Below are 54,460 nucleotides of genomic sequence, written 5' to 3' on the forward strand. Positions count from 1 at the left end.
CATGTCAGGCCGTGTGATGCCGCCGGTCGGGCGATGTCGCGACCGGGCGCGCGTTGTTCGCGCACCGGCTTTGGGCTAGCATGCGCGCCTGGCACCTCCCTCGACCCCACAAGAGCGCGCATGGCTGGGCACGCGACCGGTACTCGTTATCTTTTTGTCACCGGCGGGGTTGTCTCCTCGCTCGGCAAGGGCATCGCCGCCGCCTCGCTCGGCGCGCTGCTTGAAGCCCGTGGCCTGTCGGTCTCGGTGATCAAGCTCGACCCGTATCTGAATGTGGATGCGGGCACCATGAGCCCGTTCCAGCATGGCGAGGTGTACGTCACGCGCGACGGCGCCGAGACCGACCTGGATCTGGGTCATTACGAGCGGTTCCTCAAGACGCGGACCTCGCGCCTGTCGAACTTCACCACCGGCCAGATCTACAACAACGTCATCAACAAGGAACGGCGCGGCGATTATCTCGGCGGCACGGTGCAGGTGATTCCGCACATCACAGACGAGATCAAGCGCTGCATTCTGGAAGGCGGCGAGGGCGCGGACATCTGTCTGGTCGAGATCGGCGGCACCGTCGGCGACATCGAGTCGCTGCCGTTCCTGGAGGCGATCCGCCAGTTCGGAGTGGAGCTGGGTCGCGATCGCGTCATGTTCATGCATCTGACGCTCGTGCCCTTTATCCCGTCCTCCGGCGAGCTCAAGACCAAGCCGACGCAGCATTCGGTCAAGGAGTTGCGCTCGATCGGCATCCAGCCGGATATCCTGGTCTGCCGCACGGACCGGCCGCTACCCGAGAACGAGCGCCGCAAGATCGGCTTGTTCACCAATGTCTCCGATCGCGCGGTCATCGCCGCGGTCGACGTGGACGACATCTACAAGATGCCGAGTCTGCTGCAAAGCCAGCATCTCGACGATCTGGTCATCGATCATTTCTCGATGACCGCGCCCAAGGCGGACCTGTCGAACTGGGCCGCGCTGGTCGATGCGCGCACCACCCAGGATGTGTCGGTACGGGTGGCGATGGTCGGCAAGTACGTCGATCTGGCCGATGCCTACAAGTCGGTCAACGAAGCGCTGTCGCATGCGGGGCTGCATACGGCCACGCGTGTCGATATCCACTATGTCGATTCGGAAACGGTGGAGAAGGACCCGGCCGAGGCCCTGGCCGACTGCGACGCCATCCTGGTGCCCGGGGGCTTCGGCGAACGTGGCATCGAGGGCAAGATCGCGGCCGCGCGTTATGCGCGCCTGAACAAGGTGCCGTATCTCGGCATCTGTCTCGGCATGCAGGTTGCCTGTATCGAATTCGCGCGTGATGTGGCCGGGCTGGCCGGCGCGCACAGTACCGAGTTCGAGCCGCAGCCGGCGCATCCGGTGATCGCGCTGGTCACCGAATGGACCGACGCCGGCGGCGCCCGCCAGACCCGCGACGCCAATGTCGATCTCGGCGGCACCATGCGCCTGGGCGAACAGCGCTGCCGGCTGGTGCCCGGCACGCTGGCGCATCGCTGCTACGACGCCGACGAGATCTTCGAACGCCACCGCCATCGCTACGAATTCAACAACCGTTACCGTGAGACACTGTCGGCCAAGGGATTGGTGTTTTCCGGCTTCTCGGTGGAGGACGACTTGGTCGAAATCATCGAACTGCCCGATCATCCCTGGTTTCTGGGCTGCCAGTTTCATCCCGAGTTCACGTCGACGCCGCGGGCCGGCCATCCGTTGTTCATGGGCTTCATCTCGGCGGCGCGCGCGCGGTGTCTGAAATGAATCTGGCCGGTTTCGAAGTCGGCGGCGATGCGCCGCTGTTCCTGATCGCCGGGCCGGACAGCCTGGAATCGCAGCAGCTGTCGATCGATATCGCCGGCCATGTGGCCGAAATCTGTGCCGATCTCGGCATCGGCTATGTGTTCAAGGGCTCCTTCGACAAGGCCAATCGCAGTTCGCATGCCAGTTATCGTGGACCCGGTCTGGATCAGGGGCTGGAAACGCTGGCGGCGGTCAAGCGCGAGATCGGCGTGCCGGTGACCACCGATGTGCATGTCGAGGCCCAGGTGGAGCCGGTGTCGGTCGTGGTCGACATGTTGCAGACGCCCGCCTTCCTGTGTCGCCAGACCGATTTCATCCAGACCGTCGCCGCCTCCGGCAAGCCGGTGAACATCAAGAAGGGCCAGTTCCTGTCGCCGGCGGAGATGAACGGCGTGGTGGCCAAGGCCCGTGAAGCGGGCGGCCGGGCGCTCATGGTCTGCGAGCGCGGGTTCTCGTTCGGCTATAACAATCTCGTGGTCGATATGCGCGGCCTGGCGATGATGCGCGATACCGGCTGCCCGGTGGTGTTCGATGCGACGCACTCGGTGCAGTTGCCCGGCGGGCTCGGCCATGCCTCGGGCGGCGCGCGCGAACATATTCCGGTGCTGGCACGGGCCGCGGTCGGCGCGGGCGTGTCCGGGCTGTTCATGGAAACCCATCCCGACCCCGACAACGCCCTGTGCGATGGGCCGAATTCGTTGCCGCTGGCACAGATGCGCGAGCTTCTGGAAACGCTGGTCGAGCTCGATGGCGTGGCCAAGCGTCGCGGCGTCATGGCGCCGTCGCCGCACAGCGGGTAATCTTGGTCGACCGCAGTAGAACGCGGTGGCTCGGGCTCATTCCACACCAACGCGATATTCAAAGCTTATGTCGAAGATTTCCAATACGCGCGGCTATCAGGTTATCGACTCGCGCGGCAATCCCACGGTCGCGGTTCAAATCGAGTTGGAATCCGGGGCGACCGGTACGGCCATGGTGCCGTCGGGCGCTTCGACCGGCAGCCTCGAGGCCGTCGAGTTGCGCGATAACGACAAGAGTCGCTTCCTCGGCAAGGGCGTAACCCGCGCCGTGGCCAATGTCAACGGCGAGATCGCCAAGAAGATCAAGGGCTTCGACGTCAACGACCAGGCCGGTCTCGACAAGGTGCTGATCGAACTCGACGGCACCGACAACAAGGGCCGTCTGGGCGCGAACGCGCTGCTGGGCGTGTCCCTGGCCGCGGCCCACGCCGCGGCCAACAATGCCGGTCAGGGCCTGTATGCGTTTTTGGGACACGATGAGGCCACCCAGCTGCCGGTGCCGATGATGAACGTCATCAACGGCGGCGAGCATGCCTCGAACAATGTCGACATCCAGGAATTCATGATCGTGCCGGCCGGCTTTTCGAGTTTTTCGGATGCCTTGCGCTGTGGTGCGGAAATCTTCCAGAATCTGAAGAAACTGCTGGGCGAGCGCGGCATGTCGACGTCGGTCGGCGACGAGGGCGGCTTCGCGCCGGACCTGCCGTCCAATGAAGCCGCGCTGGAGACGCTGGTCGAGGCCATCGAGCGTGCGGGCTACAAGCCGGGCGAACAGGTCTACCTGGGCGTCGACGCCGCCAGCACCGAGTTCTACGAGGACGGCACCTACAAGCTCGCCGGCGAAGGCAAGGACTACGACGCCAAGGGGTTCGTCGACTACCTGGCCGGCCTGGTCGAACGCTATCCGATCATCACGATCGAGGACGGCATGGCCGAGGACGACTGGGACGGCTGGGCATTGCTCACCGAGCGTCTGGGCGACAGGATCCAGCTGGTCGGCGACGATCTGTTCGTGACCAATACGCGTATTCTGCAGCGGGGCATCGAGGAAGGCATTGCCAACTCGATTCTGATCAAGCCCAACCAGATCGGCACACTGACCGAGACCCTGCGCGCGATCGACGTGGCGACCCGCGCCGACTATACCGCCGTGGTGTCGCATCGTTCCGGTGAAACCGAGGATTCGACCATCGCCGATCTGGCCGTGGCGACCGCGGCCACGCAGATCAAGACCGGGTCGCTGTCGCGCTCGGACCGCATTGCCAAGTACAACCGTCTGCTGATGATCGAGGCCGAACTCGGCAGCCGAGCGGTGTATCCGGGCAAGAAAGCCTTCAACTGCGAAATCTGACGAGATTGCGCGACGGCGTTCCCGACTACGAAACCTACGCTGGACAGCCGGCGGCGACGCGCTACAATCGAGGCATGTATCGCGTCGCCGTCATTGCGCTGGTCGTGGTTTTCGCGGGTCTGCAATACCGGCTGTGGATCGGTGACGGCAGTCTGGCGCAGGTGCACCATCTGCAATCGATGCACCAGAAGATCGTCCGGGAGAACAAGCACGACCGCGCGCGCAACAATGCCATGCAGGCCCGGATCAATGACCTCAAGTCCGGCGTGGGCGCGACCGAGGGTCGGGCGCGGGTCGAAATGGGCATGGTCAAGCCGGGTGAGACGTTCTTTCTGACCGTGCCCGACGAATCCGCCCCGACGAAGGCGTCGCACGCCGCGTCCGGCAAGACCGCCAGCGCCGGCTGATCGCGGGATGGATTATCTGAACGGCGACGCGGTCGACGTCGCCGCCTTCGCGCATGTCGAATCCGGGCCGAGCGCAAGTGGTCGGTTGCGCGCGACGCCGGCCGATTTTCGGGTCGAGGAAATCTGCGATGTCGAGCTGTCCGGCGAGGGCGAGCATGTCTGGCTTTGGGTGGAGAAGACCGGGCTGACCACCCCGCAGGCGGTTGAACGACTGGCGGCCGCCATCGGTGTGGCGGCGCGCAACATCGGCTACAGCGGCCTCAAGGATCGCCATGCCGTGACCCGGCAATGGTTGTCGCTGACCTGGCCGATCAAGCAGGCGCTGCCGGCCTGGCCCGCGGACGACGACTTGCGCGTACTCGAGGCGCGCCGCCACGGGCGCAAGCTTCGGCGCGGTACGCACCGTGCCAATCGCTTCGATATTGTCGTGCGCCAGGTCGACGGCCTCGACGCGACAGCGTTCGCGGCCCGTGTGGCGCGGGTACGGCGCGACGGTGTGCCCAACTATTTCGGGCCGCAGCGGTTCGGCCACGGCGGCCGCAACATCGAGCTGTCGCAGGCGTTGTTTTCCGGTCGTCGCTTGTCGCGCGGGCGGCGCAGTTTTGCCCTGTCGGCGGCCCGTTCGCTGATCTTCAATGCGGTGCTGGATGCGCGCCTGCGGGCCGGTGCCTGGCCCGGCCCGCTGACCGGGGATGTCTTCATGCTGGCCGGATCACACAGTGTGTTCGCCGCCGCCGACACGGAGGAATCCTGGGATTCGCTCATCGCCCGCGCGGCACGTGGCGATATCGAGCCCACCGGGCCCATGCCGGGGCGCCGGCGGGACGGCGCGGTGTCGCCTTCCGACGCCGCGGCCGAGATGGAAAATCGCGTTCTGGCCGGTTTCCCGGATTTCTGCGACGGTCTGGCGCAATTCGGCGTGGACGCCGAACGGCGCGCCCTTCGACTGCCCTTGACCGGGCTCGAGACTACGGTGGAAGGCGACGACATGCGGCTTTCATTCACGCTGTCTGCCGGAGCCTTCGCAACCAGCGTGATCCGCGAGCTGGTCCGGGCCGAGGACATGGCCGGTCGCGGTTGAGGCGCATGATCGGGGCTCATGTCTTGCGAAGCAGGACATAGAGCGCGCCGGTGCCGCCGTCGACCGGCCGGGCCGAGGCATAGGCCAGCACTTCATCCCGTTGCCGCAGCCAGCCGGCGACCTTGCCCTTGAGTACCGGCCCGCGGTTGCCGGAGCGCAGGCCCTTGCCATGGACGATGCGCACGCAGCGATAGCCGCGATCCAGCGCCTCGTGCAGGAATTCGCTCAGGCAATGACGGGCCACGTCGACCACCATGCCATGCAGATCGATTTCGGCCTGGCAGCGATAATGTCCGCGGCGCAGGCGTCGGATCACGGCATGCTGGACACCTTCGCGGCGATGCACCAGGTCGTCGCCGGTTTCGATGTCTGGATCGGGCGGGGCGTCGACGAGAAGTTCCGTCATCACGGCGGCCTCGTCGGCCTCGCGCATGCGCGGGCGAGCCGAGGGCAGGGGACGCTGCGGTGCGCGCCGGTGATGGCGGATATCCGTGACCGGCCCGACCGTGCTGCGGAACAGCGCGGCTTCGTCCTCACTGGTTTTGTCGTCGTCGCGATTCGAAGCGCTCATGATCGCGTATTCCCTGCCGCGCGGCTGGCGGCACAAAGTCAAGCCGGGCCTGTATGAGCTATGCTATCGGGCTGAGCGCGTGCCTGCACGCGCACGCGCGCCCGGATCAATTCGAGTCTGTGAGTACATGCGTTTACTACTGAGCAACGACGATGGATGTCACGCCCCCGGCCTGAGCGCGCTGCGCGCGGCCATGGCCGCGGTCTGCGACGATATCGTCACCGTGGCGCCGGACCGCAATCGCAGCGGCGCAAGCAATTCGCTCACGCTGGAGCGGCCACTACGGGTGCGCGAGGTCGACGACAATGTCTTCGCCGTCGACGGGACGCCGACCGATTGCGTGCATCTGGCGACCACGGGGCTGTTTGATGAAGACGCCGATATGGTCGTCTCCGGCATCAATACGGGCGCCAACCTTGGCGACGATGTGCTGTATTCCGGCACCGTGGCGGCCGCGACCGAAGGCCGGTCGCTGGGGCTGCCCGCGATTGCGGTCTCCCTGGCGGGCGACGCCTGTATTCACTACGATACGGCGGCGCGGGTCGCGGTGTCGATGGTGCGCCTGTTGCTGGCCCACCCGCTGCCGGCCGATACCATTCTCAACGTCAACGTCCCGGATGTGGCATACGACGCGCTGGCCGGTTATCGCGCCACCCGGCTGGGTTATCGCCATCGTGCCGAGAAGCTGATCGCCGATCGCGATCCGCGCGGGCGAAAAGTGTACTGGATCGGGCCGGCCGGCGGGCAGGCCGATGCCGGGCCCGGTACGGATTTCCAGGCCGTCAACAATGGCTTCGTATCGATTACGCCGCTGCAGATCGATCTGACCCGGCATGCCAGTCTGTCGTCGTTGTCCGACTGGCTGGATCGGCTGTGATGATCGAGCCGGACAAGCATCCCCACGTGCGCGGTTTCGGCATGGCCTCGGCGCGCAGCCGGGCGCGACTGATCGCGCGCCTCGAGCAGCTCGGTATCCGCGACGAACGCGTTCTGGCGGCGATGAATCGCGTGCCGCGGCATATGTTCGTCGACGAGGCCATGACCAGCCGGGCCTATGACGATACGGCGCTGCCGATCGGCTATGGCCAGACGATTTCACAGCCGTATATCGTGGCCCAGATGACGAGTCTGCTGCTGGCCGACGGCGTCCCCGACCATGTGTTGGAGATCGGCACCGGCAGCGGCTACCAGGCGGCCGTGCTGGCCGAACTGGTCGACACGGTGTATACCGTCGAGCGCATCAAGCCGCTCTACGACCAGGCGCGGCGCCGGCTCGCCGAACTGGGTTATCGCAATATCCGGGCGCGGGAAGCGCGCGAGGATGTGCTCGGGCTGCCCTCGTACGGCCCTTTCGACGTGATCCTGGTGACCGCCGGTGCCGAGGCGTTGCCGACCTCGCTCTGTGAGCAGATGGCCGAGCAGGGCCGCATGATCGTGCCGGTGGGCGAGACCGGCGGCGCCGGCCAGCGCCTGGTCGTGGTGCGCCGTCAGGGCCAGTCGTTCCAGCGCGAGGATCTCGACCCGGTCAGCTTCGTGCCCCTGATCGAAGGCCACGACTGATGTGGCGGCGGCTCTACGCGGCCGTGGTCCGCGCCGCGGGGCACCGGCATGCGCAGGGCGGGCTGGTAGCCCTGGCCTTCGCCGAGAGTTCGTTCTTCCCGATTCCGCCGGACGTCATGCTCATGCCGATGACGCTGGCCCGGCGCGAACGCTTTGTCCGCTATGCCGTGCTCGCCACGCTCGGTTCCGCTGCCGGCGCTGTGTTCGGCTATCTGATCGGCGCGCTGTTCATCGAACAGATACTTCCCTGGCTGGATAGTGTGGGCTATGGACAGAGTTACGACACGGTCCGGCGCGGGTTCGCCGACTACGGCTTCTGGACGGTTCTGTTTGCCGGCTTTTCCCCGTTGCCCTATAAACTTTTCACCATCGCGGCGGGTGCGCTCGACATGCCGCTGCTGGCCTTCGTGCTTGCATCGATCGCGGGGCGCGGCGCACGGTTTTTCCTGGTCGCCGGGCTCGTGCGCTGTCTCGGGCCAGTGTTCGAGGACCGACTACTCAAGTATCTGGACTGGATCGGATGGATATTCGTCGCCTTGGTCGTGACCGCCTGCCTGGTCTATCGCTTCGTCTAGCGGCGGCTGCCATCGTGGTGATGGCGGGCTCGATGGCAATGGCCGGCTGTTCGATCAGCCGGGCGATGCGCCCCGACAGTTACACTGTGCAGCGCGGCGACACGTTGTCCGAGATCGGACAGCGTTACCACATCGACTGGCACAAGCTGGCGCGCTGGAATCATATCGGGCCGCCGTATCGCCTCGACGTGGGGCAGCATCTGACGCTCAAGCCCTATCCGCGGCTGGACTACGCGCATATGTCGAGTGCGCCCAATACGCCGTCTAATCGACCGTCTGCGGCGCCGTCGAGTCGGTCGAATGGCCACGTCCAGCCGCTCAATACGCCCGGCGCGCCCACGGTTACCCGCAATTCGGTGTCGACCGCCTCGAACCATTCGTCCGGCGCGGGTAACCGAGCGCAGCCGAATGCCGGCGGCGCTGCACAGAGCGCACCCCGGCATTCGCCGACCCAATCCCGGGAACAGCGCTCGATCGACAGCGCGAGCTCATCGGCCGCGACCCGGCACACGAAGGTCAAGGCCGGGGGCCCGAGTGCGGATGGCTGGCAATGGCCGGCCAGCGGCCCGTTGTTGCGGGCCTACGACCCGTCGGCGCGGCGGCGCGGCATCGAAATCGGCGGCACGGTCGGGGCACCGATCGATGCCGCGTCCAGCGGCACCGTGGTCTACAACGGCTCGGGGCTGAAGGGCTACGGCAAGCTGATCATCATCAAGCACGACAAGCATTATCTGTCGGCCTATGGCTTCGTCGACAAGAGCTTCGTCAAGCAGGGCCAGAGCGTCGCCGCAGGGGCGCATATCGCGAACATGGGGCTTGGCCCCGGCAACAAGCCGATGTTGCACTTCGAGGTGCGCAAGGATGGCGATCCGATCGATCCGCAGAAGGTCTTGCCCGATCGCTGAACAGACCCGCGCACTCTGGTAGTGCTGGGCCAGCGAATCTGGCAGACTCCGGTGTTTGACCGATTGCGACCGGCATCGGCCAGGCATACCTCCGCCGCCCGTCGTGCGGGCGACCCAACCGCTTGAACCAACATGTCCGACGCTTCCTCGAAATCCAACTTCGTACGCATCAATCGCCTACCGCCGTATGTGTTCGCGATCATCAACGAGTTGAAGCAGGCGGCGCGAGCGCGCGGCGAGGACATCATCGACTTCGGCATGGGCAATCCCGATCGGCCCACGCCGCCGCATATCGTCGAGAAACTCACCGAGGCCGTGCAGCGCCCGGATACGCATCGCTATTCGGTCTCGCGCGGCGTGCTGCGCCTCAGACAGGCGATCTCGGCCTGGTACAAGCGCCGCTACGACGTCGACATCGATCCCGAGAGCGAAGCCATCGTCACCATGGGCTCGAAGGAAGGGCTGGCCCATCTGATGCTCGCCATCCTGGAGCACGGCGATCAGGTGCTGGTGCCCAATCCGGCCTATCCGATTCACCCCTACGGCGCGGTGATCGCGGGCGCCGATGTGCGCCACGTGCGCATGATGCCGGACACCGATTTCTTCGCCGAGCTGGAAAGAGCGATCAAGGAATCGTGGCCCCGGCCGAAGATGATGCTGCTGAACTTTCCCAGTAATCCGACCACGCAGTGCGTCGAGCTGGAATTCTTCGAGCGCATGGTCGCCATGGCGCGCGAATACGATCTGTGGATCGTCCAGGACCTGGCCTATGCCGATCTGACGTTCGACGGTTACGAAGCGCCGTCGATCCTGCAGGTGCCGGGGGCGAAGGACGTCGCCGTGGAATGCTTCACGCTGTCCAAGAGCTACAACATGCCGGGCTGGCGTGTGGGCTTCATGTGCGGCAATCCGGAACTCATCGCTGCGCTCGCGCGCATGAAGTCGTACCTGGACTACGGCATGTTCACGCCGGTTCAGGTGGCGGCCATTGCCGCGCTCAACGGGCCGCAGGATTGTGTCACCGAGATCCGGGATCTGTACGAAAAGCGCCGCAATATCCTCTGCGACGGGCTCAACGAGATCGGCTGGCCGGTCGAGCGCCCCAGGGCAACCATGTTCGTCTGGGCACGCATTCCGGAGGCCTACCAGCACATGGGATCGCTGGATTTCACCAAGAAGCTGCTGGCCGAGGCCCATGTGGCAGTCTCCCCGGGGGTCGGTTTCGGTGAATACGGCGACACGCACGTGCGTTTCGGCCTGATCGAGAACGACCAGCGCACGCGACAGGCGCTGCGCAATATCAAGCGCATGTTCCGGCGCGACGGCGTCGAACCCGCCTAACGCGGGGTGCCGCCGCGTGCCTGAGCAGAACAGGTCGCGGCGCGCAGGGCTTTCGAGCCTGTTTTTAGTGCATCAACCAGGATGACCGCACCCGGCGTCGGGCGCGGCTCGCAAACGAGGAACAGTCACGATGATGGAACCGGTCAAGGTCGGCGTACTCGGCCTCGGCACCGTGGGTGCCGGTGTGGTCAATCTGCTCGCGCGCAATGGCGACGAGATCACGCGGCGTGCCGGTCGAGAGATTCGTGTGACCCGGGCGGCGGTGCAGAACCTCGAGCGCGCGCGTGAATGCGACACCGGCGGCATCGACATCGGAACCGATGCCCGCGCCATCGTCGAGGACCCGAATATCGACGTCGTGCTCGAGCTGATCGGCGGCGACAGTCTGGCCTACGATCTGGTCATGGCCGCGATCGCCAACGGCAAGCACGTGGTCACCGCGAACAAGCACCTGATCGCGCTGCACGGCAACGAAATCTTCGCCGCGGCCGACGCGGCCGGCGTGGTGGTCTCGTTCGAAGCGGCGGTGGCCGGCGGCATCCCGATCATCAAGGCGATCCGCGAATCGCTGGCCGCCAATCGCATCGAATGGGTGGCCGGCATCATCAACGGCACCGGCAATTTCATCCTCAGCCAGATGAAGTTCGAAGGCATGAGCTTCGAGCAGGCGCTGGCCGAGGCACAGAAGCTCGGCTTCGCCGAGGCCGATCCGACCTTCGACGTCGACGGCATCGACGCCGCGCACAAGCTCGCCATTCTCGGCAGCATCGCCTTCGGTATTCCGCTGTCGTTCGACCGCATCGTCACCGACGGTATCCGCGGCATCGGCGCCGATGATATCGAGTACGCCGAGGAATTGGGCTATCGGGTCAAGCATCTGGGCATCGCCCAGCGCCAGCCTACCGGCGTGGCGATGCGCGTACATCCGACGCTGGTGCCCGAGCGCGCGTTGCTGGCCAATGTCGAGGGCGAGAAGAACGCGATCATGGTGTATGGCGACGCCGTGGGCCCGACCGCCTACTACGGGGCCGGCGCCGGCGCGGGACCGACCGCTTCGTCGGTGGTCGCCGACCTGATCGATACCGCGCGCATGATGAGCGTCGACCCGAGCGGTCGGGTGCCGCATCTGGCTTTCCAGCCGGACCAGATCACCGAAGAGCCGATCCTGGAGTCGCCGGACTTCATCTGCGGGCATTATTTCCGTGTGCAGGTGGCGGACAAGACCGGCGTCATGGCGGAGATCACCCGCCTGCTGGCCGAGCTCGAAATCGGGATCGAGGCCATTCTGCAGAAGGACCCGCCGACCGCCGAGGATGACGCCCGCGTGATCATCATCACCAAGCCGGCCCGCGAGGGCACGCTGACCGAGGCGCTGGATCATATCCGCGCGCTGCCAACCACGCGTGACGGCGTGGTGCATTACCGTGTGGCCGAATTCGAGGACTAGGAATGACCGAGGCGATGCGCTACATCAGCACGCGCGGCGAAGCGCCGGCGCTGAACTTCGAGGACGTCGTGCTCACCGGCCTGGCGCCGGACGGCGGCTTGTACGTGCCCGAAACCATGCCGCAGTTCTCGCACGACGAGCTGGCGGCGATGGCGGGCCTGCCGTATACCGAGATCGCGTTCCGGGTGATGAAGCCGTTCGTGGGCGATGCCATTGACGACGCCGACTTCAGGCGCATCATCCGGGACACCTACGCCACCTTCAATCACGATGCGGTGGTGCCGCTCAAGCAGTTGTCGCACAACCATCATCTGCTCGAGTTGTTCCACGGCCCGACGCTGGCCTTCAAGGATGTCGCCCTACAGCTGCTGGGACGCCTGCTCGATCATTTTCTCGCCCGGCGGGGCGAGCGCGGCGTGATCATGGGCGCGACCTCGGGCGATACCGGCTCGGCCGCGATCGAGGGTTGCCGGGCCTGTGATCAGCTCGATATTTTCATCCTGCACCCGCATGAGCGCGTTTCCGCGGTCCAGCGCCGGCAGATGACCACCGTGCATGCGTCCAATGTGCACAACATCGCCATCGAGGGCGATTTCGACGACGCCCAGGCCATGGTCAAGGCCAGTTTCGCCGACCAGGGGTTTCTCGAAGGTCGGCGATTGATTGCGGTGAACTCGATCAACTGGGCGCGCATCATGGCCCAGATCGTCTACTATGTCGCCTCGGCGGTTGCCTTGGGTGCGCCGCATCGCGAGGTATCGTTCACGGTGCCGTCGGCGAACTTCGGCAATCTGTTTGCCGGCTACATGGCGTATCGCATGGGGCTGCCGGTCAAGCAGTTCGTGATCGCGACCAACGCCAACGATATCCTGCACCGCACAATCGCCGACAATGATTTCTCGCGCCGGGCGTTGCTGGCCACGCTCGCACCGTCTATGGACATCGTCGTATCGTCGAATTTCGAACGCCTGTTGTTCGAAGCCTACGGACGCGACAGCGGGGCGGTGCGCGATCTGCTGGATCGCTTCGCCGATGGCCGGGCCGTGATCGACGACGCACCGCTCGCCGCGTTGCGCCGGCTGTTCTCGAGCGACAGCGTCGACGACGACACTATCCTCGAGGTGATTCGCGAGGCGTTCGCGCATACGGGCGAGCTGCTTGATCCGCATACCGCCACCGGCTACCGGGCGGCCAATCGCTGCCGCGCCGATGCCACGACGCCCATGATCACCCTGGCCACGGCCCATCCGGCCAAGTTCGAGGCAGCCATCGTGCGGGCCGGATTCCCGGGCGCGCCGCTGCCCGAGGCGATGGCCGACCTGATGTCGCTCGACGAGCGCTTCGACGTACTTCCCGCCGAACTGGCCGAGGTCCAGGCCTACGTCGCCGCCAAGCGCCGCTGAGCAGTGACGGGCGCGGTGGCGGAGCAACAATCGGACCGCAACGGTTTCGATGACGCGCCGCGCATCGTCGATCGGTCCATGCCCGGAGTGTCGGGTCTGGATGGGCTGGCCTCGCCGCTGCTGCAGCGGATCTACGCCGGGCGTGGCGTGCGGCATGCCGCCGAGTTGGACTATCGCCTGGCGGGTTTGCCCGATTTCTCGGCGCTCAAGGGTATCGACGCGGCCGTGGATGAACTGGAAGCGGCGATCGTGTCGAAACGGCCGATCCGGATCGTGGGCGATTTCGACGCTGATGGCGCCACCAGCACCACGCTGGCGCTCGAGGTGCTGGCGGCGTTCGGCGCCCATGTGGATTTCTTTATGCCGCAGCGGGCGACGCACGGCTATGGTCTGTCCCCGTCCGTGGTCGAGGCGATCGGCCCGGCGGGCGCCGACGGCGGGTTGATTGTTACCGTGGACAACGGGATTGCCTCGCTGTCCGGCGTCGAAGCGGCCAGCGCTGCGGGCTGGCGGGTGGTGGTCACCGATCATCACCTGCCCGGTGAGCGCCTGCCGGCGGCCGCGGCCATCGTGAATCCGAATCAGTCCGGCTGCGACTTTCCCTGCAAGCATCTGGCCGGTGTCGGAGTGGTGTTCTATGTCATGGCCGCGCTGCGCTCGCGCATGGCCGAGCGTGGCGTCACGGCGCTGCCGCGCCTGGGCGATCTGCTGGATCTGGTGGCCGTGGGCACCGTGGCCGATGTGGTGCCGCTGGATCACGTCAACCGCACGCTGGTCAGCCAGGGCCTGCGCCGCATCCGGGCCGGCCGGGCCCGGCCGGGCATCGTCGCCCTGGCCGAAATCGCCGGCCGCGATCCGGCTCGGCTGGATACCGACGATATCGGCTTCGCGATCGGGCCCCGCATCAACGCTGCCGGACGGCTCGAGGACATGCGTCTGGGGGTGGCCTGTCTGCGTGCGGGCACCGCCGACGCCGCGCGCCGGACGGCCGAGACGCTGTCGTCGATCAACCGGCAGCGGCGCAATGTGCAACAGCGCATGCAGGGCCAGGCCGAGGCTGCGCTGGAGCGCCTGGCGGCGTTGGACGAGGATATGCCCGCGCTGGTGGTGCATGAAGGCGACTGGCACGAAGGCATTGTCGGTCTGATCGCCTCGCGCCTGCGCGAGCGCATTCATCGCCCGGTGGTGGCGTTTGCGCCCGGCGAACACGGCGAGTTGAAAGGCTCGGCCCGCTCGATTCCCGGGCTGCATATCCGCGATGCCCTGGCCGCCGTGGATGCGGACGCGCCCGGCCTGATCACGCGCTTCGGCGGCCATGCCCAGGCGGCTGGGCTATCGCTGAAGCCCGGACGGCTGGACGACTTCGCGCAGCGCTTGCGTGCCGCGGTCGCGGCCCGGCTGACTCCGGCCATGACCCGGCGCGAGTACGTCACCGACGGCGAACTGGACGGGCCCGAGCATAGCCTCGAAACGGCGATCGCGCTGCGGCAGGCCGGGCCCTGGGGGGCCGGCTTCGACGCGCCGCTGTTTCACGGCGCCTATCACGTGCTCGACCAGCGTGTGGTCGGTAGCGGACATCTCAAGCTGACCGTGCAGTCGAGCCGCGGCGGCGGGCCGATCGAGGCCATGGTCTTCAACCGCGACGAGCCGCTGGATGCCGCCCGGGTGCATCGGCTGGTCTTTCGCCTGCAGGTCAACGAGTTCCGCGGGCGCCAGAGCGCGAACCTGATCGTCGAGTACTGCTGCGCCGACGCGCCCGGGCTCGTGCGACGCGCCGAAGCTGGTGCCCTGTAACGCCAACGTTACCGGACACGCGCCCGCACGTTTTTGTTTTCCAAGGCAATTTCCGCAGATCAACGCCGATTCACGCAGATGCTGGGCATGACCCGTTACCGGCGTCGACAACGTTCATGAGCGGTAGGTCGGATTAGCGCGTAGCGCGTAATCCGACGCTCAATCCGCAGGTTCCGAGGCCCGGCTGTCGGATTACGGTGCAAGCACTAATCCGACCTGCGTCACTGAAGCCGCAGTGCCTTGATCGTACTTTTTATTTGCGCTCATTCGCGTGCATTGGCGGACAAAATACCCAGATTATTCAGTCAGCTGCGTGTCTTACATAATCAAGATCCGCGTTGATCGGCGAATACATAGTCCGGGGAAGAAAGAACGCTCCAGGCGCATCAATCCAATGACGCGGCCAGCTCGGCGGCTTCGCGGATCGCGCGTTTGGCATCGAGCTCGGCGGCCAGCTTCGCGCCGCCGATGATGTGACAGGCCAGCCCGCGCGCTTCCAGATCATCGGCGAGATCCCGCCGGGTTTCCTGGCCGGCGCAGATCACGACGGTATCGACGGCCAGCACGTGGGCCTTGTCGTCGACGCGCAGGTGCAGGCCGGCGTCGTCGATGCGTTCGTAGGCCACGCCGCCCAGCATCTGCACGCCCTTGTGCTTGAGCGAGGCACGATGCGCCCAGCCGCTGGTCTTGCCCAGGCCGCGCCCGGGTTTGTCGTGGCTGCGCTGAAGCAGGGTCACCTGGCGCGGCGAGGGTGAGGGATGGGCCTCGATCAGCCCGCCGGCGGCCACCGCGGTGCGGTCCACGCCCCATTCGTCGAAGAACAGTTCGCGATCCTGCGAGGGGGCCGGCCGGTCATGGGTCAGGAACTCGCTGACATCGAAGCCGATGCCGCCGGCGCCGATCACCGCCACCCGCGGTCCGGCCACGCGATGGCCGCGCAGAATATCGATGTAGGAGGCGACAGAAGGATGGTCAATGCCGTCGATCGCCGGCCGGCGCGGGCGCACACCGGTGGCGATCACGATTTCATCGAAGCCTTCGTTGGCCAGGGTGTCAACGGTGGCGGGGGTGTTCAGATGTAACGTGATCCCGGTCTGTTCCACGCGACGGCGGAAGTAGCGCAGCGTTTCGAAGAATTCCTCCTTGCCGGGAATCTGTTTGGCCATGTTGAACTGCCCGCCGATCGCGCCCGCTTCGTCATACAGGCTGACCCGGTGGCCGCGCGCGGCCAACCGGGTAGCCGCCTCGAGCCCGGCCGGCCCGGCGCCGATGACCGCGATGCGGCGCGGCTGTTGGACCGGAGGGAAATTCAGCTCGGTTTCGCGCCCGGCGCGCGGATTGACCAGACAACTGGCGCGCTTGCCCTGGAAAGCGTGATCGAGACAGGCCTGGTTGCAGGCGATACAGCTGTTGATATCGGCGGCCCGATGGGCCCGCGCCTTGTTCACGAACTCGGGGTCGGCCAGGAACGGGCGTGCCATGGACACCATGTCGGCGCCGCCGTCGGCCAGTAGCGACTCGGCGACCTCGGGCGTGTTCACCCGATTGGTGGTGACCAGTGGCAGCCCGACTTCGCGCTTGAGCTTGGCGGTGACCCAGGCGAACGCGGCGCGGGGCACACGGGTGACGATGGTGGGCACGCGCGATTCGTGCCAGCCGATGCCGGTGTTGATGAGCGTCGCCCCGGCGGCTTCGATGGCGCGCGCGAGCGATACGATTTCGTCCCAGCGCTGGCCGTTTTCGACCAGATCGAGCATGGACAGCCGATAGATGAGGATGAAATCCGGGCCGAGCGCGGCACGAATGCCTTGTACGATCTCGATCGGCATGCGTTGTCGCTTGGCCAGCGAGCCGCCATAGCTGTCGCGCCGGTCATTGGTGTGCTCGACCAGGAACTGGTTGATGAGATAGCCCTCCGAGCCCATCACCTCGACACCGTCATAACCCGCATCGCGTGCGAGTTCGGCGGCGCGGACATAATCCCGGATCGTACGCCGCACCCCCCGTTCACTCAGCGCGCGCGGCTTGAACGGGGTGATGGGCGACTTGCGGCGCGAGGCCCCGACGATGAACGGGTGGTAGCCGTAGCGTCCGGCGTGAAGGATCTGCATGCAGATATGGCCGCCTTCGCCGTGCACGGCGCGCGTGATCTTGCGATGCGGGATCACATGGCCGCGATGGCTCATGCGCCCGGCCAGCGGCGAGACCCAGCCGGCGATGTTGGGGGCGATGCCGCCGGTGACGATCAACCCGGCGCCGCCGGCGGCGCGTTCGGCGAAATACGCGGCGAGCTTGTCGTAGTGCCAGAAGAAGTCCTCCATGCCGGTATGCATGGATCCCATGAGCACGCGATTGCGCAGGGTAGTGAAGCCGAGATCGAGCGGTGCGAGCAGATGCGGATAGGGCGCGGTGGCGGCGGTCATAAACAAGGCAATCCTTGGCCGGGGCAGGGCACGAATAGGCGGGATGGACGGTGCGGGTGATCCATAGGGTGATCGTCGCGTGCATGACCTCGACCTCGTCGGTATCGCGGATGGACACCTCGACGTTGTAGTCGACGCCGTCATCGAGCGTCGCGGTGGCGGCCGGGCGGGCCCGGGCAATCAGGTCGGTTTCGGCCTTGGCCCAATAGGCGACGGTCATCCCTTTGGGAATCCAGCGCCATGCCGGCTTCACCGTGGCTTCGGCCATCAGGCCGGCGGCCCGTTCGGCGAGATTGCACATGGCGATCGCGTGCGCCGTGCCGATATGGTTGTGCAGTCACCGCCGTTTGCCCAGCGCCGCGGCGCAGAAGCTCGGCTCGACACGGTTCACGCGCGGCGTGATGGTCGCGAAATACGGCGCACGCCGGCAGATCGCGGGCGAACAGCCAGCGACCACCGGGCTTGGTGTGCAGCTGATGCCCGTACGACAGAATCGGCGGCCGGTCAGGCATAAAATGATTACAAAAGAAAAGAGTTCTTTTTATATACATTCTGGTGCCGGGACGCCATCAATCTTTGGTGGCAGCAGGCATTGCGCGTGTTGCACCGGGGCCGTGCTGTGGCTGTTGGCATCGACGGTTGAACTCGCGTCTTTCCTCGATCCGCCGACGGCGATGGGGCCGAATACGGCGGACGATGAAACAGCTTCTTCGCGGATTAGCGGTGCAATGGCGCCCTGCGAATCCTGTCGGTTCAGGACAGGGGGGCGCGCGAATTGCACGGCGCACTGGGTGGGAAACGCCGAACGAGCACGGGTGAAAGTCGCATGCCGTCCGCCTTCGCCCACCTTCGGTTTCGCGCTGCAGCGCGAGTCACTTCTCTTGTTTGCTCAAGAGCAGTAACCAAGAGAAGAGCACCCGGCACGGCGCCTCAGGGTTGGGCGGACTGCCGGACCGTTTGCGCTGTATCCAGGTGGTCGACGGTTGGCGAAGGCGGCGCCTGCGGGCGGGCATGGCAGCCCATACGCGCCAGCGCGGCGGTCGGACCCGCGCTTGTCAATAGAGCGTGAACGTCAAACCGGGCCATTCTGTGGCCCGGCAGAGGCGAGTACGCTTCTTACACCCAGTCCTGCAAGTCCGGGAAAATCAAAAAAGCCGCGATGCTCGGCGCATCGCGGCTTTGCGGGCTAACGCCGATGACGGCGTCGGGCCGAGTCGACAGGCTTCAGTCGAAACGATCGTCCCGGACCTGGACCACGCCATTCTCGACGCGGATCGGAAAGGTGGCGACATCCTCGTAGGCGGGTGCGCTGAGCGCCTTGCCGTTCTTGATACAGAAACGCGCACCGTGGCGCGGGCAGATCACTTCGCAGCCTTCGACATCGCCGCTGGCCAGTTCGCCGCCATCGTGCGTGCACATGTCGTGGATCGCGTAGTAGTCCTTGTCGTAGCAAAAAACCGCGATCATCGTGTCGTCCACATCGACGATGCGGCACTGGCCTTCGTCGAGTTCGCCGTCCTTGCAGACATCCACCCAATCGGTCATCGCGACAATCCTTTTATCCGAAGATACGTTGAATGCTTTCCAGGCCGCCGATCAGCGCATCGACATCGGCTTGCGTATTGTAGAGCGCGAAGGACACGCGCGCGGTCGCCGGTACAGCGAAGCGCTCCATCAGCGGCATCGCACAGTGATGGCCGGTCCGGATTGCCACGCCCGATTCATCGAGCAGGGTGCCGATGTCGTGCGCATGCACGCCGTCCATCACGAAGGAGATGATCCCGGCCTTGCCCGGCGCGGTGCCAATGATGCGCAGGCCGTCGATGGCTTGCATCTCGCGCGTCGCGCGCGCCAGCAGTTCGTGTTCGTAGTCGAACACGGCGGCCAGATCCAGGTCGTTGACGTAGTCGATGGCGGCCCCGAGGGCGGCCGCGCCGGCGATGTTGGGGGTGCCAGCCTCGAACTTGTAGGGCACGTCGTTGTACGTCGTACCCGAGAAGGACACCGTCTCGATCATGTCGCCGCCGCCCTGATAGGGCGGCATGGCTTCCAGCAGTTCGCGCTTGGCGTACAGGGCGCCGAAGCCGGTGGGGCCGAACAGTTTGTGCGCCGACATCGCGTAGAAGTCGGCGTCGAGAGCGGTGACATCGACCGGCATGTGGGCCACGGCCTGGGCGCCGTCGATCAGGGTCACCGCGCCGACGTCATGCGCCGCGGCGATCATCTCGGCCACCGGCAGCACCGTGCCCAGGGCGTTGGAGATATGCGCGAATGCGGCAATGGCCGTACGTTCCGACAGCTTCGCGCGGAAGTCCTCGAGCGATACACTGCCGTCGTCGCCGATCGGCGCCACCACGATTTGCGCGCCGGTGGCTTCGGCCACCATCTGCCAGGGCACGATGTTGGAGTGGTGTTCCAGCTCGGTGAGCAGGATCTCGTCCCCCGGCTTCAGCCGCGGCCGGGCGTAGCACTGGGCGACCAGGTTGATGCCGTCCGTGGTGCCGCGGGTATAGACGATCTCGTCGCGCGAGCGCGCGCCGATGAATTCGGCCAGTTTGTCGCGACAGGCTTCGTATTGCTGCGTGGCCCGTTGCGACAGCGTGTGGATCGCGCGGTGTACGTTGGCGTTGGCGTGGCGATAATAGTCGTCGCTGGCCTGAATGACGTGCAACGGCTTCTGGGTGGTCGCCGCGTTGTCGAGATACACCAGCCGTCGCCCCGAGGGCAGGGCCTCGAGCAGGATGGGGAAGTCGGCGCGCGCGTGCTCGGCGTCGAACGCCGGGGCCGCGCTTGCGGTCTGCTGCTTCACTTCGGACATGACGGCTTCTCCCGCCAACTCAGGCCAGATCCACGTATGCGCGACCGCCCGGCAGCTTGGCCAGGATGGCGGCCTCGACATAACGCTCGATCGGCTCTATGCCGACCTTCTGCACCAGTGCGTTGGCAAAACTGTAGGTCAGGATGGCGCGTGCGCCTTCCTCGCTCACGCCACGGCTGTTGAGATAGAACACCGCGTCTTCGTCGAGCTGGCCGATGGTCGAGCCGTGACCGGCGGTCACATCGTCGGCATAGATCTCGAGTTCCGGCTTGGCGTCGACTTCGGCGTTGTCGGACAGCAGCAGGGCATCGCAGGACAGATCCGAATCGGTCTTCTGCGCGTCCTTTTGAATCACGATCTTGCCATTGAATACGCCGCGGGCGTGACCGGCGAGCACACCCTTGTATTGTTCCCGGGAAAGACTGTGCTCGGTGGCGTGGTCGATCCGGGTGTGATTGTCCACATGCTGGCGCCCGGTCGCCGTGTAGACACCGTTGAAGTGGACTTCCGCATTGTGGTCGACCAGTCGTGCATTGGTATCGATACGCGCCAGGCGCCCGCCCAGATCAAAGCCGTGATTGAACACGCGGCTATCGCGGCGCTGCTGGGCGAAGAAGCTCGATACGTGGTAGCCACGCTCGGATTCCTGCTGAATGCGCACCCGGGTGAGTTGTGCATTGCGCCCCATTACGGCCTCGGTCACCTGGTTGGCGAAGTAGGCCTTGCTGCCGAGGCCGACCGAATGCTCGATGATGACGGCCTGGCTGTTCTCGCCGAAGACGTAGCGATGGCGGACCTGGGTCATGCGCTCGTCGCGTACGCCGGAGGTCACGCTGATCACGTGCAGCGGTTTCTCCAGCACGGCGTTGGCCGCGGTTTCGACATAAGCGCCGTCGGTGAAGAACGCCGCGTTCATGGCGGTCAGGCTGCCCGGCTCTTCTTCGATCTCGCGTGCCTTGACGGTGGCGCCCGCGTTTTCGGACAGATAGTCCGCGAAGGAACGCACGGTCACGCCGGCGGGCAGATCGTCGACATCCGACAGCGCCGCGTTGAAGCGGCCGTCGACGAAGATGATGCGGTGGGCGTCCAGATCCGCGGGGATGAACGCGCGCAGTTCGTCCAGTGCCACCGGTTCGGCTTCGTCGCTGATCTCGAAGCGACGCTTCTCGACAGGCTGAAGACTGGTGTACTTCCAGTCTTCCTCGCGTGTGGAGGGAAACCCGGCTTCGGAGAAGCGGGTCAGCTCGGCCGAGCGCTCGCGCTTGGAGTCGTCGCTGCCGGGCAGGTCGCGCTCGACCCGGGCGTATTCGGCCAGATAGTGGTCGATGCTGGGTTCGATCTGTTGCGTCGCGCTCATGACGTCGCAGCGGCCTCGTCGGTTTCCAGGTTGGCGTAGCCTTCTTCCTCAAGCGTATCGGCCAGTTCGGGCCCGCCCGAACGCACGATCCGGCCCTGGTACAACACATGCACCCGATCGGGTACGACATGCTCCAGCAGGCGTTTGTAGTGGGTCACGAGGATGGCGGAGCGATCCGGCGAGCGCAGGCGGTTGATTCCACTCGCGACGATCTTCAGTGCATCGATGTCGAGCCCGGAGTCGGTTTCGTCCAGGACCGCCAGGGCGGGTTCCAGCATCAGCATCTGGAAGATTTCGTTGCGTTTCTTCTCGCCGCCGGAGAAATCCTCGTTCACACCGCGCTTGACCATGTCCATGCTCATGCCGACATGGCTGATCTTCTCCTGAACCATCTGCATGAATTCCACGGCGTCGATCTCGGGCTCGCCGTGATACTTGCGGCGCGCGTTGATCGCGGCACGCAGCAGGTACAGGTTGGATACACCGGGGATCTCGACCGGGTACTGGAAGCCGAGGAACACGCCTTCGCAGGCGCGTTCGTCGGGGGCGAGCTCGAGCAGTTCCCGGCCCTTGAACGTCACGCTGCCCTCGGTGACCTCGTATTCCTCGCGCCCGGCGAGAATACTGGCCAGGGTCGACTTGCCGGAACCGTTCGGGCCCATGATGGCATGGACTTCACCGTCCGGGACTTCGAGATTGATGCCGCGGAGGATAGGCTTGCCTTCGACCTCGGCATGCAGGTTCTTGATTGAGATCATATGCGTTATTCGAACAATGAAAACTGGACAGGCCCGGCACCACTGGCGCCCGGGCCCGGAAAACGACTGCGCTTCGAGCCGCGGTCCTAGCCGACCGCGTTCTCCAGCGTGACGTTGAGAAGCTTCTGGGCCTCGACGGCGAATTCCATCGGCAGCTCCTTGAACACATCCTTGCAGAAGCCGTTGACAATCAGATTGACGGCGTCCTCTTCGGACAGGCCGCGCTGCTGACAGTAGAACATCTGGTCTTCGCCGATCTTCGAGGTCGTGGCCTCGTGTTCAAGCTTGGCCGTGCTGTTCCGGGATTCGACGTAAGGGAAGGTATGCGCGCCGCATTTATCGCCGATGAGCAGCGAGTCGCACTGCGTGAAGTTGCGCGCATTCGTCGCGCTCGGCAGGACCTTCACCAGGCCGCGATAGGCCTGCTCGCCTCGCACCGCCGAAATACCCTTGGCGATGATGGTCGACCTGGTGTTCTTGCCGATGTGAATCATCTTCGTGCCGGTATCGGCCTGCTGCATGCCGCGTGTCACAGCCACCGAATAGAACTCACCGACCGAGTCGTTGCCAGTGAGTACGCAACTCGGATATTTCCAGGTAATCGCAGAGCCTGTCTCGACCTGGGTCCAGGAGATCTTGGAGCGGTCGCCGCGGCATTCGCCGCGCTTGGTCACGAAATTGTAGATGCCGCCCTTGCCGTTTTCGTCACCCGGATACCAGTTCTGGACAGTCGAATACTTGATCCGGGCATCTTCCTCGGCCACCAGTTCGACTACTGCCGCATGCAGCTGGTTCTCGTCGCGCTGGGGCGCCGTGCAGCCTTCCAGGTACGACACTTCGCTGCCCGCTTCGGCCACGATCAGCGTCCGCTCGAACTGGCCGGTGTTTTCGGCGTTGATGCGGAAATACGTCGACAGCTCCATCGGGCATTTCACCCCCTTGGGGATGTAGACGAAGGAGCCGTCGGTGAACACGGCCGAGTTCAGGCCGGCGAAGAAATTGTCGCCGCGCGGCACCACGCTACCGAGGTGCTGGCGGACCAGCTCCGGATATTCCTGGATGGCTTCGGAAATCGAGCAGAAGATGACGCCGGCATCATGCAGTTTCTGCTTGAAGGTCGTGGCGACCGAAACGCTGTCGAAGACCGCATCCACCGCGACGTTGCTACCGGAGGTCGGGTACTGGGCCCCCTCCACACCGGCCAGCATTTCCTGCTCGCGTAGCGGGATGCCGAGCTTTTCGTAGGTTTCGAGCAGCTTCGGATCGACTTCGTCCAGGCTTTTCGGCTTGTCCTTGGCGGACTTGGGCGCCGAATAGTAGGAGATCTTCTGAAAATCGATCGGCGGATAGTGCAGATGCGGCCAACGGGGCATCTTCATCTGCTGCCACTGCCGATAGGCTTCGAGGCGCCATTCCAGCATCCATTCCGGTTCGTTCTTCTTGTCGGAAATGAACCGGATGACGTCCTCGTTCAGACCCGGGGCGACCGTATCGGACTCCAGATCCGTGACGAATCCGGCTTCATATTCGCGCGTGGCGACCAGTTCTTCGACGTCGTCCTGATGTGCGGCCATAGCAACTCGAATCTTGGTAGAAAGGTCGGTTATCGACCTGAAAGTATAACGCGAATGAGCCCCGGCTAATATCGCCGCGTACCCATACTTCCGATAGTGGGGCCCTATGAAACACCTTCAAGGCATTGCCTGGACACGGGCTTGCGTCGCCCGAGCCCGACGCGCTCTAATGAAGTCCGCCATGAATACGTTCAGGGAGAGCGCGATGCGCAGGATTGTAAGCTTGGGTGCGATAACCGGCTTCGGTCTCCTGGCCGCCGGTTGTTCGCAGGTCGCGGTGACTTCCAACACGCTGCTCAACGGTACCGCGCGCATTGCCGACGCGACGACCGATGCCGTCCGGGAAACCAGTCAGGCCACGACCGACTCGACGCGGAACAGCTTCGCCCAGACGCACAGGGCGCGCGAGAAATTCGTGCGTTCCCAGTATGCCATGCTCAAGAGTGAGGCGGCGCGCGGCTCGGGCGAGGATCTCGATGCACTGGCTTACATGATGCAGGCCCGCGATAAGTCGGCGTTCGAATCCCGGGTGCAGGCGAACTATCCCCAATTGTTCGCGGGCAAGCCCAGTGCCGACGCGTTCCTTTCGCGCCTTTACAAGGTGGTGGGGACGCCGCCGGATATGACCGCGGCAAGCGCGGCCGACACCCTGGCCGCGAGCTGATCCACCACGCGCCGTGATGTTGAGAAGCCAGCGCATGCCGCCGGCTTCTTTCGATTGCGCCTCGCGCACAACGGAAAGCCGGATATGGCGTTTGACAGACGGTGGGACATCGATGTCCCGTTCTACATCGAGATCGCGGTCGGCGCGGATGACATCGATCGGCTCGATCACGTCAACAACTCGGTGTACCTGCAATATATGGAACGGGCGGCCTGGGCGCATACGCTCGCGCTGGGGCTGGACTGGGATACCTATGTCGCGCTGGATGCCGCGTGCGTGGTGCGGCACCATAATCTCGATTACCTGATCGCCGCAAAGCTGGGGGATCGACTGCAGGTTGCCACCTGGATCGGCGAAAACGACGGTCGGATATCGATGTGGCGTTACTTCCAGATGCGCCGGGCCGACGACGGTCGCACCATCTTCCGCGCGCGGACCCAGTATGTGACGATTTGTCTGTCGAACGGCCGACCGTGCCGCATGCCGCCATCGTTCGCCGAGGCCTATGCGCCAGTCCACCGGGTCTGAAATGCCGCGGTCGCCGCGGGTGGCCATTCTGTATTGTCCGGCCTGCCGCTGGGTGGCGCGCGCGGCCTGGATGGGCCAGGAAATCCTGACCACGTTCGGGAGCGCGCTCGGCGAAGTGGCGCTGGTGCCGGCCGGGCGCGGGGTATTTCAGGTCTGGCTCGATGGCGAATGCCTGCACGATCGCGCCGCGGCTGGCGGGTTTCCCGAGACGAAACCGATCAAACAGATGATCCGCGATCGTATCGACCCCGACCGCGACCTCGGGCATTCTGAAGGGTAGATCGCTCGCCCGTCGGGTGGCGGCCCGGCGATGACCCGGGTGCCATCCGGGTTTGTACGGGTTTGTACGGGGTCGCCGCGGCCCAAGCGCTGTTGGGATGGGCCCTTATTAACCCGGCACGAAAATAGATGATTTTTCGGGTTGATAGCGCGAGTATGCGATCGCATGCTCGCCGCGGCCATCGGCCGCGAAGCCTTTGAAAATAAAAGACGGACAGGCGCCGGCTTTTATTTTTGAAGGCGTTAAAAACAGCGGATGAAGTCAGCTGTTTTGATGTCGGATTAATAAATCCAGACCAGGTCGACGCGTGCCCGATCGACCGCGACGATCGCGACCTGGCCGAAGCGTCGCGCCAGGTTGCGCGCCATGCCTTCTTCCATGCCGGCCACGAGCCAGCCGGGTTCGTTCGGCCAGTCGCCGGCGGTATCGCGGTTGACCGCGGCCAGACGGTCGAAACCGCGACGCTTGAGCAGGGTGTCGAGCACCTGGTGTCGCGCGCGGTTGTCGACCGCGGCGGCCGCTTCGGCGCCGGGGTTGTAGGCGGTGATCAGCCATGCCGGGGTGGCGCCATTGCGGACGCTCACCCAGTCGGCGAGCGTGGCGGGGGTTGCCCGATACAGGTTCAGGACGATGTTTTCGCCTCGATACTCGACGCAGTAGTCGGTGCTCTGGAACGTGTTGCTCAGTTCGCTGCGTTGGCGCATCGCAAAAAAAAGGCCCGGGATTGACCCGGGCCATGATGCGGTATGAAAAAGCGTTATGCCACGCGCGCTTCGTTGCGATGGTCTTCGTGGCGTTTGTGCGCCATGTCGGCCAGATAGTCCTTCGTAAAGGCGTCGGTCAGGATCGCGTCGTAGCGCATGCGATCGTATTCCGCGACCTGGTCCGCCTGTTCCTGGGTGAGGATGTGCTTTTCAACCGCGGACCGCAGACGTGCTTCGGTGTCAAGGCCATCCACCTCCCCCTTGGCAACCGCCTTGAAGAAGGTGTCGTAGATTGGCTCGACCTCGATCAGCTTGTTGAAGGTCGCCTCGATGCGCCCTGTCGCCGACTCCGGGTCGCGGCCGACATAGATATCGGCGGAAAGACGATCGCGGAACGCCGAGGGCTCCATTATAGCGTCGCCGAGCGCGTTGATCAGGCGATCACTCGGGCCCTTGTGTGCCATACCGGTCGGGAACACGAGCAGGCGCATGGCGCCGCCGACGAGGCCATTCGGGAAGTTGCGGAAGAAACCGTCGAAGGCCTTTTCGATCCTGGCCAGCGACTCGGCCATCACGTAATGCAGATGATCGACGTCTTCTTCCTTCTCGCCCTCGTCGTAGAAGTACTTGAGGGTGGCCGAGGCGAAGTACAGCTCGGACAACACATCACCGAGCCGGGCCGAGAGCAGTTCCTTGCGCTTGAGCTCACCACCGAGCAGGCCCATGGTGATATCGGAGCTGATGGCCAGGGCGGAGGAAAAGCGCTCGAGCTGCCGGTAATAGGGCGCGGCCACGCCGGATACCGGCGCCTTGGCGGTGATCGCGCCGGTCAGCCCGAAGGTGAAGGCGCGGGCAGCCCGGTTGACCGAGTAACCCACATGCGACCACAGCAGATCGTCGAAGTCGTCGAGGTTGTCCTCGCGCGCGGCTTCCATCTCCGGGAAGATATACGGGTGACAACGGATCGCGCCCTGGCCGAAGATCATCAGGCTGCGGGTGAGGATGTTGGCGCCCTCGACCGTGATCGCGATCGGAATCGACTGGTAGGAACTGGCCAGATAGTTGCGCGGGCCCTGCTGAATGCCGCGGCCGCCGTGAACGTCCATCGCGTCGTTGACGATCACGCGCATCCACTCGGTCATGTGGTATTTGGCCATGGCCGTGACCACCGACGGCGTGCACTTGTCCACGCCGGAGGCCGTCATCACGCGTGCGGCTTCCATCTTGTAGTTCAGGCCCGAGATGCGCGCGGTGGCTTCCTGCACGCCCTCGAACTTGCCCACCGGCAACTTGAACTGGCGGCGGATGCGCGTCCAGGCGCCGGTCATGCGATACGACATCTTGGCCGCGGCCGACGACAGCGCCGGCAGGGAAATGCCGCGCCCGGCGGACAGGCACTCGACCAGCATGCGCCAGCCGCCGCCGGCCTTCTCGGGGCCGCCGATGATGGCGTCCAGCGGCACGAATATGTCCTTGCCGTAAATCGGGCCATTCATGAACGCGCCGGGGTAATGCCGTTTGCCGATTTCCACGCCCGGCTCATCGGCCGAAATCAGGGCGCAGGTGATGCCGTAGTCGGTCTTGTCGGGATCGCCCAGCAGCCCTTCGGGATCGTGCAGGCGGAACGCCAGGCCGATGACCGTGGCCACCGGCGCCAGCGTGATCCAGCGTTTGGAGAAGGTCAGCTTCATGCCGAGCACTTCCTGACCCTGATATTCCCCCTTGCAGACGATGCCGTAGTCGGGCAGGGCGCCGGCATCGGACCCGACTTCCGGGCCGGTGAGGCCGAAACAGGGGATCTGGCTGCCATCGGCCAGGCCGGGCAGCCATTTGGCCTGTTGCTCCTTGGTGCCGTAGTGAATCAGGAGTTCGCCGGGCCCGAGCGAGTTCGGCACCATCACGGTCACCGCGGTGGTCAGCGAACGGGAGGCGATCTTGGCCACCACCGTCGACTGGGCCAGGGCCGAGAAACCCAGGCCGCCGTGCTCCTTGGGGATGAGCATGGCAAAGAACTTGTTCCTGCGGATGTAATCCCAGCCTTCGGGCGGGATATCGTGGCGCTCGTTAAGGATTTCCCACTCGTCGAGCATCGAACACAGCGTTTCGGTCTCGTTATCCAGAAACGAGCGTTCGCCTTCGGTGAGCTGGGTGCGGCGGAAATCCAGCAGATACTGCCAGTCGGGCTTGCCGCGGAACATTTCCGTCTCCCACCAGGTGCTGCCGGCTTCGAGCGCCTCGCGCTCGGTGTCCGACATCGGCGGCAGAACCGATTTGAACTTGGCGAATATGGGTTTGGTCGCGTAGCGCTTGCGTAGTCCGGGGGTGTTGAACAGCACAAGCGGCGGCACCAAGATGATCGCGGCGATCAGCAGGCCGAGCCAGCCGATCACGCCGGTAACGGCGAGACCGACGAAATACACGACGACCGCCGCGCTCCAGATGGCCAGCGCGGCGCCGGTATAGGCCAGCGCCCAGACCGCCGCGATGGCGATGACAAGGGCAACAAGAATGCTCATGGTGGGTTCCTCCGTGAATATCTAGCGTGACTGGGCCACGGCCGGCGAAGCCGCCGCCGGCGTGTCGGCGGTTCGGCCGCCGTTATCGTCGTTGTCTTCGGCCTGTGCTTCCGGGGGCAGCAGGCTGACCATCAAAAAGCGGACGTAGTCGGCGAACGCGGGATCGTCGGCGGCCGGCCATTCGCCGGGCAGATCGCGCCGGACCTGCAGCGAGCCGAGAAAGACCGAGTAGGTCTGCAATGCCCATTGCCGCGCGCGACCGGGCCCCAGACCCAGCGCGGCATAGCAGTCGATGAGAAATTGCAGGCGCCGGCGTGAGACGCGTTCGACGTATTCGCGCACGAACGACGGTTTGGTCGCACTCGACAGTGCGGTATAGATGCGGCTGGCGCGACGCGAGGTGTTCACTTCCGTCACCAGGCGTTTGATACGGGCGCGTGGATCGGTTTCCTGCTGCACGCGCGCCAGCACTTCGTCGGTTTCGCGCGCCTCCCAGCGCGCCAGGGCGGCCGTGAGCAGGGCATCGCGATTGGCGAAATGCCAGTAGAAACTGCCCTTGGTCACGCCCAGCTCGCGAGCCAGCGGTTCGACCGCCACGCCTTCGACGCCACGGCGCCCAATGGCTTCAAGCGCGGCTTCGGCCCAGTCCTGGGCAGAGAGGGCATTTTTCTGGCTCTTGGGCATTCGGGGTTCGCACCGTTAAGACTTCCGTATAATCTTGCGCAGTCGTCGTGTTCTGTCAATACGGCGGCGTATGGAATAACGGATGCAGTGCGAGGGAGGCCATGCGCGAACCGAACCGCTCAGACTATGCCCACATCACCCCGATCAAGGTGAAATGGGGCGAAATGGACAGCCTTGGCCATGTGAACAACACGGTCTTCTTTCGATATTCGGAAGACGGGCGCATCGATTACATCCACCGGATCACCGAGGGTGGCGACACCCAGACCAGCGATGGGCCGATCCTGGCGGATCTGCAATGCAGTTTCCGTCGCCAGTTGCGGTTTCCGGCGGATGTGGAGATCGGTACGCGCGTGCGGCGCCTCGGCCGATCGAGCCTGGAACTGGAGCAATGCCTGTTCGGCTCCGAGTCGGACGAGCCGATCGCGGTGTACACCAACGTCATCGTCTGGTTCGATTACGGCGCCCAGACCAGCATGCGCATCCCGGAAACCGTCCGCGAGCGGATCCGACGGCTGGAGCACATCGCGCCGGAGGAATAACAGCCGGTTGGCATAGGCTCCAGGTCGTGGCGGCGGGCTTTCCGGCGGGATCAGCGCTCGCGCTCGGGGAAGCCGTTGTCCATGAAGACATCGTCGACGGCAAGCTGGCCGGCGCGCGGGTGGGCGTCGGCCAGTGGTTTGCCGATGCATAACATCATGCAGATGCGATGATCCGGCGGTAGGTTGATCAAGTGTCCGACACGCTTGAAGTCGAAGCCGTCCATCGGGCACGACTCATAGCCCATCGCCTTGGCCGCCAGCATGGCGGTCTGCGCGGCCATGCCGCAGGAGCGCATGCCTTCGTCGCGCTGCAACATGTCGTCGTCGCGATAGAAGTGCCGGATTTCGCGCACCATCGACTCCGAGACATGCGCGGGCGCGTTCACCCAATAGCGCTCGGGCGATTTATCCCAGCTTTTCAGATCCATGCAGAACACGAGCAGCAGCGAGGCGTCGGTCACCTGCGACTGGCCCCAGGCGGCCTTGCGGATCTCGGTGCGCAGCGTACGGTCGCGCACGGCAACGAACCGCCAGTTCTGGATGTTGAAGGCGGTAGGCGACAGGATTACATGATCCATCAGTTCGCGGATTTCGGCCTCGCTCATCCGATGCGCGGGATCGAACTTGCGCACCGAGCGCCGCCGGCGGATCGCTTCGAGTACGTCCAATGCTAGTGTCCTGTCCTGGGTATTTTGTCGTATTCAGCGAGGCGGCGCGCGTTCGTGGCAAGGCGCGACGCGCCGGCCAGGGCATCCCCCTGGCCAAGCGGCGCAACGCCGTCCACGGGCGCGCGCCGCCTCGCCCCACACCCGATATTCCGAAGGGAACGCCTGTGCGCGCCCATCACTGCGTTGCGCTCCTTTGCCATAGGCACGCTATGGCCACGCTATGGCGCAGTCGCGCGCCTTGTGCTGGACCCGCACAGGCGTTCTGAATACGGCAAAATACCCAGGACAGGACACTATTCCTGACCGCCGTCGGCGGCACGCTGGGCCTGGCCCACCGCATTGCCGATGTAGTCCTGCGGGCGCATGGCCTTGAGCCGGCGCTTGTCGTCGGCGGTGATCTCGAGACTGTCGATGAAGGCATGCATGGCCTCGGCATCGAGCTTCTTGCCGCGCGTGAGTGCCTTGAGCTTTTCGTACGCGCCGGAGATACCGCGGGCGCGCATGACGGTCTGGATGGCTTCGCCGAGCACGATCCAGTTGTCGTCGAGGTCGGCATCCAGGCGTCTGGCGTCGGCTTCGAGCTTGCCCAGGCCGCGCAGCAGCGCATCGTAGGACAGGGTGGAATGCGCCAGACCGACGCCGAGATTCCGCAATACGGTGGAATCGGTCAGGTCGCGTTGCCAGCGCGAGATCGGGAGTTTGGCCGCCAGATGATCCATGATCGCGTTGCCCAGGCCGAGATTGCCTTCGGCGTTCTCGAAATCGATCGGGTTGACCTTGTGCGGCATGGTCGACGAGCCGACCTCGCCCTCGACCGTCGCCTGCCGGAAGTAGCCCAGCGAAATATAGCTCCAGATATCGCGCGAGAAATCCAGCAGGATCGTGTTCACGCGCATGACGGCATGGAAGAATTCGGCCACGTAGTCGTGCGGCTCGATCTGGGTGGTCGCCGGGCTGGTCGCTAGCCCCATGCCGGTGATGAAGCGTTCGGCAATGCCCGGCCAGTCGGCCTCCGGATAAGCCGCCAGATGCGCGTTGTAGTTGCCCACGGCCCCGTTCATCTTGCCCAGGATCTCGATAGCGGCCAGGGCGGCGCGTTGACGACGCAGGCGCTGGACGAACACGGCCATTTCCTTGCCCAACGTGGTCGGTGACGCCGACTGGCCGTGTGTGCGCGAGAGCATGGCGAAATCGGCATAGATATCCGCCATCGTGGCGATGGCCTCGATGACCTGATCCAGCCGCGGCAGCAGCACGTCGCTGCGGGCGTCGCGCAGCATCTGGGCATAGGCCAGATTGTTGATGTCCTCGGACGTGCACGCGAAGTGAATGAACTGGCTGACGTGGGCTATTTCGTCGAAGTGCTCGATCTTGTCGCGCAGGTAGTACTCGACGGCCTTCACGTCGTGATTCGTGGTGCGCTCGATGGTCTTGACCGCATCGGCCTCGCCTTCATCGAAGTCATCGATCAGAGATTCGAGATAGTCATTGGCCGCCTGCGACATTTCGCCGATCTCGGGGATCGCCGGCTCGGCGGCCAGCGCCTGGAACCAGCGGATCTCGACGATCAGCCGGTAACGAATCAACCCGTATTCGCTGCACATGGGGCGCAGGTCGGCGGTCTTGCCGCCGTAGCGGCCGTCGATCGGCGAAATCGCGGTCAGTGCGGTCAGTCGCGTCGGCATATGGGGAACATCCGTGAACGAAGGCGGTGATAGAATCGCGGATTCTACCGAATACAAGGTGCCGGCGTCGCCAGCGGTCGCCGGCATCGCTTTTGTCGCCGGCCCCGGGCCGGGATACCGCGTCGAGAAGGAGTCCGCGATGGCCGATCAGAACTACCGCATCGAAAAAGACAGCATGGGCGAACTGCGTGTGCCCAGGGACGCGTTGTGGGGCGCCCAGTCCCAGCGCGCGATCGAGAATTTCCCGATCTCCGATCTGCGCGCGCCGCGTGCCATGATCAACGCGCTCGGCCTGATCAAGGCCAGTGCGGCACAGGTCAACCGCGATCTCGGCCTGCTCGACGGCGATATCGCGGAAGCGATCATCGACGCCGGCAAGAAGGTTGCCGCCGGCGACTATGACGACCATTTTCCGGTCGATATCTTTCAGACCGGCTCGGGCACCTCGACCAACATGAACACCAACGAGGTGATCGCGCATGTCGCCAGCCAGACGGCGGGCCAGACGGTGCACCCGAACGATCACGTCAACATGGGCCAGTCGTCCAACGACACCATCCCGACGTCGATCCAGGTCGCCTCGGTGGTCGAGTGCGAACGACATCTGCTGCCGGCGCTGCGGCATCTGCGCGATACGCTGCACACCAAGGGCGAGGAGCTGTCCACGGTGGTCAAGACCGGGCGTACGCACCTGATGGATGCCATGCCGGTGCGGTTCGACCAGGAACTCGGCGGCTGGGCCGCGCAGATCGATTCCAACATCGCCCGCGTGGAATCGGCGCTCACGCGCATGCGGCGCCTGGCCCAGGGCGGCACCGCCGTGGGTACCGGCATCAACGCGCATCCCGAGTTCGGCGAGCGGATCGCCCGGGCGATCAGCGAGGTCGCGCGCTGCCCGTTCTCGACCAGCGAGAATTACTTCGAGTGCCTGTCCTCGCAGGACAGCGCGGTCGAACTCTCCGGCCAGCTCAATACCATCGCGGTGTCGATCATGAAGATCGCCAACGATCTGCGCTGGATGAACTCCGGCCCGCTGGCCGGCCTCGGCGAGATCCAGCTGCCGGCGCTCCAGCCCGGCTCGTCGATCATGCCGGGCAAGGTGAACCCGGTGATCCCCGAGGCCGCTACCATGGTCGCCGCCCAGGTCATGGGCAACCACACCACTATCACGGTGTCCGGCCAGGCCGGTAATTTCCAGCTCAACGTCATGCTGCCGGTCGTGGCCTACAACCTGCTGCAGTCCATCGAGTTGCTGACCAACACCGCGCGTGTGCTGGCGGACAAGGCGATCGCCGGTTTCACGGTCAACCAGGACAACCTCGACGATGCGTTGTCGAAGAACCCGATCCTGGTGACCGCGTTGAACTCGGTGATCGGTTACGACAAGGGCGCGGCCATCGCCAAACAGGCGTACAAGGAAGGGCGTCCGGTCAAGGAGCTGGCCATGGAACAGACCGATCTGTCCGAAGCCGAACTCGACCGGCTGCTCGACCCGGCCGGGCTCACCCAGGGCGGGATCAAGCAGTAAACGCGCCAGCGTTCGCCGAGCCGGGCGGCACGATGCCCATGTCGTGCCGCCCGCGTTGTTTCATGACCTGAAAGACGGGCCGCGCATGTCCCAAGATAAATCGAACCGGCCGGCGCCGGTGTTCTGGGCCCTCGTGCTGTTCTGGCTCAGCATCGTGCTCGGACTGCTCAAGCTGGGGCGCGTACTGTCGTTGCCCGCCGGGCCGGGAGGGCACTCGTTCGCGGTGTTCACCTTCATCGCGATCTATTCGCTCATGGCCCTGGTGACCATCTATCTGACGATGGGCGCATCCTGGGCCCGCGGGGCGATGCTGATTCTGTTCATCATCGGCATCCTGCCCGCGTTGCCGCTGGTGTTCATGCACTTTGGCGCCATTCCGCTGGCGGCGACGCTGACGTGTGGCCAGACGGTGGCGCAGAGCGTCGGCCTGTATCTGGTGTTCCGCGAGCCGGCGGCCAGCTGGTTCGGCCGACCGATCGGCCGCTGAGATCGGATCGCGCCGCACGGGGCGCGCCGGTCAACGCGTGCCCTTGGCGGTCAATCGGCGTATTTCGACATGACGCTGGCAATCCCCGGCATGGCGGCAACCACTTCGCGCTGGGCGCGCCCGCGCAGCCGCTGATAGCCGGATTTGACCACCCGATTGTTCACCTCGGCCACCCGGCGATCACTGACCGCGAGGAGAGCGTCGGCCACCTGGCTCTGATGGGCCATCAGATAATCGCGGAAATGCGTGTCCGGGTCGGCCTGGGCGCGGACATAGAACGGTTCCAGTGCATCCACGAATTGTGGCAGCAGGGCGCGCATGGCACTGTCGATCAGATTCGGCTTGGCTTTCCGTACGATGTTGAATCCGGTGCGCAGGGCCATGTTCTTCTTTTCGACCTCGCTGGCCACGAGTGCCTTGCTGTCCGCCAGAAGCTGCGGAAATACGGCATCGTCGAGAAGCTGCTGGGCCAGGGGACCCTTTTGTGTTTCGGACACGGCTGGAACCATTCGGTGCGGGATTGTGGCGGGAATGTTTCAGATTGGCCCGCAGCCGTCAATTCTGCGTGTTAAGCGGCCGTTTCGTATCTCGAAGCCCGACGGTGTGGGATAGGCGCGTCGGGCTGGTTCGCCTTGCCCCGTTTTCAACACCTCGATCGCCATCACTCGCACGAATACCGGTCAATCTCGCTAAGATACGGGGTAGAGTGACTCGACGAAGCAGGTGGAATGTTCACGATCGAGCCGGTTCAGGCACGACACCAGGCGGCGTTCCTTGAGGCAGCCCGGCGAAGTGTGGGTCTTCATCATCCCTGGATTTCGCCGCCTTGCACCGTGGCGGGTTTCCGCCAGCATCTAAGACGTTACGAGGCGATCAACCAGGCCAGCTATGTGGCCGTCGCTGGCGATCATTCACTCATCGGCTGCGTGCATATCAACGAAATCGTGCACGGGGCGCTGCAGTCCGCCTTCCTCGCGTATTTCGTGTTCGAGCCCTATCAAGGGCGCGGGCTCATGTCGCAGGTGCTCGCCCGGGTGATCGACCTCGCCTTCGATCGCCATGGCCTGCATCGGGTCGAGGCGAATGTTCAGCCGGCCAATCGAGCGTCGAAGGCGCTTGTCGAACGCCTGGGTTTTCGGCTGGAAGGCTTTTCCCCGCGTTATCTCAAGATCGGCGGCGATTGGCGCGATCACGAACGCTATGCGCTGACCGTGGAGGAATGGACGGCGCGGCCCGGGGCGCGCTGAGTGGCGCGTGTGGCCGGGATAACAGCCAGCGGAGGTGTCCAATGCTGCTGAATCTGTTGACCGTGGGCGCGGCCTGCGCGATGGGCGCGTTCCTGATCAGTCTGCGAATGGGGGATCGCGGCCGGATGCAGCGCTCGGGGGCGCTGTTCGTGGCGATGCTGGCGTTGCTGCTCGTCCGGCTCTATCCCCGATTCGAGATCGTGTTCGGGGCCATCGCCGTGGCCGCCGCGCTCGCTTATGCGATACCCGCGCTGCGGCATGCAGGCGCCCGGCGCCGCGACGATTCCGGCGATCGTTGAACGGCGCCGAGCCAGGCAAACCGGCCGTCGCGGCCGGTTTGCCGTCTGTCGGTCAGCCGCGGGCGCTGTTCTGCGGGAACATGTGGCGCCGGGCCTCGTCGTCCATCTCGGTCTTGAAGGCATGCCGGGATTTCAACGCACGTGCGCGTTGCGCTGCGGGCCGGGCCTCGATTTCGTCGAGCAACCGCTTGATCCGCGGAAAGTCCGACCAGACGCCCTGGTTGTCGAGAATGAACGGCACGCGGCTGCCCCAGCCCCATAACGCCATGTCGACGATGCCGTAGGCCTCGCCCGCCATGTAGCGGCGATCGGCCAGGTGTTGCTCGATCAACCCCCAGTGCCGACGGGCCTCGAAGTCGTAGCGATTGATGGCGTAGTCGTTGCCTTCGGGCGCGAAATGCCGGAAGTGCACGCACTGGCCCGAGTACGGACCGATGCCCGTGGCGATGAACATCAGCCACGACAGCGCCTGGCCGCGCTCGACCGGATCTTCCGGCAAGCGGTATTGGCCGGTCTTGTCGACCAGGTACAGCAGGATCGCGGTGCTGTCGAACACGCGCGCGCCAGTGTCGGTATCGACCATCGCCGGTGTCTTGGCGTTCGGATTGATCTTCAGGAATTCCGGGGCATGTTGCTCACCCTTGCGGGTGTCGACCGGTTTCAGCGCGTAGTCGAGGCCGCTTTCTTCCAGATAGAGTGCGACCTTCTCCGGGTTCGGTGAGGGGTGGTAATAGAATTCGATCATGATGTATCGCGCTAGGAATGAACGGCCCGACTGTGTATCGCGGGCCGCGCCGACGCAAACATTCGCGCTTCCGATACCCGGCTATGCGGCTTGCGCGCCGGTATCGCGGACCGGCTGTGGATAATTCGCGCCCTCGCGTGCTCGCCATCGGTGCTGTGGGCCGGCCCGCGCGCGTGGCGCAGGCCGGTGGATGGTCTGTCAATCGGCCAGTGTGATCGTGCCTGGCACGGCGGCGCGACGGTGTTCGGAGACCGCGAGTTCACGTCGCATGCTCTTCACCACGGCCACGCACATCAGAATCATGACCACCGAAAACGGCAGGCCGCCGACCAGCGAGGCGGTCTGCAGCGCCGACAGGCCGCCGGCGATGGCGAGCGCAATGCTGACGAGCCCCTGCAGCAGGACCCAGAACGCGCGGGTCGACACCGGGGGGCGCGTCATGCCGCCGGTGGACAGCACGGCGACCACGAACGCGCCCGAGTCCGCCGAGGTGACGAAGAAGGTCACGATGAGCACGATCGCCAGAATCGAGCTGAACGTGGCGAACGGCAGGCCGGCGAGGTAATCGAAGACGACCTGTTGTGTCGCGACATCGCCGAGTCCGCCGGCGCCGAACATCTCGCGGTGCAGTGCGGCCCAGCCCATGGTGCCGAACCACAGGAAAATGCCCAGGGTCGGGATGCAGAGTACGCCGAGAGCGAATTCGCGCACCGTGCGCCCGCGCGAGATGCGCGCCAGAAAAGTGCCCACGAACGGGCCCCAGGCGATCCACCAGGCCCAGAAGAATACCGTCCAGTAGGACTGCCACTTGTCGCTGCCGGTGGAGAAATCGGTTTCGAAGCTCGTTTGCAGGATGTGCTGGAAGTAGTAACCGAACGAGGCGGTCAGCGCCTTGAGCAGGAACACGGTGGGGCCGAACACGAACACGAAGGCCAGCAGCACCGCGGCCAGCAGGATGTTGAGGTTCGACAGCCACTTGATGCCGCGCGACAGGCCCGACAGCACGGAAACGCCGGCGGCCAGGCTGATCAGCGCGATGATGGTGATGCGCAGGTCGAGCGAGGAATGGGCGATGCCGAGATACTGCAGGCCGGTATTGATCTGGATGACGCCGAGGCCGAGCGAGGTCGCCAGCCCGAACACGGTGCCGATGATGGCCACGATATCGATCAGGTCGCCGATCCAGCCGTGCACCCAGCGCCCCAGCAGGGGTTCCAGGCCCCAGCGGATCGCCAGCGGGCGGCCGTGACGATGGGTGGCGAAGCCGAGCGCCAGCCCGACGATGATATAGATCGCGAACGCGCCCGCGCCCCATTCCATCCAGGTCAGCTGGATCGCATAGCGGGCGGCGGCGACGGTGTCCGAGGTCATGTGCCGCGGCGCGTGGTGGAAGTGGGCCACGGGCTCGGCCGTGCCGTAGAAGATGACTCCGATGCCGATGCCGGCCGAGAACAGCATCGTGTACCAGGACAGGCGTGAGAACTCCGGGCGCGAGTCGTCCGGCCCGAGCCGGAGTGTGCCGAAGCGGCTGCAGCCCACCCAGATGCAGAAGCCGATGAAGCCGGCGCAGATGAAGATGTAGTACCAGCCGAAGTAATGGACGATATCGGCCAGCAGCACATTGAACACGCCCGACATGGTTTCGGGCCAGAGCATGGTCGCGGCGACCAGTGTGAGGATGAGCGTGACCACGGGGTAGAACACGCGCCCGGCCAGTTGCAGCGGGCCATGGCGTTGGACGACCGGCGTGGTCGGCATGAAATCGGACAAGTCGGGTTCCTTGAAAGGGTTCGAGTGATTGAAGGGGCGACCGGCGCGATGCGCCGATCAGTCGAGATGCGGCGCGATCAGCGCCTGGTAACCGCGTACGCGCTCGACATAGGCGACCACGCCGCCGCCGCGGGCATAACCGTGGGGCAGGTCGGTGTAGTAACGCGGCTCGGCCAGCAGCGGCAGCACCTGCTTGAGATCGGACCATAGATGCGGGTTCTTGCCGAGCCGCCGCGCCAGCGTCTGCGCATCGCGCAGATGGCCCAGGCCCATGTTGTACGCAGCCAGTGCGAAATCGTTGCGATCGGGCAGGGGGACCTTGCTCGAAACCCGGACACGCATTCGTGCCAGATAGTGAGCGCCGCCGCGCACGCTTGCCACGGCGGAGAGTCGGTGGGTCACGCCCACCGTCCGCGCTGTCGAAGGCGACAGCATCATCATGCCGGCAGCGCTGTGATGGGTCGCGCGCGGGTGCCATTTGGACTCGATGTAGGCGACCGCGGCGAGCAGCGAGGCCGGGAAGCCATAAGCCCGGCCGGCATTTGCGAACAGCTGGTTGTAGCGCGGCAGCGTCGTGTGCAGCCGCCGTCCGAGGTCCTGCCGCTGGCGCGGGCTCAGTCCCGGCCGCGGCGCATCGGCTCGCGGGCCGGGGGGAAGCGCTGCGATCTCGCGCAGCACGGCGGCCGGGCGGGATGAGGCCGACCACGGGTCTACGAAGCGCGGCCAGGGGGTGTTTCCCGGTGCCAGAAGGTGCCCGACGCCGGGAAACAAGCCGTGCCCGAGCCGATCGAGACGTGCCGGCGCCGCCCCGGGTGCGGCGGCTGCCCCGATGCCGGAAAGACTCCCGGCGATCAGCAACGCACTCGCGGCCCGGGCCACGACACGAGGTGGCGTCATGGCAAGGCACGCAGTGTCATCATGCACTTCATGATAACAGACGACCGCGCGGCCTCCACCTGCGTTGCCGCCGGCCGGACGCTGTGGGAATATCCCGTCGATGACTTCTCGCCTGTATTTCGCCGCGGGGTTCGCCGCCGCCTTCGCCGCGCTGGTTCTGGTCTACCTGCTGCAATACGTCGGCGGGCTCGAGCCCTGTCCGCTGTGTATTTTCCAGCGCGTGGCCATGGCCGGCGTGGCGTTGTTCTGCCTGGTGGGCTGGATCCATGGTCCGGGCGCGCTGGCGCACCGTGTCTACGCTGGGCTGGCCGGCCTGGCGGCTCTTGCCGGCGCCGCGATCGCCGCGCGCCACGTCTGGCTCATGCATCTGCCGGCCGACCAGGTGCCCGCCTGCGGTCCCGGCCTGAATTACCTGATCCACATCATGCCGTTGCAGGAGGTGGTGTCGGTCGTGCTGCGCGGTGATGCCAGCTGTGCCACGGTCAAGGGCGCGTTCCTCGGCCTGAGTCTGCCGGCCTGGTCCTTGATTTATTTCATCCTGTTGAGTGGCGGTGCGCTGGCGGGCCTGTGCGGTCTCGGCGCGCGTCCTGCGGCGTCACGTTATTACGCGTCCTGAGCAAGGAGACTTTCATGTATCCCGTAACCGATCTGTGCGACGAGTTCGCCGATCAGCTGCAGATTCTGGAGCCGATGTTCACCGACTTCGGCGGCCGGCTCGCCTTCGGCGGCCCCATCAGTACCGTGAAGTGCTTCGAGGATAATTCGCTGGTGCGGCTCGCGCTGGAAGAGCCCGGCGCCGGCCGCGTACTGGTGGTCGATGGCGGTGGTTCCGATCGCTGCGCGCTGCTGGGCGACAATCTCGCCCAACTCGCGATCGACAACGAATGGGCCGGCGTCATCGTCTATGGCTGTATCCGTGATGCCGAGGCGATCTCGCAGATGGATGTCGCGGTCAAGGCGCTGAATACCCATCCGCTCAAGTCGGACAAGAAGAATGTCGGCGAACGAGACGTACCAGTCCGCTTCGCCGGCGTGTCGTTCATGCCCGAAGACTGGCTCTACGCCGATCTCGACGGGATCGTGGTCTCCAATGCCGAGTTGGCATTATAGAACGACGCGTCTGGGCGTCACCGAATGATCGTCGATCATCCGGCCCAGGCCCCGATCCGCGTCATTCTGCGTCCTGTTAGACCGCGGTTCCTGGCCTGGCCCGTGCTCCGACGACTTCGGCGCGTCGAGGCCTGGTCCGTGATCGCACGCGGCGCGGCCCTGCCGGTCGGCGGGCGGTGCGCGGGGCCGCTCGCCGTGTCCGATCCGGTGGATTGCATGTCGAGCGGGCGGCCTCACCGAGCGCCATAGCCGGCTCGACCGACCGGTGGTAATGAATAACCCGCATGTCCGGACTGCGCGCCGGAATGGAGGAGAGGGGATGCGCGAACCCGCGCCCCATTGTCGTCGTTGTCCGCGTCTGGTGGCATTGCGCCGGGAGATGCGGCGCGCTTTCCCGGCGCATCACGGCGCGCCCGTGCGCGCGTTCGGCCCGCCGAATGCGGCACTGCTGGTGATCGGGCTCGCGCCCGGGCTTCACGGTGCCCACGCGACCGGGCGTCCATTCACCGGCGACGACGCGGGCAGCTTGCTCTATGCCACCTTGCACGCCCACGGCTTTGCCGGCGCGCCCCGCTCGGTTGGCCGGGACGACGGTCTCGAACTTTACGACTGCCGCATAACCAACGCGGTGAAATGCCTGCCGCCGGACAATCGCCCGATCGCCGCCGAGATCCACACCTGTAATCGATTTCTGGTCGACGAGATGGCCGCCGCGCGGGTGCTGGTGACGCTCGGCGGGCTGGCCCACAAGGCCACCGTGCGGGCGCTTGGCCTGCGCCAGGTGGCTTATCCCTTCGGCCATGCCGCGGCATACACGCTGGCTGATGGGCGCCGGCTGATCGCCTCCTATCATTGCAGCCGCTACAACCAGAATACGCGCCGGCTCACGCCCGCCATGTTCGACGCGGTATTCGCCCGGGCGCGAGCGGCGGTGGATGCAATGCGCGACTTGTCATCAACCGCTTCGGGCGCATCATAGAACCATGACCGACGAGACCGGATTCGACCCCAACCGCTACGTCCGACAGCTGACCACGCGCCCCGGCGTCTATCGCATGTATAACGCCGCCGGCGAGGTGCTCTACGTCGGCAAGGCCAAGAATCTCAAAAAGCGCGTATCGAGTTACTTCCTCCGCGCCTCGGGCAGCGCCAAGACCGAGGCGATGCTCGATCAGGTGGCCAATATCGAGGTCACCGTCACCCATACTGAAGACGATGCGCTGCTGCTCGAGTCGACGCTGATCAAAAAGCACCGGCCGCGCTACAACGTGGTGCTGCGTGACGACAAGAGCTATCCCTATCTGCTGCTCACGGGCGACAACGACTATCCGCGGGTGGTCTATCACCGCGGCGCGCAGAAGCGTAAAGGCCATTATTTTGGCCCGTTCCCCAGTTCCGGCGCGGTGAAGAATACGGCGGATACGCTGATGCGGCTGTTCAAGCTGCGCAACTGTCGCGACAGCTATTTCGAGAACCGATCGCGGCCTTGTCTGCAATACCAGATCAAGCGCTGCAGCGCGCCCTGCGTGGGCTACATCAGCGCCGAGGACTACGCGCGCGATGTGTCCGACGCGGTGGAAATGCTGGAAGGGCGCAACGAAAAACTCATCGATCGGCTGGTCCAGGACATGGAGGCCGCGTCGGCCCGGCTCGATTTCGAGACCGCGGCCCGCCTGCGCGAGAAGATCTCGGCGCTGCGCCGGCTCCAGGCGCAGAGCCAGACCGTGGGCGGCAAGGGCGACTTCGACCTGATCTGCGGCGCCATCGACGCTGGTGTGGCCGCGGTGGTGGTGGTGACGGTGCGGGGCGGCATCAATCTCGGCCATCGCAGCTTCTTCCCCAGCGCGCCGTCGGGCACCCAGATTGGCGACGCGATGGCCGCGTTCATCAGTCAGTACTACATCGACCGGCCGGCCCCGCCGGAGCTTCTGGTCGACCCGATGCCCGTCGACGACGCCGAACTGGCCGAGAGCCTCTCGGCGCGAGGCAAGCGGCGCGTGGCCATCAAGACCAACGTACGCGGCGAGCGTCGCCGCTGGCTGGAAAACACACGCGCCACGCTCGAGCAGACGCTGTCGGCCAAACTCGCCAGCCGCGCGGGCGTGGAGAAGCGCCTGACCGCACTGGCCGAGGCGCTTGGGCTGAACGACCCGCCGATGCAGATGGCCTGTTTCGATATCAGCCATACCCGGGGCGAGAAGACGGTGGCCTCGTGCGTAGTGTTCGAGGCCGGGGCGCCGAACAAATCGGCGTATCGGCGCTTCAATATCACCGGCATCGAACCGGGGGACGATTATGCGGCGATGCGCCAGGCCGTGACGCGCCGCTTCAAACGGGTCAAGGCCGGCGAAGCGAAACTGCCCGACCTGCTGCTCATCGATGGCGGCAAGGGCCAGCTGGGCGTGGCCCGGGAGGCGCTCGACGAGCTTGGAGTCAGCGGCGTGCAGCTGCTGGGCGTTGCCAAGGGCACGACGCGCAAGCCGGGCCTGGAACAGCTGTTTTTGCCGGGGCAGAATGCACCTCTTATACTGCCAGCCGACTCACCGGGGCTGCATTTGATCCAACAGATCAGGGATGAGGCGCATCGTTTCGCGATTGCCGCGCATCGAGGCCAGCGAGGCAAGGCGCGCAGCGCCTCGGTTCTCGACGGCGTCGAAGGGTTGGGGCCGAAACGACGGAAAAGCCTCCTGCAGACCTTCGGCGGACCACGCGAGGTGGCGCGGGCCGGCGTTTCCGATCTGGCGCGCGTCGACGGCATCAGTACCGCCATGGCGCAGCGGATCTACGATTATTTTCACGACACGGCGTAAGCGAACGCCCGTGCGACCACAACGCGAGGAGAGACGTTGAACCTGCCCATCTGGCTCACCCTGTTCCGGCTCATACTCATTCCCTTCGTGCTTGGGTTGTTATTCGTTCCGCTCCCGGGTTTCAACGTGGTGGCGGCCGTGCTGTTCGGCATCGCGCTGGCCACGGACTGGCTCGATGGCCATCTCGCGCGGCGTTGGAATCAGACCTCGGCGTTCGGCGCCTTTCTCGACCCGGTCGCGGACAAGCTCATTGTCTGCGCCGTACTGGTCATGCTTGTGTATCGCGATCCGCACTGGTTTGTCGCCTTGCCGGCCAGCATTATCGTCGGCCGCGAATTGACCGTATCGGCGCTGCGCGAATGGATGGCCGAACTCGGCCAGCGCGGCGTGGTTTCGGTCGGTTCGCTCGGGAAATACAAGACCGCCGTGCAGATGCTCGCGATCTTCCTCATGCTCTACGATCTCTACCACCAGCAGGCGATCTATACCGGCGGTGTGGTGCTGCTTGTCATATCGGCGGCGCTGACGTTGTGGTCGATGGTGATCTACCTGCGCCAGGCCTGGCCGACGCTGAGCATCGAGCGGGGCTGACGCACGCGATCCGCCGGGGCCGGCAAATTTCGGAATCGATTGGAATCAATCGTTGACACCTTGTTTCGCTGCCCTATAATACGCGCTCACACGGCGGGAATAGCTCAGTGGTAGAGCACAACCTTGCCAAGGTTGGGGTCGCGAGTTCGAATCTCGTTTCCCGCTCCAGACAGCCGAAACCTCGGCCGAACCGGCCGGGGTTTTTCTTTGTCGAGGCCTGGTTTATTCTCGGGCTTCGCACTTGGGGCCAGGTGGCAGAGTGGTGATGCAGCGGCCTGCAAAGCCGCGTACCTCGGTTCGATTCCGGGCCTGGCCTCCATCCAAATCTTCCAGTGCGTTCCAGGGAAGTCTTTAAAAGCCCGTTTATACGGGCTTTTTTGTGCTCATCGTTTTTGTCCGACCACTCTCGTCCATTGAAATCCCGGTACTTTGGGGTAGATAACCCCCCACACGGCACAGACGCTTCAAATGAAGACGCCACCGTCTTGGGCGGTGGCGTCTTCACATCGTCTATCAGCCGTTGACGCGGGGCGACTTGCCGGGTGCGGGCCGGTTAATCAGGATGAGGCCGGCGACGACCAGCAGCATGCCGATCAATGCGGGCACGGACAGTCGGTCGCCGAACAACAGGAAGTCCCACAGTACGGTGGCAGGCGGAACGCAGAAGAACAGGCTGGTGACCCGTGTAACCTCGCCCCGCTGAATCATGAAGTAAAGCAGCAGTGTCGCACCGACCGACACGACCAACGACATCCAGCCCAGCGTCAGCGTGAACACCGGCGTCCAGTGAACGGATTGCCCCGGCAGCCACAGCGCAATCACCACCAGCACCACCGCACTTACTGAATACTGCACGGCCATGTCGCACAGAATGGGTCTCGACGCACTGTTGAACTTTTGCATGAGCGTGCCGGCGGTAATACCCAGTAGTGCCAACAGGCCCCACACAAGGCCTGCTATCGGCACCTGATGCGCGAGCGCGCCAACACCGACCACCAGGATCAGGCCGCTGAGACCGAGCACCAAGCCTAACCATTGGCGTGCGTGTGTTTGCCGAAAACGAACCAGGCCGGTCAGCAGCGGCTGGGTTCCGAGAATGATCGCCATCATGCCAGGGGTCAGTCGATACGCCAGTGCCAGAAAGAAACAGGATTGATAGACCACCTGCATCAACAGGCCGGTTGCGACGGTGATGGCCAACCCCGACCGCGAATACGGCCATTTCGGCCGCACCCACAGGATAATCAACCACACGGCCAATGCGGCGATGGGCATCCGCAGCGCCAGAAACGCCAAGGCGGTCGTATCCTGCAAACCCAGCTTGACCACGATGGCGCCGGCGCTCCAGATGAGCACAAAGACATAGGGGATGGCGTTCACGCCGCGCGGGCGGCCATGATCATGAACCGACATGACTCTGTTCTCGGATCGCAGTGGGTACAGGCATGCGGCAGCATAGGAGTGGATCGATCGATCATTCCAACTATTTATACTGGGCTCATTCATAACCAATGCTTATGTATTAGCCGCGACGGTAGCCGCCATGAAACAGCCAGTCGATCCCGAGTTGTTGAGAACATTTATGTGCGTCGCCGATACGGGCACGTTTACCGCCGCGGCTCGGCAGGTTCACCGCAGTCAAGCCGCAGTCAGCTTGCAGATGCGCAAACTTCAGGAGGACATGGGTGCGCGCTTGTTCGAAAAGTCCGGTCGATGTAAACGACTCACCGCCGACGGTGAAAAACTACGGGTTCATGCGCACCGTATCCTGCGCGCCTACGAAGCGGCGGCCGCTGCCTTCGACCGGGAGCCGCTGAGCGGTCATATCCGTTTTGCCGCACCGGATGATTTCGCGGCCACGCTCTTGCCCGACCTGCTGGCGCGTTTCTCGAAGACGCATCCCGAAGTCGGCGTCGAGTTGTACTGCAATACCTCCGCCAATATCTTGCGCCGCATCGAGGCCGGCAGTCTGGACATGGCATTGATTACCAGCGGGCCCGGCGACGACTTCGGCCGCGTCATTCAACGCGGCGCGCTTGTCTGGATCGGGTCGCCGGAAACCGCTGTCTACGATCACGACCCGTTGCCCCTGGCGCTGTTTCCCGAAGGCTGCCGCTTTCGTAAAGACGCATTGCACGCGTTGGAACAAGCCGGCATTCGCTATCGTCTGGCCTACACCTGTGTCAGCCTTTCAGCGGTGACCGCGGCCGTCGGTGCCGGCCTTGCGGTCAGTGTACTTCCCCATCGCTGCCTGCCCGACTTATCGGCCCGCGTGGTCGAGTTGACTGCGGCGCGGCATCTGCCGGCATTGCCCGATTACGAACTGTCGGTCTGGCGCAATGGCGCCAGTGGCAATACCGCGCTGCTTGACCACTTGGAAAACTACTTACGGCAGGGCTCGCTCACTACCACGGCACACTCGGCGCGTACGCTCGAGCCCTTTCGCTCCGGACCGACGCCCGTTTCGGATGGTTGATGGATTGCAAGAGCGCACTGAGCTTACGAAGTCCGCAAGATCGGTAACTGATTTCAGGTCGACCCCACTGGGTATATCGTCAAACTGACCACGGCTTGGTCCTGACAAAAAATGGCGGGGCGTAGGCGTGCCTGCATCGGACGAACTCAAAATGGCGCGATGAACTCAGACGGTTGATTCGCTGAGACTGCGGTTCTTGTTTTCTCCCGGGGCCTGCCGGCGACCGAAATGGCCAAGGTGTGCCGGGCGCCGAAGTGGTCGTCGTGGCCTTGGCCCAGCGCCTGTTTGTCTTGGTTTTCGTCGGCGTCGACGATGTCGCTGCACGCACGTCGTCGAGGCAGTGGGCCGACAATCTGCTGAAAATTGTTTCGTTACTCAAAACGAAGTTTCAAGCCCGCCACATTTTGCTGGCCAGCGTGCCGCCGATGCATCAATCCCCGGCGCTGCCACAGCCCTTGCGCTGGTGGCTGGGCGCACGCGCGAAAAGACTCAATCGAATCATGCAAAATATTGCGCAGGATAACGCGGCGTGTCGTTTTGTTCCGGTGATCTTTCCCGCCGAAAAAGTTCATTTCGCAGTCGATGGCTTCCATCCGGGCGCGGCGGCGTATACGTTATGGGCAGATCGCATCGCTAGAATTATCCAATCCGAGCTGGAAGCCGTCGCTACCTCTTTTTAATTGCTATGAAGCGTCTTGTTAAAACAACCTACCTGGAGATGCGTGAACCCGGGCAGTTGCGATCCGCAAAATCCGGCTACGACCGGTTTCAATTAATCCAGAGCGAAATAGCGTCGCCCGAGTTTAATCGTTTCCTGTACGCTGGCGTCGGCGCTGAATGGTTCTGGACTTCACGGCTCTCATGGACGGATACAGACTGGCTTGCCCACCTGAATCGTCCTGAAACCGAGATATGGGTCGCCCATGTCTCGGGTACGCTGGCGGGCTATTTCGAACTTGAATTTCAGAACGACAAACGTGTTGAAGTCGTATATTTCGGGCTTCTGCCCACCTTTATTGGCAAGGGTATCGGGGGCGCGTTTCTGACCACAGCCATTTCCCGGGCCTGGGATATGGGCGCGGAGCGCGTATGGGTGCACACCTGCACACTGGATCACCCCAAAGCGCTACAGAACTACCAGGATCGCGGATTCAAGATATTTCATACCGAAGAAGCGATGGAAGAGATCCCCGAAGCGTTTTCATAGCTCAGAACAAGTGTCCAGCCGGGTAGACGAAATTAACGGCTGGCGCGCCGTAGCGCCTGTGGTGGATGGCCGAGACGTCGGATGAAGGCTCGCCGCATCCGTTCGGGGTTGGCGAAGCCAACGGCGCGGGCGATTTGTGCCACGGATAGTCCGCCGTCGTCGAGCAGTCGTCGTGCTTCTTCCACCCGAAGACGCTCGACCGCTCGCGCAGGTGTCAGGCCGGTTTCGGCCTTGAACCGTCGCGTGAGTTGTCGCGCGCTGAGCGCGGCTGCCGAGGCCAGGCATTCGATCGACAGATCGGCTTGCAGATGGGCATGTGCATATTCCAGCGCGACACGAACACGATCCGACGCCGGTTGCAGCGCTTGCAAGGCCGAAAACTGCGACTGGCCGCCCGAGCGTCGATGATAGACCACCAATTCGCCGGCGATCGCTCGCGAGAGTTGCGGGCCGAAATCAGATTCCATCAGCGCCAGGGCCAGATCGATGCCGGCCGTGATTCCGGCAGATGACCAGAATCGGTCGTCCTGAATAAAGATACGCTCGCCGTCGACAAGAATCCTTGGAAACCGGCTTTGTAGCTCGCCCGCGTGGCGCCAGTGTGTGGTCGCCTTGCGGCCGTCGAGCAGGCCGGTTGCGGCGAGCACAAAGGCGCCGGTGCAAACGCTGGCGGTCCGGCGCGCTGTGGTGCCGGCGTATCGCACGGCGGCTACGCTGTCGACACAGGCGGAAGCGGCCCGAGAACCGCGGCCACCGACCACGATGAATGTATCAACGGGTTGGCGGTTCCAGCGAGTCGTGTCCGTGACCAGGCCCGACGAGCTGCGAATCAGACCACCGGTCATGGATAACATCTGGATGTCGGCGCTGTAGGCGCGACCGAAATAGCCGGCACTATCGAACACCGACAATGGGCCGGTGAGATCGAGGATATGGAAATCCGGAAATACGAAGAAGCCGACGCGGTAAGTCATGGCTGAAAAAGAGGGAAGGATGACATTCGCGACATCCGCGAAATCGCTATCCTGAATCAACCACCCCAATCAGACCAGCCCATGACAAGCGCCGCTCCCACGACGCATATCGTGTTCCCACTGTATCCGGGCGTAACCCATCTGGATTTTTGCGGCCCGCATCAGGTCTTTGCGCGCCTGCCCGGCGTTCATCTCAGCGTAGCCTCGGAAGGCGGCCGGGATATCGAGGCGGAAGGGCTGGTATTCACAGGTCTGGAAGACCTTGCGACGATTACGCACTGCAATGTGCTGTGCGTGCCGGGTGGATTCGGCTGCGTGGAGGCGATGGCGCGTCCCGGATTCATGGCCGCGATCCGGCGCCTGGCCGGTTTGGCCGACTACGTGACATCGGTATGCACCGGCTCATTGATTCTGGCGGCCGCCGGTCTGTTAGAGGGGCGGCATGCGGCTTGTCACTGGGCATGGCGGCATATGCTGACCGAGTTCGCCGCGATCCCCGACGAGGGCCGCGTCGTCAATGACGGTAATATCTGGACCGGTGGCGGGGTAACGGCCGGCATCGACTTCGCACTCGCGCTGGTCGCCCGGATCGCCGGCGTGGGCGTGGCGCAGACCATCCAGCTCGCGCTCGAATACGCGCCCGCGCCGCCATTCGATTCGGGCCGCCCCGATCTGGCACCGGAAACGGTCGTCAATGGATATCGTGAAAAGCTGGCTGATGTGCTGCGCGATCGCGAAGCCGCCATTCGTCGCATCGCTGCTGGTCGCGCTAACCGAGCATCGCAATGATCGCTTGGGGCGTGTATTGCGGGCTCAGATGGCTCGGTTTAAGCCGACGATCCGGCGAATGCTTGTTCACGGCAGCGATCGCCGATACCAGCGGCGAGCCTCGGGTCGATACAGAACCGACAAGTGCCCGCCGTCGTTGAGGCGGCCGATGACGTGCGTATCGTCTGAGTTCCCGTTTGGTCCACATCCCGAAAACCCGCGCTCGCGGGTTTTTGTGCCCGGTGCCCGGGATTTTGCGTGATCATGCGCAGGTGCCGCGCAGTCTGCGGGTTCGCCGGGCATGCGGCGCCCCGGTATCGAGGCCAGCGGCGCCCGTTCGTCGGAACCTGTGCCTGTGCTGCAAGATCAAAACAACACTGTTACATAGTCGCAAAGATTGTGTGTCAGCATTCGGTAGCGTGCAGTCCGGATGTCGCTTTCACGCTCGTGCGCATCGTGGCGAAACTCGTTTCGGCTGGATTCATTACGCCATTGCCGACGCCCCGACACGAGGCGTAATCGAACGCGTCGAGCGTCTGGCGCGATCCGCTTTGCTCTGCACAGGGGCAATCTGAGGTTCCATCTTTAATTCGGAAACAAGATCAATGACGAAATTCCTCACTGAGCTAAAACAACAGCGATGGGATGATCACCGTTACTATCATCACAGCCGGATCAACCAGTCACTGCATCTGTTCAGCGCCTGCTGTTTCCTCATGACCTACTTCCTGGTGTTCAGGTCCCCCGTGTCGGCTGCAATAACGGGCTGGTTTCTGGCGATGATTTCCCGGCAGATCGGACACTTCTTCTTCGAACCGAAAGGCTACGACGACGAGAACGAAGCGACCCACGAATACAAGGAATCCATAAAGGTCGGCTACAACCTGCGGCGCAAGATCGTGCTGCTGAGTGTCTGGGCACTTTCGCCGATCGTATTGATCCTCAAGCCAAACCTGTTCGGACTCCTGTCGCCGCATACCGACATCTATCAATTCATGCATAACGTCGCGGTGACCTGGATCTGCATCGGTATCGGGGCCGTGCTGTTTCGCATGGTGCAACTGTTCATGCAAGCCAGCATCGTGACCGGGTTGGCCTGGGCAACCAAGATCATCACCGATCCGCTGCACGACCTGAAGCTTTACTGGAAAGCGCCGCTCTATGTGCTGCGTGGCGATCTCTATGATCCCATGATCGCCAGGTAATGATGCACAGGCGCCGCCGGTGGGGTCATTGCTCGAAGTGGGCGCCCAGCACGTAGTAAAGCGTTTCCAGCAGGGGCAGCACAAACCAGTCGGGGTGGGGGAACCGCATGATCAGGAAGAGCCCCCAGATCGCCAGAACGGCACCGACGTACTGCGGATGGGGAACCAGTGAAAACGGAAAGTCTTCCCGCCAGGGCACGTCGTAGCCCAGCTTGTTGCCGTAGAACACGCCCGTTTTGCCGAGCACGGCGAAGACGCTGAAGTTCAGCACCATCCCCGCGACGATCATGGCGGCGCCAATGAGCCACGGGGCGAGGGTCGCCGTGGGGATCGGGAGGCCATCGGCGAACCAGGCGCACCAGAACAAAAAGACGCCGATCTGCAGCACTTTGAAGCCCCGGAACAAGACCTGGACGACATCAATGGGCGCGCCCAGGGCAGCGGGCAATCGATGGCGGCAGATCTGCTGGAACCTTTCCGGATGACGCCAGACCAGGAAATACGTGACGCGCTCGGCGCTCAAAAGGACTGCGCAGAGCAGGAAAACGAGGGTTGTAGTCATATCTGCTGTTGTCTCTTGGTTCGGGCGCCACCAGCGGAGCCCAGCTTCGCTTGAAGCATTTCCCGGAGGATGCGGCGCTGTATCCGTTGATTGGTAAGGGATGGATCGTGCCACCACCAACCGCCTTCGCTCATTTGCCGGGCCGCGGACACAAAGCGGTCCACGACGGCCGTGAACTCGTCTTCCGTGTAGTTCAGACTGAAGATGAACCGGCCGGTGCCGATCCATGGCAGGGTCAGCCCCTCGGCGATCAAGTAGAACTGCAGCATCCAGTTGTAGCGCGATGGCTGCGTGTACAGGACGGTGAAAATGGACGAGAAATGGGCCACGCGAAGCGGCAGGTGCTCGGCCTCGAGACGCTGGTTGAACAGGCGAGCGCGGCGTTGCCAGATTTCGTCTGCATTGGCATAGATCGCCTGTATATCCGCGCCCGCACTGCGCCGGAGAAACTCGTTCATCGTCGCCATGACATAGGGGTGGGAATTGAAAGTGCCGCGGGCAAAGCAGATATCGACCGGGCGGTCATCGCGGAACCGCTTCATCAGGTGGGCACGGCCGCACACCACGCCCACCGGCAGCCCGCCGCCAAGCGTCTTGCCATAGGTAACGAGGTCGGCTTGAACACCAAAATATTCCTGCGCACCGCGATAGGCGATACGGAAACCCACGAAGACCTCGTCGAGAATCAAGACGATACCGCGCTCGGTGCACACCTGGCGCAGCTCGCGCAGCCACCGTCCGTAAGCCGCCACGTCGGGGTTTGCAGACCGCGCGCTGTTAATCAGCGAACCGTCGCCCGGGGCGTTGGCGTTCGGATGCAACACCTGCAGCGGGTTGACCAGAACACAGGCAATGTCGCGCCGCTGGCGGAGCACCCGCAGCGTTTGTTCGTCCATGTCCCGGAGGGTGTAGACGTCGCCGGTCTTGTGCGGGTTGCCGATGCCGGGCTGAACGCCATCCCACCAGCCATGATAAGCACCGCAGAAGCGCACCAGGTGGCTGCGCCCGGTGTGGTAAAGCGCCAGTCGTACCGCCTGCATGACGGCTTCGGTGCCCGACATGTGGAACGAAACCTCATCCAGCCCGGAGATTTCCGTGAGACGCCGGACGTTGTCCTCGACAACCGGGTGATAGGGGCCAAGCACCGGCCCCAGATCGTCGACCCGCTCGGCCCCGGCTGCAATGCAGGCCTTGTAAAAGTCGTAGCCGAGGACGTTGACGCCGTACGCGCCGGTCAGATCCAGGGACTCGTTGCCGTCGAGATCAGTCAGGGTGACGCCCGCGGAGGCGCTGACGAACGCGCCGACGCTGAGGTGTTCCCGCACGTGGCCGGCATACTGGAAAGGCACCCGGTAGCGACGCACGAACTGCATGTCCGAGACCATCCCGGCGACGCGTTCGCCGGCGGCGATCGACACCGGACTGCGCTCACGCAGGCGGCAGGCGAGTGCCTCGAACGCCTGGCGGCGCTGCCGGCCCACGTCCGCCGGGGCGTCGTCGCTCCGATAGAACGCCTCACCCGTGTAGGCATAGCTTGGCACCTGGCGTGCGAAACGACGGGCGATTCGCCCGTGACCGACAAGCGATGGATGCTTGGCCCGGGACAGCAACAGCCGCGAGTACCCGGCCCGGGCGGCAGCGACCAGGGCCGCGATTACGATAACAATGCCTATGACGAGCATAGTCGACGACATATCAACTCCGATGGGCCGGCAGTGCGGGCTGGCCGGCGATCTTTAGTGGAGAGCGCCCCATGCTGAATGTTGCGCGCGCCCGAGCGGCGCTGAATTTCTGGATCACCAACCGCATGATTCCGCGCCGATTGCTGAGTCGGGCATTCGGAGGGTTCAGCCGCATCGAGCACCCGCTGGTCGCCCGGTTGTCGATCGCCGCCTGGCGTCTGTTCAGTCGTGAACTGGATCTGTCCGAGGCCAGGAAAACCTCGTTCGCCAGCCTGCACGATTGCTTCACGCGCGAACTTCGGGATGGCGCAAGGCCGGTCGATATGCGGGCGTCAGTCATCACCAGCCCCTGTGACGGGGTCGTGGTGGCGTGCGGGCCGATCAGGGACAACATGCTGTTTCAGGCCAAAGGTATTGATTACGACCTCCACGAGCTGCTCGACAACGAATCCTGGGGCGGGCTGTACCGCAATGGTCGCTACGCCACCTTGCGCCTGACGGCCGCCATGTATCACCGTTTTCATGCTCCGTATGACTGCAGCATCCGGCAGGTCCGACACATCGCCGGCGATCTCTGGAACGTCAACCCCCCGACATTCGAGCGCGTGCCCCTTCTGTATTGCCGGAACGAACGTGTGGTCATGCCGCTTCAGCTGGAATCGCTGAATACGACCGTGACACTGGTCGCCGTCGGCGCGGTGCTTGTAGGCAGCATACGGCTGGACTTTATAGATTCGGGGTTAAATGCTCGTGACATCGGGCCGGCCACGATCGCGTGCGAGGCGTCCGTCGCCAAGGGCGATCAGCTCGGCCATTTTCAACACGGCTCGACCATCATCGTCCTCGCCCCGGAACACTGCCGTCTGCACGAGACGATCCGCTGCGGGCAAGTCGTTCGCATGGGACAACCGCTGATGCAGGCCGGCACGTCGGCGTGAGATCAGGCCCCGGCCAGGCGGCTCGTGTGCCGAAACGAAAATTCATCGCCTTGTTTCGGCGTTTTTCGCCCCATGCGCGGTTGCGGCCATTTGCCGTATCCGCTGAGACGGCTCACCGGGTGGTCGGCTGTGACGATCAATGACGTCGGAAACAGTCTGCCGATGCCCGGCAACAAAAGAGCCAGGACGGCTAACGACTTCGGCGCGATAACCGGGCAGAGCAAGCCGCAGCCGATCAGTCCCCGCTTGCCGCAGCACATCGCGCGGGCCAGCCAGCGACGCCTCGCCGACTGCGGCTGGGCCGAACAATACGATTCTTTCGGTAAATTACGGCAGCACGATGCCAGGGAGGGCATTTGGTCGTCGCTCGGGGCATCGAACTGGCGGGCCGGGCGCGTGCCTGGGTCGTGCGACGCCATTGCATCCGGCGGCGGAATTTTCGGTAGCAGGTGGTGCTCAGGGCGAGCACGAATAAGCCATGAACCATCATTGCGGAGACGCTCCATACTCACATTGTAACCCAAGCCGTTACGGGTTACGATCAATAGGTGATCAAGAGCTTCAAGCACAAAGGTCTCAAGAAGTTCTTCGAAACGGGCAGCAAGGCAGGGATTCAGGCGCAACACGCCAATCGATTGCGCCTGGTTTTGGGCCTTCTGGATGCGGCTACCAAGGTTGGGGAGATGGATGTGCCCAGTTTGCGGCTGCACTCGCTTTCCGGTGACCGGGCCGATATGTGGGCGGTGAGCGTTTCGGGTAACTGGCGTATCACGTTTCGCTTTGAAGGCGAGAATGTCTATATCGTCAATTACGAGGACTATCACTGAGGTATGGCTATGCGTATGCACAATCCCCCGCACCCCGGCGAGGTGCTCAAGGGGCTTTATTTCGCGCCGATGGCACTCAGCGTCACGGCTGGCGCAGC

General features: G+C 64.1%; 56 protein-coding genes, 2 tRNA genes and 1 pseudogene (1 of these 59 running past the window's edge). 37 read left to right on the forward strand and 22 right to left on the reverse strand.

Translation table 11 applies throughout. The annotated features are described in order from the left end of the window. Positions 1 to 120: 120 nt before the first annotated feature. The 5 genes from ACS8Y6_RS04955 (at position 121) to truD (ending at position 5,442) form a co-directional block, all read left to right on the forward strand. Positions 121 to 1,764 carry a CTP synthase gene (locus tag ACS8Y6_RS04955; RefSeq protein WP_440848341.1) on the forward strand — a complete coding sequence of 548 codons (1,644 nt, stop codon included), beginning with the start codon at positions 121 to 123 and terminating at the stop codon, positions 1,762 to 1,764. Next, a complete protein-coding gene (kdsA, locus tag ACS8Y6_RS04960) occupies positions 1,761 to 2,603 on the forward strand; it encodes a 3-deoxy-8-phosphooctulonate synthase (RefSeq protein WP_440848390.1) in 843 nt (280 codons plus the stop codon). The genes ACS8Y6_RS04955 and kdsA overlap by 4 nt, the downstream gene beginning before the upstream one ends. A gap of 67 nt (positions 2,604 to 2,670) precedes the next feature. Next, positions 2,671 to 3,954: a phosphopyruvate hydratase gene (eno, locus tag ACS8Y6_RS04965; protein ID WP_440855093.1), complete on the forward strand. Its 1,284-nt coding sequence runs from the start codon at positions 2,671 to 2,673 to the stop codon at positions 3,952 to 3,954. Between the two features lie 5 nt (positions 3,955 to 3,959). After that, positions 3,960 to 4,361, forward strand: coding sequence for a septum formation initiator family protein (locus tag ACS8Y6_RS04970; protein WP_440855094.1), 402 nt, complete (start codon positions 3,960 to 3,962; stop codon positions 4,359 to 4,361). A 7-nt stretch (positions 4,362 to 4,368) separates the two neighbouring features. Further along, positions 4,369 to 5,442: a tRNA pseudouridine(13) synthase TruD gene (gene truD, locus ACS8Y6_RS04975; protein WP_440855095.1), complete on the forward strand. Its 1,074-nt coding sequence runs from the start codon at positions 4,369 to 4,371 to the stop codon at positions 5,440 to 5,442. Between the two features lie 16 nt (positions 5,443 to 5,458). Here truD and ACS8Y6_RS04980 read toward each other — a convergent pair whose 3' ends face one another. Then, complete coding sequence (locus ACS8Y6_RS04980; protein WP_440848345.1) at positions 5,459 to 6,013, reverse strand: Smr/MutS family protein; 555 nt, start codon at positions 6,011 to 6,013, stop codon at positions 5,459 to 5,461. A 127-nt stretch (positions 6,014 to 6,140) separates the two neighbouring features. On the opposite strand from ACS8Y6_RS04980, the gene surE reads away from it, so the two are divergent. From surE to recJ, 8 genes are all read left to right on the forward strand, one after another. Continuing rightward, positions 6,141 to 6,890, forward strand: a complete 750-nt coding sequence (surE, locus tag ACS8Y6_RS04985) for a 5'/3'-nucleotidase SurE (protein ID WP_440848346.1) — start codon at positions 6,141 to 6,143, stop codon at positions 6,888 to 6,890. Next, positions 6,890 to 7,573: a protein-L-isoaspartate(D-aspartate) O-methyltransferase gene (locus ACS8Y6_RS04990; protein ID WP_440848347.1), complete on the forward strand. Its 684-nt coding sequence runs from the start codon at positions 6,890 to 6,892 to the stop codon at positions 7,571 to 7,573. Before surE ends, ACS8Y6_RS04990 begins: the two co-directional genes overlap by 1 nt. Then, positions 7,573 to 8,148, forward strand: a complete 576-nt coding sequence (locus tag ACS8Y6_RS04995) for a YqaA family protein (protein ID WP_440848348.1) — start codon at positions 7,573 to 7,575, stop codon at positions 8,146 to 8,148. Before ACS8Y6_RS04990 ends, ACS8Y6_RS04995 begins: the two co-directional genes overlap by 1 nt. Beyond that, positions 8,094 to 9,053, forward strand: a complete 960-nt coding sequence (locus tag ACS8Y6_RS05000) for a peptidoglycan DD-metalloendopeptidase family protein (protein WP_440848349.1) — start codon at positions 8,094 to 8,096, stop codon at positions 9,051 to 9,053. Before ACS8Y6_RS04995 ends, ACS8Y6_RS05000 begins: the two co-directional genes overlap by 55 nt. Before the next feature lie 132 nt (positions 9,054 to 9,185). Continuing rightward, positions 9,186 to 10,394: an alanine transaminase gene (gene alaC, locus ACS8Y6_RS05005; protein ID WP_440848350.1), complete on the forward strand. Its 1,209-nt coding sequence runs from the start codon at positions 9,186 to 9,188 to the stop codon at positions 10,392 to 10,394. A gap of 133 nt (positions 10,395 to 10,527) precedes the next feature. Next, positions 10,528 to 11,841, forward strand: coding sequence for a homoserine dehydrogenase (locus ACS8Y6_RS05010; RefSeq protein WP_440848391.1), 1,314 nt, complete (start codon positions 10,528 to 10,530; stop codon positions 11,839 to 11,841). 14 nt (positions 11,842 to 11,855) lie between these two features. Continuing rightward, positions 11,856 to 13,244, forward strand: a complete 1,389-nt coding sequence (gene thrC, locus ACS8Y6_RS05015) for a threonine synthase (protein ID WP_440848392.1) — start codon at positions 11,856 to 11,858, stop codon at positions 13,242 to 13,244. 78 nt (positions 13,245 to 13,322) lie between these two features. Next, complete coding sequence (gene recJ / locus ACS8Y6_RS05020) at positions 13,323 to 15,038, forward strand: single-stranded-DNA-specific exonuclease RecJ (protein WP_440855096.1); 1,716 nt, start codon at positions 13,323 to 13,325, stop codon at positions 15,036 to 15,038. Positions 15,039 to 15,424: 386 nt separating this feature from the next. Here the strand turns inward: recJ and ACS8Y6_RS05025 are convergent, their stop codons facing one another. After that, a complete protein-coding gene (locus ACS8Y6_RS05025; RefSeq protein WP_440855097.1) occupies positions 15,425 to 17,461 on the reverse strand; it encodes an oxidoreductase in 2,037 nt (678 codons plus the stop codon). Positions 17,462 to 17,579: 118 nt separating this feature from the next. Beyond that, positions 17,580 to 17,762, reverse strand: a pseudogene (locus ACS8Y6_RS05030) (DUF4442 domain-containing protein); the annotation flags it as partial. Here ACS8Y6_RS05030 and ACS8Y6_RS05035 point away from each other — a divergent pair. Beyond that, complete coding sequence (locus ACS8Y6_RS05035; RefSeq protein WP_440855098.1) at positions 17,761 to 18,363, forward strand: hypothetical protein; 603 nt, start codon at positions 17,761 to 17,763, stop codon at positions 18,361 to 18,363. The pseudogene ACS8Y6_RS05030 and the gene ACS8Y6_RS05035 overlap by 2 nt on opposite strands. A gap of 322 nt (positions 18,364 to 18,685) precedes the next feature. Here the strand turns inward: ACS8Y6_RS05035 and ACS8Y6_RS05040 are convergent, their stop codons facing one another. From ACS8Y6_RS05040 to sufB, 5 genes are all read right to left on the reverse strand, one after another. Further along, positions 18,686 to 19,006, reverse strand: a complete 321-nt coding sequence (locus ACS8Y6_RS05040; protein ID WP_440848353.1) for a non-heme iron oxygenase ferredoxin subunit — start codon at positions 19,004 to 19,006, stop codon at positions 18,686 to 18,688. A 13-nt stretch (positions 19,007 to 19,019) separates the two neighbouring features. Beyond that, positions 19,020 to 20,279 (reverse strand): cysteine desulfurase, encoded by a 1,260-nt coding sequence (locus tag ACS8Y6_RS05045; protein WP_440848354.1) that lies wholly within the window; start codon positions 20,277 to 20,279, stop codon positions 19,020 to 19,022. Between the two features lie 19 nt (positions 20,280 to 20,298). After that, positions 20,299 to 21,636 carry a Fe-S cluster assembly protein SufD gene (gene sufD, locus ACS8Y6_RS05050; protein WP_440855099.1) on the reverse strand — a complete coding sequence of 446 codons (1,338 nt, stop codon included), beginning with the start codon at positions 21,634 to 21,636 and terminating at the stop codon, positions 20,299 to 20,301. Beyond that, entirely contained in the window at positions 21,633 to 22,394 is a 762-nt protein-coding gene (sufC, locus tag ACS8Y6_RS05055) for a Fe-S cluster assembly ATPase SufC (RefSeq protein WP_440855100.1), read from the reverse strand. Before sufC ends, sufD begins: the two co-directional genes overlap by 4 nt. A gap of 86 nt (positions 22,395 to 22,480) precedes the next feature. Beyond that, positions 22,481 to 23,968, reverse strand: a complete 1,488-nt coding sequence (gene sufB / locus ACS8Y6_RS05060) for a Fe-S cluster assembly protein SufB (RefSeq protein WP_440848357.1) — start codon at positions 23,966 to 23,968, stop codon at positions 22,481 to 22,483. 169 nt (positions 23,969 to 24,137) lie between these two features. On the opposite strand from sufB, the gene ACS8Y6_RS05065 reads away from it, so the two are divergent. From ACS8Y6_RS05065 to ACS8Y6_RS05075, 3 genes are all read left to right on the forward strand, one after another. Continuing rightward, complete coding sequence (locus ACS8Y6_RS05065) at positions 24,138 to 24,632, forward strand: DUF3015 family protein (protein ID WP_440848358.1); 495 nt, start codon at positions 24,138 to 24,140, stop codon at positions 24,630 to 24,632. Between the two features lie 84 nt (positions 24,633 to 24,716). Further along, positions 24,717 to 25,160: an acyl-CoA thioesterase gene (locus ACS8Y6_RS05070; RefSeq protein WP_440848359.1), complete on the forward strand. Its 444-nt coding sequence runs from the start codon at positions 24,717 to 24,719 to the stop codon at positions 25,158 to 25,160. A gap of 1 nt (position 25,161) precedes the next feature. Then, positions 25,162 to 25,440, forward strand: coding sequence for a SelT/SelW/SelH family protein (locus ACS8Y6_RS05075; protein ID WP_440855101.1), 279 nt, complete (start codon positions 25,162 to 25,164; stop codon positions 25,438 to 25,440). A gap of 281 nt (positions 25,441 to 25,721) precedes the next feature. Here ACS8Y6_RS05075 and ACS8Y6_RS05080 read toward each other — a convergent pair whose 3' ends face one another. Genes ACS8Y6_RS05080 through ACS8Y6_RS05090 form a run of 3 tightly spaced genes read right to left on the reverse strand, consistent with a single transcriptional unit; the run spans position 25,722 to position 29,344 of the window. Beyond that, positions 25,722 to 26,144, reverse strand: coding sequence for a DUF3293 domain-containing protein (locus ACS8Y6_RS05080; protein ID WP_440848361.1), 423 nt, complete (start codon positions 26,142 to 26,144; stop codon positions 25,722 to 25,724). Positions 26,145 to 26,197: 53 nt separating this feature from the next. After that, entirely contained in the window at positions 26,198 to 28,660 is a 2,463-nt protein-coding gene (locus ACS8Y6_RS05085) for an acyl-CoA dehydrogenase (RefSeq protein WP_440855102.1), read from the reverse strand. 21 nt (positions 28,661 to 28,681) lie between these two features. After that, the gene (locus ACS8Y6_RS05090) at positions 28,682 to 29,344 is read right to left on the reverse strand and encodes a TetR/AcrR family transcriptional regulator (RefSeq protein ID WP_440855103.1); all 663 of its coding nucleotides are present in this window, start codon (positions 29,342 to 29,344) and stop codon (positions 28,682 to 28,684) included. Positions 29,345 to 29,445: 101 nt separating this feature from the next. Here ACS8Y6_RS05090 and ACS8Y6_RS05095 point away from each other — a divergent pair, with 101 nt between their 5' ends. Next, entirely contained in the window at positions 29,446 to 29,886 is a 441-nt protein-coding gene (locus ACS8Y6_RS05095; RefSeq protein ID WP_440848364.1) for an acyl-CoA thioesterase, read from the forward strand. A gap of 50 nt (positions 29,887 to 29,936) precedes the next feature. Here the strand turns inward: ACS8Y6_RS05095 and ACS8Y6_RS05100 are convergent, their stop codons facing one another. Both ACS8Y6_RS05100 and purB read right to left on the reverse strand, forming a co-directional pair. After that, complete coding sequence (locus ACS8Y6_RS05100; RefSeq protein WP_440848365.1) at positions 29,937 to 30,554, reverse strand: nitroreductase family protein; 618 nt, start codon at positions 30,552 to 30,554, stop codon at positions 29,937 to 29,939. A gap of 293 nt (positions 30,555 to 30,847) precedes the next feature. Next, positions 30,848 to 32,239, reverse strand: coding sequence for an adenylosuccinate lyase (purB, locus tag ACS8Y6_RS05105; RefSeq protein WP_440848366.1), 1,392 nt, complete (start codon positions 32,237 to 32,239; stop codon positions 30,848 to 30,850). A 139-nt stretch (positions 32,240 to 32,378) separates the two neighbouring features. Between purB and ACS8Y6_RS05110 the strand changes: the two genes are divergently transcribed. Together ACS8Y6_RS05110 and ACS8Y6_RS05115 are read left to right on the forward strand one after the other, a co-directional pair. Beyond that, entirely contained in the window at positions 32,379 to 33,767 is a 1,389-nt protein-coding gene (locus ACS8Y6_RS05110; RefSeq protein WP_440848367.1) for a class II fumarate hydratase, read from the forward strand. 85 nt (positions 33,768 to 33,852) lie between these two features. Beyond that, entirely contained in the window at positions 33,853 to 34,254 is a 402-nt protein-coding gene (locus ACS8Y6_RS05115) for a hypothetical protein (protein WP_440848368.1), read from the forward strand. A 50-nt stretch (positions 34,255 to 34,304) separates the two neighbouring features. Here ACS8Y6_RS05115 and ACS8Y6_RS05120 read toward each other — a convergent pair whose 3' ends face one another. Beyond that, a complete protein-coding gene (locus tag ACS8Y6_RS05120) occupies positions 34,305 to 34,751 on the reverse strand; it encodes a DUF6918 family protein (protein WP_440848369.1) in 447 nt (148 codons plus the stop codon). Between the two features lie 231 nt (positions 34,752 to 34,982). Here ACS8Y6_RS05120 and ACS8Y6_RS05125 point away from each other — a divergent pair, with 231 nt between their 5' ends. Then, complete coding sequence (locus ACS8Y6_RS05125; RefSeq protein ID WP_440848370.1) at positions 34,983 to 35,501, forward strand: GNAT family N-acetyltransferase; 519 nt, start codon at positions 34,983 to 34,985, stop codon at positions 35,499 to 35,501. 41 nt (positions 35,502 to 35,542) lie between these two features. Further along, positions 35,543 to 35,800, forward strand: a complete 258-nt coding sequence (locus ACS8Y6_RS05130; RefSeq protein WP_440848371.1) for a hypothetical protein — start codon at positions 35,543 to 35,545, stop codon at positions 35,798 to 35,800. Between the two features lie 52 nt (positions 35,801 to 35,852). Here the strand turns inward: ACS8Y6_RS05130 and ACS8Y6_RS05135 are convergent, their stop codons facing one another. The 3 genes from ACS8Y6_RS05135 to ACS8Y6_RS05145 form a co-directional block, all read right to left on the reverse strand. Then, the gene (locus ACS8Y6_RS05135; protein WP_440855104.1) at positions 35,853 to 36,545 is read right to left on the reverse strand and encodes a glutathione S-transferase family protein; all 693 of its coding nucleotides are present in this window, start codon (positions 36,543 to 36,545) and stop codon (positions 35,853 to 35,855) included. Positions 36,546 to 36,743: 198 nt separating this feature from the next. Further along, positions 36,744 to 38,315: a BCCT family transporter gene (locus ACS8Y6_RS05140; RefSeq protein ID WP_440848373.1), complete on the reverse strand. Its 1,572-nt coding sequence runs from the start codon at positions 38,313 to 38,315 to the stop codon at positions 36,744 to 36,746. A 57-nt stretch (positions 38,316 to 38,372) separates the two neighbouring features. Further along, on the reverse strand, positions 38,373 to 39,212 hold the full coding sequence (locus ACS8Y6_RS05145; protein WP_440848374.1) for a transglycosylase SLT domain-containing protein: 840 nt from the start codon (positions 39,210 to 39,212) through the stop codon (positions 38,373 to 38,375). Between the two features lie 100 nt (positions 39,213 to 39,312). On the opposite strand from ACS8Y6_RS05145, the gene ACS8Y6_RS05150 reads away from it, so the two are divergent. From ACS8Y6_RS05150 to ACS8Y6_RS05180, 7 genes are all read left to right on the forward strand, one after another. Next, the gene (locus ACS8Y6_RS05150; protein ID WP_440848375.1) at positions 39,313 to 39,828 is read left to right on the forward strand and encodes a disulfide bond formation protein B; all 516 of its coding nucleotides are present in this window, start codon (positions 39,313 to 39,315) and stop codon (positions 39,826 to 39,828) included. 14 nt (positions 39,829 to 39,842) lie between these two features. Beyond that, the gene (rraA, locus tag ACS8Y6_RS05155) at positions 39,843 to 40,322 is read left to right on the forward strand and encodes a ribonuclease E activity regulator RraA (RefSeq protein ID WP_440848376.1); all 480 of its coding nucleotides are present in this window, start codon (positions 39,843 to 39,845) and stop codon (positions 40,320 to 40,322) included. A 319-nt stretch (positions 40,323 to 40,641) separates the two neighbouring features. Beyond that, entirely contained in the window at positions 40,642 to 41,301 is a 660-nt protein-coding gene (locus tag ACS8Y6_RS05160) for a uracil-DNA glycosylase (RefSeq protein ID WP_440848377.1), read from the forward strand. A 4-nt stretch (positions 41,302 to 41,305) separates the two neighbouring features. Next, positions 41,306 to 43,132 (forward strand): excinuclease ABC subunit UvrC, encoded by a 1,827-nt coding sequence (uvrC, locus tag ACS8Y6_RS05165; RefSeq protein ID WP_440855105.1) that lies wholly within the window; start codon positions 41,306 to 41,308, stop codon positions 43,130 to 43,132. A gap of 36 nt (positions 43,133 to 43,168) precedes the next feature. Next, positions 43,169 to 43,723, forward strand: a complete 555-nt coding sequence (gene pgsA, locus ACS8Y6_RS05170; RefSeq protein ID WP_440848379.1) for a CDP-diacylglycerol--glycerol-3-phosphate 3-phosphatidyltransferase — start codon at positions 43,169 to 43,171, stop codon at positions 43,721 to 43,723. A gap of 93 nt (positions 43,724 to 43,816) precedes the next feature. Then, positions 43,817 to 43,891 (forward strand) — tRNA-Gly (locus ACS8Y6_RS05175). 77 nt (positions 43,892 to 43,968) lie between these two features. Next, positions 43,969 to 44,042 (forward strand) — tRNA-Cys (locus ACS8Y6_RS05180). 194 nt (positions 44,043 to 44,236) lie between these two features. Here the strand turns inward: ACS8Y6_RS05180 and ACS8Y6_RS05185 are convergent. Further along, positions 44,237 to 45,136, reverse strand: a complete 900-nt coding sequence (locus ACS8Y6_RS05185) for a DMT family transporter (protein ID WP_440855106.1) — start codon at positions 45,134 to 45,136, stop codon at positions 44,237 to 44,239. A 130-nt stretch (positions 45,137 to 45,266) separates the two neighbouring features. On the opposite strand from ACS8Y6_RS05185, the gene ACS8Y6_RS05190 reads away from it, so the two are divergent. The 3 genes from ACS8Y6_RS05190 (at position 45,267) to ACS8Y6_RS05200 (ending at position 47,406) form a co-directional block, all read left to right on the forward strand. Further along, entirely contained in the window at positions 45,267 to 46,199 is a 933-nt protein-coding gene (locus ACS8Y6_RS05190) for a LysR substrate-binding domain-containing protein (protein WP_440850501.1), read from the forward strand. 239 nt (positions 46,200 to 46,438) lie between these two features. After that, positions 46,439 to 46,879 carry an SGNH/GDSL hydrolase family protein gene (locus ACS8Y6_RS05195; protein WP_440855107.1) on the forward strand — a complete coding sequence of 147 codons (441 nt, stop codon included), beginning with the start codon at positions 46,439 to 46,441 and terminating at the stop codon, positions 46,877 to 46,879. A 5-nt stretch (positions 46,880 to 46,884) separates the two neighbouring features. Continuing rightward, complete coding sequence (locus ACS8Y6_RS05200) at positions 46,885 to 47,406, forward strand: GNAT family N-acetyltransferase (RefSeq protein WP_440855108.1); 522 nt, start codon at positions 46,885 to 46,887, stop codon at positions 47,404 to 47,406. Positions 47,407 to 47,438: 32 nt separating this feature from the next. Here the strand turns inward: ACS8Y6_RS05200 and ACS8Y6_RS05205 are convergent, their stop codons facing one another. Next, positions 47,439 to 48,380, reverse strand: a complete 942-nt coding sequence (locus ACS8Y6_RS05205; RefSeq protein ID WP_440855109.1) for a GlxA family transcriptional regulator — start codon at positions 48,378 to 48,380, stop codon at positions 47,439 to 47,441. Between the two features lie 81 nt (positions 48,381 to 48,461). On the opposite strand from ACS8Y6_RS05205, the gene ACS8Y6_RS05210 reads away from it, so the two are divergent. Continuing rightward, a complete protein-coding gene (locus tag ACS8Y6_RS05210; RefSeq protein WP_440850505.1) occupies positions 48,462 to 49,169 on the forward strand; it encodes a DJ-1/PfpI family protein in 708 nt (235 codons plus the stop codon). Positions 49,170 to 49,753: 584 nt separating this feature from the next. Continuing rightward, positions 49,754 to 50,353: a hypothetical protein gene (locus ACS8Y6_RS05215; protein WP_440850506.1), complete on the forward strand. Its 600-nt coding sequence runs from the start codon at positions 49,754 to 49,756 to the stop codon at positions 50,351 to 50,353. A 25-nt stretch (positions 50,354 to 50,378) separates the two neighbouring features. Here ACS8Y6_RS05215 and ACS8Y6_RS05220 read toward each other — a convergent pair whose 3' ends face one another. Together ACS8Y6_RS05220 and ACS8Y6_RS05225 are read right to left on the reverse strand one after the other, a co-directional pair. Beyond that, on the reverse strand, positions 50,379 to 50,915 hold the full coding sequence (locus ACS8Y6_RS05220) for a methyltransferase (protein ID WP_440850507.1): 537 nt from the start codon (positions 50,913 to 50,915) through the stop codon (positions 50,379 to 50,381). Continuing rightward, positions 50,912 to 52,597 (reverse strand): aminotransferase class III-fold pyridoxal phosphate-dependent enzyme, encoded by a 1,686-nt coding sequence (locus tag ACS8Y6_RS05225; protein WP_440855178.1) that lies wholly within the window; start codon positions 52,595 to 52,597, stop codon positions 50,912 to 50,914. The genes ACS8Y6_RS05220 and ACS8Y6_RS05225 overlap by 4 nt, the downstream gene beginning before the upstream one ends. A gap of 71 nt (positions 52,598 to 52,668) precedes the next feature. On the opposite strand from ACS8Y6_RS05225, the gene asd reads away from it, so the two are divergent. Then, positions 52,669 to 53,535 carry an archaetidylserine decarboxylase gene (gene asd / locus ACS8Y6_RS05230; RefSeq protein ID WP_440850508.1) on the forward strand — a complete coding sequence of 289 codons (867 nt, stop codon included), beginning with the start codon at positions 52,669 to 52,671 and terminating at the stop codon, positions 53,533 to 53,535. A gap of 2 nt (positions 53,536 to 53,537) precedes the next feature. Here the strand turns inward: asd and ACS8Y6_RS05235 are convergent, their stop codons facing one another. Beyond that, positions 53,538 to 54,041 (reverse strand): hypothetical protein, encoded by a 504-nt coding sequence (locus ACS8Y6_RS05235; protein WP_440855110.1) that lies wholly within the window; start codon positions 54,039 to 54,041, stop codon positions 53,538 to 53,540. A gap of 42 nt (positions 54,042 to 54,083) precedes the next feature. On the opposite strand from ACS8Y6_RS05235, the gene ACS8Y6_RS05240 reads away from it, so the two are divergent. Then, a complete protein-coding gene (locus tag ACS8Y6_RS05240; RefSeq protein ID WP_440850509.1) occupies positions 54,084 to 54,362 on the forward strand; it encodes a type II toxin-antitoxin system RelE/ParE family toxin in 279 nt (92 codons plus the stop codon). Between the two features lie 9 nt (positions 54,363 to 54,371). Beyond that, a protein-coding gene (locus tag ACS8Y6_RS05245; protein WP_440850510.1) for a HigA family addiction module antitoxin crosses the window boundary here: on the forward strand, positions 54,372 to 54,460 show its start. The gene runs 232 nt beyond the window's last position; the window shows 89 of its 321 coding nt (coding positions 1–89); the start codon lies at positions 54,372 to 54,374; the stop codon falls past the right edge of the window.

The sequence above is a fragment of the Salinisphaera sp. RV14 genome, assembly GCF_052044135.1.
In the GTDB taxonomy this organism is placed as follows: Bacteria; Pseudomonadota; Gammaproteobacteria; order Nevskiales; family Salinisphaeraceae; genus Salinisphaera.

Bases quoted from the DNA above. Each gene is read 5' to 3' on its own strand.
- purB (WP_440848366.1), bottom strand. From the start codon at position 32,239: ATGCCGACGCGACTGACCGCACTGACCGCGATTTCGCCGATCGACGGC.
- ACS8Y6_RS05125 (WP_440848370.1), top strand. From the start codon at position 34,983: ATGTTCACGATCGAGCCGGTTCAGGCACGACACCAGGCGGCGTTCCTT.
- ACS8Y6_RS05075 (WP_440855101.1), top strand. From the start codon at position 25,162: ATGCCGCGGTCGCCGCGGGTGGCCATTCTGTATTGTCCGGCCTGCCGC.
- ACS8Y6_RS04990 (WP_440848347.1), top strand. From the start codon at position 6,890: ATGATCGAGCCGGACAAGCATCCCCACGTGCGCGGTTTCGGCATGGCC.
- ACS8Y6_RS04955 (WP_440848341.1), top strand. From the start codon at position 121: ATGGCTGGGCACGCGACCGGTACTCGTTATCTTTTTGTCACCGGCGGG.
- ACS8Y6_RS05190 (WP_440850501.1), top strand. From the start codon at position 45,267: ATGAAACAGCCAGTCGATCCCGAGTTGTTGAGAACATTTATGTGCGTC.
- ACS8Y6_RS05035 (WP_440855098.1), top strand. From the start codon at position 17,761: ATGGCGATCGCGTGCGCCGTGCCGATATGGTTGTGCAGTCACCGCCGT.
- ACS8Y6_RS05070 (WP_440848359.1), top strand. From the start codon at position 24,717: ATGGCGTTTGACAGACGGTGGGACATCGATGTCCCGTTCTACATCGAG.
- ACS8Y6_RS05200 (WP_440855108.1), top strand. From the start codon at position 46,885: ATGAAGCGTCTTGTTAAAACAACCTACCTGGAGATGCGTGAACCCGGG.
- ACS8Y6_RS04995 (WP_440848348.1), top strand. From the start codon at position 7,573: ATGTGGCGGCGGCTCTACGCGGCCGTGGTCCGCGCCGCGGGGCACCGG.
- ACS8Y6_RS05145 (WP_440848374.1), bottom strand. From the start codon at position 39,212: ATGACGCCACCTCGTGTCGTGGCCCGGGCCGCGAGTGCGTTGCTGATC.
- ACS8Y6_RS05150 (WP_440848375.1), top strand. From the start codon at position 39,313: ATGACTTCTCGCCTGTATTTCGCCGCGGGGTTCGCCGCCGCCTTCGCC.
- ACS8Y6_RS05045 (WP_440848354.1), bottom strand. From the start codon at position 20,279: ATGTCCGAAGTGAAGCAGCAGACCGCAAGCGCGGCCCCGGCGTTCGAC.
- ACS8Y6_RS05110 (WP_440848367.1), top strand. From the start codon at position 32,379: ATGGCCGATCAGAACTACCGCATCGAAAAAGACAGCATGGGCGAACTG.
- alaC (WP_440848350.1), top strand. From the start codon at position 9,186: ATGTCCGACGCTTCCTCGAAATCCAACTTCGTACGCATCAATCGCCTA.
- sufD (WP_440855099.1), bottom strand. From the start codon at position 21,636: ATGAGCGCGACGCAACAGATCGAACCCAGCATCGACCACTATCTGGCC.
- ACS8Y6_RS05130 (WP_440848371.1), top strand. From the start codon at position 35,543: ATGCTGCTGAATCTGTTGACCGTGGGCGCGGCCTGCGCGATGGGCGCG.
- ACS8Y6_RS05080 (WP_440848361.1), bottom strand. From the start codon at position 26,144: ATGCGCCAACGCAGCGAACTGAGCAACACGTTCCAGAGCACCGACTAC.
- ACS8Y6_RS05065 (WP_440848358.1), top strand. From the start codon at position 24,138: ATGAAGTCCGCCATGAATACGTTCAGGGAGAGCGCGATGCGCAGGATT.
- ACS8Y6_RS05040 (WP_440848353.1), bottom strand. From the start codon at position 19,006: ATGACCGATTGGGTGGATGTCTGCAAGGACGGCGAACTCGACGAAGGC.
- uvrC (WP_440855105.1), top strand. From the start codon at position 41,306: ATGACCGACGAGACCGGATTCGACCCCAACCGCTACGTCCGACAGCTG.
- ACS8Y6_RS05115 (WP_440848368.1), top strand. From the start codon at position 33,853: ATGTCCCAAGATAAATCGAACCGGCCGGCGCCGGTGTTCTGGGCCCTC.
- truD (WP_440855095.1), top strand. From the start codon at position 4,369: ATGGATTATCTGAACGGCGACGCGGTCGACGTCGCCGCCTTCGCGCAT.
- ACS8Y6_RS05025 (WP_440855097.1), bottom strand. From the start codon at position 17,461: ATGACCGCCGCCACCGCGCCCTATCCGCATCTGCTCGCACCGCTCGAT.
- ACS8Y6_RS05010 (WP_440848391.1), top strand. From the start codon at position 10,528: ATGGAACCGGTCAAGGTCGGCGTACTCGGCCTCGGCACCGTGGGTGCC.
- ACS8Y6_RS05160 (WP_440848377.1), top strand. From the start codon at position 40,642: ATGCGCGAACCCGCGCCCCATTGTCGTCGTTGTCCGCGTCTGGTGGCA.
- rraA (WP_440848376.1), top strand. From the start codon at position 39,843: ATGTATCCCGTAACCGATCTGTGCGACGAGTTCGCCGATCAGCTGCAG.
- ACS8Y6_RS05215 (WP_440850506.1), top strand. From the start codon at position 49,754: ATGACGAAATTCCTCACTGAGCTAAAACAACAGCGATGGGATGATCAC.
- kdsA (WP_440848390.1), top strand. From the start codon at position 1,761: ATGAATCTGGCCGGTTTCGAAGTCGGCGGCGATGCGCCGCTGTTCCTG.
- ACS8Y6_RS05210 (WP_440850505.1), top strand. From the start codon at position 48,462: ATGACAAGCGCCGCTCCCACGACGCATATCGTGTTCCCACTGTATCCG.
- sufC (WP_440855100.1), bottom strand. From the start codon at position 22,394: ATGATCTCAATCAAGAACCTGCATGCCGAGGTCGAAGGCAAGCCTATC.
- ACS8Y6_RS05085 (WP_440855102.1), bottom strand. From the start codon at position 28,660: ATGAGCATTCTTGTTGCCCTTGTCATCGCCATCGCGGCGGTCTGGGCG.
- ACS8Y6_RS05235 (WP_440855110.1), bottom strand. From the start codon at position 54,041: ATGGAGCGTCTCCGCAATGATGGTTCATGGCTTATTCGTGCTCGCCCT.
- asd (WP_440850508.1), top strand. From the start codon at position 52,669: ATGCTGAATGTTGCGCGCGCCCGAGCGGCGCTGAATTTCTGGATCACC.
- recJ (WP_440855096.1), top strand. From the start codon at position 13,323: ATGCCCGGAGTGTCGGGTCTGGATGGGCTGGCCTCGCCGCTGCTGCAG.
- thrC (WP_440848392.1), top strand. From the start codon at position 11,856: ATGCGCTACATCAGCACGCGCGGCGAAGCGCCGGCGCTGAACTTCGAG.
- ACS8Y6_RS04980 (WP_440848345.1), bottom strand. From the start codon at position 6,013: ATGAGCGCTTCGAATCGCGACGACGACAAAACCAGTGAGGACGAAGCC.
- ACS8Y6_RS05205 (WP_440855109.1), bottom strand. From the start codon at position 48,380: ATGACTTACCGCGTCGGCTTCTTCGTATTTCCGGATTTCCATATCCTC.
- ACS8Y6_RS05095 (WP_440848364.1), top strand. From the start codon at position 29,446: ATGCGCGAACCGAACCGCTCAGACTATGCCCACATCACCCCGATCAAG.
- surE (WP_440848346.1), top strand. From the start codon at position 6,141: ATGCGTTTACTACTGAGCAACGACGATGGATGTCACGCCCCCGGCCTG.
- ACS8Y6_RS05220 (WP_440850507.1), bottom strand. From the start codon at position 50,915: ATGACTACAACCCTCGTTTTCCTGCTCTGCGCAGTCCTTTTGAGCGCC.
- ACS8Y6_RS05090 (WP_440855103.1), bottom strand. From the start codon at position 29,344: ATGCCCAAGAGCCAGAAAAATGCCCTCTCTGCCCAGGACTGGGCCGAA.
- ACS8Y6_RS05225 (WP_440855178.1), bottom strand. From the start codon at position 52,597: ATGCTCGTCATAGGCATTGTTATCGTAATCGCGGCCCTGGTCGCTGCC.
- ACS8Y6_RS05000 (WP_440848349.1), top strand. From the start codon at position 8,094: ATGGATATTCGTCGCCTTGGTCGTGACCGCCTGCCTGGTCTATCGCTT.
- eno (WP_440855093.1), top strand. From the start codon at position 2,671: ATGTCGAAGATTTCCAATACGCGCGGCTATCAGGTTATCGACTCGCGC.
- sufB (WP_440848357.1), bottom strand. From the start codon at position 23,968: ATGGCCGCACATCAGGACGACGTCGAAGAACTGGTCGCCACGCGCGAA.
- ACS8Y6_RS05135 (WP_440855104.1), bottom strand. From the start codon at position 36,545: ATGATCGAATTCTATTACCACCCCTCACCGAACCCGGAGAAGGTCGCA.
- ACS8Y6_RS05185 (WP_440855106.1), bottom strand. From the start codon at position 45,136: ATGTCGGTTCATGATCATGGCCGCCCGCGCGGCGTGAACGCCATCCCC.